This is a genomic window from Streptomyces atroolivaceus, assembly GCF_000717025.1.
Classification (GTDB): Bacteria; Actinomycetota; Actinomycetes; order Streptomycetales; family Streptomycetaceae; genus Streptomyces; species Streptomyces atroolivaceus.
In genome coordinates, this window is record NZ_JNXG01000018.1 from 57,672 (window position 1) to 114,981 (window position 57,310).

Genomic DNA, 57,310 nt, shown 5'->3' on the forward strand with positions numbered 1-57,310 from the left:
GGTCGCCGCGCTCTCCGCGCCCTACGTCAAGATCGCCCGGAGCAAGGGCGCCACGCCCCTGCGCGTGGTCTTCGGCCACGCGCTGCGCAACGCCGTCACGCCGGTGCTGACCGTGGCGGGCGACCTGGCGGTGGGTCTGGTCAACGGAGCGGTGATCGTCGAGACGATCTTCGGCTGGCCCGGCATCGGCAAACTCATGATCGACTCCATCCTCCAGCGTGACTTCGCGGTCCTCCAGGCGGCCGTCCTCATGACCGCCGTGACGATCTTCGCGCTGAACATCCTCGTCGACGTCTGCCACGCGCTGACCGACCCCCGAGTGCGTCAGGCGGTGCCGGCGTGAGCGAAGGAAGCACCATGACCCGAGAAGATTCCTCCCCCGGGGACGCGGCCGCCCCCGCCCGGAGGGTGCGGCCGAGCTGGTGGCGGATGCTGGGACGGGACCGAGCCGCAGCCGTCGGGGCCGTCGTCCTCACCCTGGTCACCCTCGTGGCCCTCCTCGGTCCGCTGTTCATCGGCGACCGCGCGCAGCGGCAGGACCTGGACGCCTCCCTGCGGCCGCCGTCCCTGGGCGACGGGCCGTACGGGCTTCTCGGCACCGACGTCCTGGGGCGCAGCATGGTGGCCCGGCTCATCGAGGCCGCCGCCACGACGCTGTCCGTGGCCGTACCGGCCGTGCTCTGCTCACTGGTGATCGGCTCGGCCCTGGGTCTGTGGGCCGGCTACCACGGGGGACGCCGCGAGAGCGTGGCCATGCGCGTCGCCGACGTGATCCTCAGCTTCCCCTCGCTGCTGATCGCTGTGGTCGTGCTGTACGTCTTCTCGCCCAGCGCGCTGAACCTCGTGCTGATCCTGGCCGTGACCCGTATCCCGGTGTACCTGCGCACCGCGCGGGCGGAGGCGGCGGAGCTGCGGAGCCGGCTGTTCGTCGACGCGGCCCGAACCTTCGGCACGGCCGGCCGGATGATCATCTGCCGGCACATCCTGCCGATCGCCCTGCCGACGCTGCTGACGGTCGCCACCCTCGACTTCTGCTTCGTGATGCTCACCGAGTCGTCGCTGAGCTTCCTGGGCATCGGTATCCAGCCCCCGGACGTGAGCTGGGGGCTGATGGTCGCCCAGGGGCGGCAGTACCTCCAGACGGCATGGTGGGTCACCGTGCTGCCGGGGCTTGCCATCGTGCTCACGACGGTGTCCGCCACGGTGCTCGCCGCCTGGGCCCGCATCGCCACCGACCCCGCCCAGCGCTGGCGCCTGACGCTGCCCACCAGGCGCCGGACCGCCTCGGCCCCCGTCCCTCCGGAGATGATCCCGTGACGACCACCACCAGTCCCACCCCGTCCGGAACCGACACCCCGGCCCTCGCGGTCGAAGGCCTGTGCGTGGACCTGACCACGCCCGCCGGGACGGTGCGAGCCGTCGACGGCGTCAGCTTCAGTGTCCGTCGCGGACGCACCCTCGCCCTCCTGGGCGAGTCCGGCTGCGGCAAGTCGATGACCGCTCTGTCCGTGGTCGGGCTGCTGGACCCCGCGGCCTCGGTGACGGGCGGCACCGTCCGGGTCAGGGGTGACGACACCCTGCGCATGAGCCCGGCACAGCGCCGCAAGCTGGCCGGACCCGTCCTGTCGATCGTCTTCCAGGACGCCCTGACCGCCCTCAACCCCGTGCAGCCGGTCGGCAGGCAGATCGGTGAACCCTTCCGCATCCACCGCGGGCTCTCCAGGCGCCAGGCCCATGAGAAGGCGGTCGAGTTGATGACACGGGTGGGAATCCCCGAACCGGGAGAGCGCGCGCGGTCCTACCCCCACCAGTTCTCCGGCGGCATGCGGCAACGGCTGCTGATCGCGATGGCCGTCGCGCTCGCTCCCGACGTGCTCATCGCCGACGAACCCACCACCGCTCTCGACGTGACCGTACAGGCGCAGATCATGCGGTTGCTGCGGGACCTCCAGGACGAACGGGACATGGCCCTCGTACTGATCACCCACGACCTGGCCGTGGTCGCCCGGCGCGCGGACGACGTGGTCGTGATGTACGCGGGCACGGTCGTGGAGAACGGACCGGTGCACGACGTCTTCTCCGTGCCCCGCCACCCCTACACCCGGGGGCTGCTCGATTCGGTTCCGGAGGACAGTGTGCGCGGGCGTCCGCTGCCCGCCGTTCCCGGGAGCCCGCCCGAGCTGAGCGCGGTGCCGCCCGGCTGCGTCTTCCAGGCCCGTTGCCCGCTGGTCCGGGAGCGCTGTGTCCGGGAACGGCCGTCCCTGCGGACGGCGGGCGACGGCCGTGCGGCCGCCTGTCACTTCTCCGAGGAGCTCGCACGTGTCTGAGTCCCGTGCCACCACCGCCACCCCCGGGCCTCCTGCTGACGGCCCGCGTGAGAACCCTCCGCTGCTCGAGGTCCGAGGGGTCACCAAGACCTTCGGCAGCGGCCGGCGCCGGCTGACCGCTCTGGACGGGGTCGACCTGCGGATCGGCCGGGGGCAGACCCTCGGGCTCGTCGGGGAGTCGGGCTGCGGCAAATCCACCCTGGCCCGGGTGCTGCTCGGGCTGGAGCGCCCGGACGAGGGAACCGTACGGTTCGACGGAACCGACCCCTTCGCCCTGCGCGGCAAGGAACTCCTGGCGTGGCGCCGCCGTGTGCAGATGGTCTTCCAGGACCCCTTCGCCTCGCTCAACGCACGCATGTCCGCCGCCGACCTGATAGGCGAGCCCTGGGGCACCCACCGGGACGTCGTCCCGGGCGCCAAGGCCCGCGAGAAGCGGATCCGCGAACTGCTGTCCCTGGTCGGTCTCCGTGAGAGCGACGCCCACCGGTATCCCAACGAGTTCTCCGGAGGACAGCGCCAGCGCATCGGCATCGCGCGCGCCCTGGCCCTGAACCCCGACCTCATCGTGTGCGACGAGCCCGTCTCCGCTCTCGACCTGTCGGTGCAGGCGCAGGTCCTGAACGTCCTCTCGGAGCTCCGCACCCGACTCGGCGTCACCTACGTGTTCATCTCCCACGACCTGTCCGTGGTGCGCTACATCTCCGACCGGGTGACCGTGATGTACCTGGGCAAGGTCATCGAACAAGGAGACACGGAGAACGTCTTCGAACGTCCCCAGCACCCCTACACCGCCGCGCTGATGTCGGCGGCTCCCGTCCTGAAGCCCACCCGCGACGCCCGCCACCAGGAGATCCACCTCCAGGGGGAGATCCCCTCACCCTTCGACATCCCCTCGGGGTGCCGCTTCCGTACCCGCTGCTGGCGTGCCGAGGACCTGTGCGCGACCCGCACACCTCCGCCCGTCGTCAGGGAGACGGAGGACGCGGCCGAACCGCACACCGCGCTGTGCCACTTCCCCCTGGAGGCAGGGTCCGCGTGGGTGTGACCGGGCCGGAGTTCGCCCTGCTCTGCGTCACGGTGGGGGTGGGCGCCCTGCTCCAGGTGTCCATCGGCTTCGGCCTCGGCATGATCGCCGCACCGGTCTTCTCGCTAGTCGACCCGGCGCTGGCCCCGGTCGCGGTCCTGCTGCTCGCCGGCGGGGTGACGGCGACGGTGCTGCTGCGCGAGCGCGGCCGGGCGGACCTGCGCGGCTGCGGATGGGCCCTGGCCGGACGGGTGCCGGGAGTGCTGGCGGGCACAGTGCTCGTCGTCGCGCTCCCCAGCCGGTACCTCTCCCTCTTCATCGCCGGCGTGGTCCTCGTCGGCGTCGCCGTGAGCATGGCCGGCTACGTCCCGCAGCAGCGGCGGGCCACGGTGGTCCTGGCCGGCATGGCCTCGGGTCTGATGGGCACGGCGACGTCCGTCGGAGGTCCGCCCATGGCGTTGGTGTGGCAGCGGCTGCGCGGGCCGGAGCTGCGCGCCACGATGAGCGCGTTCTTCCTCGCGGGCTCACTCATGAGCCTCACCGCGCTGACGGCGGCAGGCACGGTCGGAGCACATGCCCTGTGGGGCGCCGTGCTGCTCGCCCCCGCCGCTGTGGCCGGAGTGCTGCTCTCCCGGCCACTGACCCGCCGGCTGAACGTGCGGCGCACCCGCGTGGCCGCCACGGCTCTGGCGGTCGCGGGTGCGTCGGTGCTCGTCGTGCAGCAGTTCGTCTGACCTGCGGGGACGTCGGGACGAACGGGCCGTGCGGAACGCCTGCGCCCTGGAGAGCCCTGCGCCCGGGAGAGCGGCTGTGCCAGGGTCCTGCGGGGGGCGCCCGGTCCGGCATTCGTGCTGAGGGGCCTCAGGCGGTCTGGAGACGGTCGTCCTGATGTGTGACGACGGGCCGGCGGAGCGCGGGGGAGACCGTGGCCCGCATGCCGAGCATGGTGTCGGCGACGTGAAGTGCCTGCGCGACGGCCTGCGTGCCGGTCATCACACACAGGGTGTAGGCGGCGTCCTCCACGGCTCGGGCGGTTGCGCCGTTGGAGCGGCGCGCCTCCTCGATCCGTGCGTCGGCGTAGCGGGCCAGAGCCACTCTCAGGTCCTGAGGACTGGGTGTCAGCACAGCGGGTTCTCCTCTGAGGTTCGATCCACGTCCGGTGCGGTGCGCCGGGACACATGGCCGGTGCCGGGCCGGGCGGACGGAGCGGTTCACACACCGTCACGTGACCCGGCGTCACGCGTCTACCCGCTCCTGTACGGAGTACGCACTCCTCTGCGTGTACACCGGTGCTCGCAGGTCCGGGCGTTCTACCGTTCACCGATGCGATCAGTCCCTTGGTGGGTCCTGTTCTCCTCGGCGTCCGCCCCGGTCCTGCTCGTCGGCGGCTGGGCGATCTCGGCGGAGCTCCAGGGGCCCGGCTACGATCCCGCGTCGGCGACGATCAGTACCCTCGCCTCCGACGGTGCCGGCGGGTACTGGGTCATGACGTCGGCGCTGCTCGCCCTGGGAGCCTGCCACGTGATCACCGCGTGCGGACTGCGACCCGCCGCACCCTTCGGACGGGTGGCGCTGGCCGGAGGCGGACTCTCGGCCATGCTGCTGGCCCTGTTCCCGGCCCCGAGCAGCGGTGGTTCGTACTCCCACGGTGTGGTCGTGGCCGTGGCGTTCGCGCTGCTCGCCGTATGGCCGGTCCTGGCGGCGCGGCGCGGCGGTCCCGGCCCGCGGGACGCGGCGGGAGGCCGAGCGGCCGGCGGGCCGCCCGCGGCTGCCCCGCCGTGGGCGCTACGGCCGGGGCCCTCCGCCATGGCGGCCGCGATGATGTGGATCGGCGGGGGCTGGTTCCTGCTCGCCCTGTTCGTGCTCGACACGGCGGGAGCGGCCGAGAGGGTCCTCACGTTCGCGCAGTCGTTCTGGCCGCTCGTCGTGGTCCTCTCCTGCCTCCGGGGAACAGACCGTCCGGAGTGATCCGCCCGTGGCCGGGCCCGCGTGGGCAGGCCCGGCGCTCCGTCCTCAGGGGCGCGGCCCGATCGGCAGGTCGCCGTCACGGACCACGATCGCCGACGCGGGGCACGAGTCCGCGGCGTCGAGCGCGCGTTCGTCGGGAGCCAGCCGCGCACTGACAGGTCGTGCCCGGTCCTCGTCGTCCAGCCTGTACAGATCGGACGCCATCGCCGCGCACATGCCCGACCCCATGCACAGCTCGCGGTCCACCTCCGTGGTCCAGGTCACGGCCGTCACCACCCCACCGGCATCGCGCGCGGCCCCCGCACGAGCATCTGGTTCTTCCATTCCACGTCCCCCGCCACGCGCAGGTCAGGGAAGCGCACGAGCAGCGCCTCCAGCGCCTCCTGCAGCTCCAGCCTGGCGAGCGGTGCCCCGAGGCAGTGGTGGACCCCGTGCCCGAAACCCAGGTGCTGGACGCCGGTCCGGGTGACGTCGAGCCGGCCCGGGGCCTCGAACCTCAGGGCGTCGCGGTTGGCGGCGCCGACCGCGACGAGCACGGGCTCACCGGCTCGGACGAGCGTGCCGCCGACCTCCACGTCCTCGGTCGCGTACCGGGGGAAGCCGGCGCCGCTGCCGAGTGGCACGAACCGCATCAGTTCCTCGACCGCTCCTCGGATCAGGTCCGGCTGCTCCCGCAGCAGTTTCAGCTGATCAGGATGGTCGAGCAGCAGGTGGACGAAGTTCGGGATCTGGGTCGCGGTGGTCTCGTGACCGGCGACGAGGATGCCGACACAGAGATCGACCAGTTCCAGTTCGCTGAGCCGGTCCCCGGTGTCGCGCGCCTCGATCAGCCCGGTCATCAGATCCGGCCGGGGGCTGCGCCGGTGCTCCTCGATCAGCGAACCCATGTAGGCGCGCAGTTCCTCCCGGCTGCGCAGGAACTCCTCCGCGGTCAGGGAACTGGTGGACAGGGCGGCGTCGCTCCAGGCCCGGAACCTCGGCCGGTCCTCCTCCGGCACACCGAGCATGCGACAGATCACCGCCACGGGGATCGGCAGCGCGTAGTGCTCCACCAGGTCGGCCGGCTGGCCCTGGGCCTCCAGCTCGTCGAGCAGGCCGTGGGCCAGCTCCCGTACCCAGGGGCGCAACTTCTCCACCTGATGCACGGTGAACGCCTTGGCCACCAGGGTGCGCAGCCGGGTGTGCTCCGGAGGGTCCATGCTGAGGATGCCGCTGTCCCGGCTCCCCTCCGACTGGCGGGGCTCGTCGTGGCGGAGGGCCTCCGCCCGGCTGAAGCGGCGGTCGCCCAGGACCAGGCGCGCGTCGGCGTAGCGGGTGGCCAGCCACGCCGGCTCTCCGTACGTCAGGCGTACGCGCGTGAGCCCGGGCCGTACCAGGGCCTCCTGGTAGGCGTCTGCAAGCCCCAGCCCTGCCGACTCGTTGAAGGGGTAGGGGACAGGCGTCTCTCCTGCTGTGGCCGTCATCGGGTGGCCTCCCTGCTTCTCGGCGGATCATCCGAGAATCCGGGGGCGCCGCCGACCGGGTCAACAGCGCCTTGTCGGCCACCCGGCGGCGCCGCCCCGAGGAGGCGACGGCCCGGGGCCTGCCGGAGCGCACGTACCGGCAGGCCCCGCCCATGGCTGCGGGGCTACGGCTTGCGGCCCACCGCCACGTAGCCCGCGCTGATGACGTCGTCCTGCCCGGGGACCGGCTCGCCGAGCTCGGGGTGCCACGCCTCGGCTGCCACGATGCCGGGCTCGACGACGTCGAGCCCGTCGAAGAAGCGGGCGAACTGAGCGCGGGTGCGGGGCGCCAGGGTGAGCGTGTTGGCCTTGTACATCTCGTCGACCTTGCGGGCCGCCGCCGGGTGGAAGTCGGCGGTGAGGTGTGAGATCACCACATGGCTGCCTGGCGCGAGCACCTCCGTCAGCCGGTCCACCAGCTCGTAGGCGCCGTCTTCGTCGCTCACGAAGTGCAGCAGGGCGATCAACGAGAGCGCGACCGGCCGGCTGAAGTCCAGCGTCTTGCCGGCGTGCCGGAGTATGGCGTCCACGTCGCGGGCGTCCGCCTGCACGTAGTCGATGGCGCCCTCCTCCGTGCCCTTCAGCAGAGCCCCCGCGTGCGCCAGCACGATCGGATCGTTGTCGCAGTAGACGACCCGCGTGGCGGGCGCCGCCTGCTGGGCCACCTGGTGGAGATTCGGCTCGGTGGGTATTCCCGTGCCGATGTCGAGGAACTGCCGGATCCCCTGGTCGGTCAGCCATCGGGTGGCGCGATGCATGAAGGCCCGGTTCACCTTCGCCATGACCGGGACTCCGGGTTCGACGGAGATCATCTGCCGGCCCAGGGCCTCGTCCACCGGGTAGTTGTCCTTGCCACCGAGGAACCAGTCGTACATCCGGGCGGGATGGGGTCTGCTGGTGTCGATGCGGAGGGCGGGGGCATCGTTGTCCGGTCGGGACATGGCGAACTCCTGGTGTGCGCGACAGTGGCTGATCAACTTGCGAACAGAATAGGGAAGATGGGTGCCAAAAATGCCCGCCGAAGACCAACTCGGCTATCACGGCCAGACACTTCGTCGGTGATGTCGCGTACGTAGGGGCCCTGGCACCGTCCGGATGGGGACCCGGGGGCGCCACATGGAACCGCGGAAGCCGGTGGGGAGCCGGCCTCGGGACTGGTAAGCCCGCATGTTGATGTGTCGCGTATTCAGCGGATGGGGCCGGTTCTGATCACTGACTGTCGTCGGTCACGGTGGTCCAGCGCGGATCGATGCAGCGAGACCGGATCCCCGGTGCCGGCCCCGCATGGCGCAGAGTTCATGCGCTCCGCGTGTCCCGGCGCCGTATCCCACCACAGCCGCGTCTTCCCCGAGCACGCCCCGGAGAGGCCGCAGGTCCTCCAACGGCGCCAGGGGGTCAACGGGGTCCTCAAGGAGCACGCCGTGCTTCTGATCAGTTCCGAACCGCCGCATGGCGTTGTGCCGAGAGTGCCATGAGGACACTCTCGTAGCTCAAGTCCGGTGGAGGTCCAGCACGGCCGACGGCGAGATCCTTCCCTGCGGGACGGACCCCAGCCGGTCCGATCCGGGGGCCAAGAGAGCCGCCGCCCCCGCCGGCGAGTGCCGGGTGTCAGCTGGTGCTGCAGGAGACGGTGGGCCAGGTCCAGTTGCCGTTGGCCTGGATGGTGGTGCCCCAGTTGTTGCCGCTGCCGTTGGGCTTTGCGGTCAGCACCTGCGCGCTGGGGTAGGTGGCGGTGGTGTTCCAGGTGGAGAGGACTTTCGCGGGGGAGGGCACGTTCATGGTGACGGTCCAGTTGCTGGAGCCTGACACCGATACGTCGAGGTTGTAGCGGTCGCTCCACTTCTGGCCCGCGGTGACGGTGGCGGTGCAGCCACCGCCACCGCCACCGCTGCCGTCGGGAGCCACGGCGCGACCGGTGTGAGGAGAGATCATGCCCGCGCAGAGCCCTCGGCTCGCGAGTCCCTGAGCGATACGTGGGATCGCGGCGAGCGTGTTGGCGGGCCAGTCGTGCATGAGGATGATCTGGCCGTTGGTGAGCCGGGCGTTGGCCTGCACGATCGCGTCGGTGCTCGCGTTGTTCCAGTCCTGGGAATCGACGTCCCAGATGACTTGGGTCAGACCGTACTTCGACGCGACCGACCGGACCGTCGAGTTGGTCTCGCCGTACGGAGGGCGGAACAGTTTCGGCGTGCCCCCACCACCGGCGGCGATGGCCTGCTGGGTGCGGGACAGCTCCGAGTCGACCTGCGCCTCACTCTGCTGGGTCAGGTGCGGATGGGTGTAGCTGTGGTTCCCGACCCACATACCGGCGTCGACCTGCGCCCGGACCCGGGCCGGATCGGCCGCGGCGTACTGGCCCTGGTTGAACATCGTGGCCCGCAGACCGTTCTGCTTCAGGGCGTTGAGCAAGGCCGGCGTGCCGCTCGAAGGACCGTCGTCGAACGTGAGCCCGACGTAGCCGTTGCACGCGGCAGCGGGGGCGGCGTGTGTGGGGGTGGTGTCGACGGCGACGGTGGCGGTCGCTGCCATCGTGGCGACGGCCAGAACCGTGACCGCGGGCCGCAGGGACGGGCGTGGCGTGATGCGCATGCGAGTGAGCCCTTCTCGTTCTGGTGGACGTGGGGGAGGCGGCTGCCGGGGGGCGGTGGCGGGCATGGACTGCCACCGCCCCACCTGGTGCGGAATGTCTGTTGCCATGTAGCTGGAGGTGCCCAGGATCATTCCCTGGCGGGCCCACGCCTCGGCGTGATTGCCGGTGGTGATGGTTTCGCCGGTCCTCTTCGGCTGCCGCACGCTCCGGACTGCTCGAACGTCCGAGTGCCCACGAGGGAAGGGGCGTTCACGCGGGTCGTCCCGTAGATGCCGTAAGCCGGGCGCCGGGCGTGGCCGGTACGGCCGTGGCGGCCGTCACCTTGGTGAGAACGTTGCGGGTGGTCCGTCTCGGACGGGCGGGGGCGCGGCTCGTCGGCTGTGCGGATGCGGCGTTCATGAGCGTGCTTTCCTCCTGGTCCCTCGTGAGGCCGGGCGGGGGTTCCGGGCAGTGCGAGACGCTCTCTGTGGGGGTGACGGTGACTTGGTGAGGACGGCGGTCGTGCGTCGGTGCCACGCTTCCCGGCCGGACCGGGCCGGTCGTCGTGCTCGGCGAGCGGGCTGGATGCCGGGTCGGGTGGACCCGGATCAACAGGATTGAAGTCTGTCGACGGCGAACAGTGTTGAGCCGGCTCCGTCGGGTGTCAATAGTTTCGGCATGAATTACGAAACGGTCGGGCGAGGGTTGGTTGGATGGGCAGGGCATATTGCCTGTTCATATGTGCCGTCGGCGGGAAACGGAAGCGTCGTCGGTTGCGATGAGCGAAGTGTCCACGGAGATGGTGGCCCATGGTGTTCGAAAGTTTCGAAGCTGGCTGCTTGCTGACCGGTGTGGTCGGCACGGGAGGCCGCGGGGCTATGCGCTCGGCGGCGGTTCCGCACGGAACCGCCGCCGAGCGCCGGGCGTGCGACGCCGCTTCAGCCCTTGCGCACGTCCTTCAGCGCGGTGTTGAGTTCCAGGACGTTGACCCGCGGCTCGCCCATGAACCCGAGGGTCCGGCCTTCGGTGTGCTCGGCGACGAGTTCCGCGACCTGCCGGACGGGAAGTCCGTTCCGCTCCGCCACCCGGTTGATCTGGAGCTTCGCGTAGGCCGGGGAGATGTTCGGGTCGAGACCCGAACCGGAGGATGTGACCGCGTCCGCCGGTACCTCCTCCGGCCGCACCTTGTAGGACGGGGTGGAGTTGTCCGCCACGACCGCCGCCTTCGCCTCGGTGACCCAGGTGATCAGCTCGGCGTTGTCCGCGGAGCGGTTGGTGGCACCGGAGAGGATCAGCGAGTACCGGAGGTTGACGCCGTTGCTGCCCAGGCCGTTGGAGGGACGGGGCTGGAACCATCGCAGGTCCGGTTTCGCCGCCTCGTCCGGACTCCGCTTCGGCAGGTCGTACGTCTGGCCGATCAGGGACGACCCGACGGTGCGTCCGCTCGCGTCACTGATCTCGGAGCCGTTGGCCTTCCCGCTGAAGAGCGCCTGGGCGACGCCCGTGACGGAGAGCGGATAGAGCACGCCGCAGATGACACTGAGGACCAGCAGGGCGCGGAGCCCCGCTCCGAGCGTCCGGGCGGTGTTTCTGAGAGAGGTGTTCATGGCTGATCAGCCGTTTCCGTTTCAGGAGAGCCCGGGGACGAGGGAGATGAGCATGTCGATGACCTTGATGCCGATGAACGGTGCGACCAGGCCGCCGAGTCCGTATACGCCGAGGTTGCGGCGGAGCATCTTGTCGGCGGCCGCCGGCCGGTACCGGACGCCCTTCAGCGCGAGCGGCACAAGGGCGACGATGATCAGCGCGTTGAAGATGACGGCGGACAGGATCGCGGATTCCGGTGACGCGAGACCCATCACGTCGAGCTTGTCCAGGCCCGGGTAGGCCACCGCGAACATGGCAGGGATGACCGCGAAGTACTTCGCGACGTCGTTGGCGATGGAGAAGGTGGTCAGGGCGCCCCGGGTGATGAGGAGCTGCTTGCCGATCCCGACGATCTCGATGAGCTTGGTGGGGTCGGAGTCCAGGTCCACCATGTTCCCGGCCTCCTTGGCGGCCGAGGTTCCGGTGTTCATCGCCACGCCCACATCCGCCTGGGCGAGCGCCGGGGCGTCGTTGGTGCCGTCACCCGTCATCGCGACGAGCTTGCCGCCCGCCTGCTCCCGCTTGATGAGGGCCATCTTGTCCTCGGGGGTGGCCTCGGCGAGGAAGTCGTCGACTCCCGCCTCCTCGGCGATCGCCCTGGCGGTCAGCGGGTTGTCACCCGTGATCATGACGGTCCTGATGCCCATGCGGCGCAGTTCGTCGAACCGTTCCCGCATCCCTTCCTTGACGACGTCCTTCAGGTGGACGACGCCCAGGATCCGGGCGCCCTTCGCGTCCTCGACGGCGACCAGCAGTGGCGTACCTCCGGCTTCCGAGATCCGGTCGGCGGGACCGCCGGCGTCGTCGGCGACGTGGCCGCCCCGCTCCCGCACCCACGCGACGACGGAACCGGCCGCTCCCTTGCGGACCTTGAGACCGTCCACGTCCACCCCCGACATACGGGTCCGAGCCGTGAAGGGGACCCATGTGGCGTGGGCGAGTTCGCCCTGGTGGCGTGCGCACAGACCGTACTTCTCCTCGGCGAGCACCACGATCGAGCGGCCTTCCGGAGTCTCGTCCGCCAACGACGACAGCTGTGCGGCGTCCGCCAGCTCCGCCTCCGTCGTGCCCCTCGCCGGTACGAACTCCGCTGCCTGCCGGTTGCCGAGCGTGATCGTCCCCGTCTTGTCGAGCAGGAGCGTCGAGACGTCACCCGCCGCCTCCACCGCGCGCCCCGACATGGCCAGGACGTTGCGCTGGACCAGACGGTCCATACCCGCGATGCCGATCGCGGAGAGGAGCGCGCCGATGGTCGTCGGGATCAGGCAGACCAGCAGGGCTGTCAGCACGATCATGGACTGCCGGGCGCCGGCGTGGACCGCGAACGGCTGGAGCGTCACGACGGCGAGCAGGAAGACGATGGTCAGCGACGCCAGCAGGATGTTGAGCGCGATCTCGTTGGGCGTCTTCTGCCGGGCGGCGCCCTCGACCAGGGCGATCATCCGGTCGATGAAGGTCTCACCCGGCTTGGTGGTGATCCGGACGACGATCCGGTCGGAGAGCACCTTCGTACCGCCGGTGACCGCACTGCGGTCGCCGCCGGACTCCCGGATCACCGGGGCGGATTCACCCGTGACGGCCGACTCGTCGACGGACGCGACCCCCTCGACGACGTCACCGTCACCGGGGATGATGTCGCCGGCCTCGCACACGACCAGGTCGCCGATGCGCAGCTCCGCGCCGGGCACCTCCACCTCGTCACTGCCGTGCAGCCGGCGGGCCACCGTGCCGGTCTTCGCCTTGCGGAGGGTGTCGGCCTGCGCCTTGCCGCGCCCCTCGGCGACGGCCTCGGCGAGGTTCGCGAAGACCGTCGTCAGCCACAGCCACGCCGTGATGGCCCAGCCGAACCAGTCACCCGGATCCTGGAGTGCCAGCAGGGTGGTGGCCACCGAACCGACGAGCACCACGAACATGACCGGGGACTTGATCATGACGCGCGGGTCGAGCTTCCTCACCGCGTCCGGGAAGGACTTGAGCAACTGCTCCGGGGCGAAGAGACCCCCGCCGACACGGCCCGACGCGACGGCGCGGCCGCCGGACAGGTCTTCGTGCGGAGTACGGGTGGGGGTGACGGTACTCATGTGGCGAGTCCTTCGGCGAGCGGCCCCAGCGCGAGGGCCGGGAAGTAGGTCAGACCGGTGATGATGAGGATGGTGCCGACGAGCAGGCCCGCGTAGAGGGGCTTGTCGGTCCGCAGGGTGCCGGACGTGGCAGGCACGGGACGCTGCTCGGCGAGCGAGCCGGCCAGGGCGAGGACGAACACGATCGGCAGGAAGCGGCCGAGCAGCATCGCGATGCCGATGGTGGTGTTGAACCACTGTGTGTCGGCGTTGAGCCCCGCGAAGGCGGAACCGTTGTTGTTGGCGCCCGAGGTATAGGCGTAGAGGATCTCGGAGAATCCGTGTGCGCCGCTGTTGGTCATCGAGTCGGCAGGAGTGGGCAGTGCCATCGCCACCGCTGTGAAGCAGAGGACCAGTGCCGGGGTGACCAGGATGTAGCACGCCGCGAGTTTGACCTGACGGATGCCGATCTTCTTCCCCAGGTACTCGGGAGTACGGCCGACCATGAGGCCGGCGATGAACACCGCGATGACCGCCATGACCAGCATGCCGTAGAGGCCGGATCCGACACCGCCGGGGGCGATCTCGCCCAGCTGCATGCCCAGCATGGTGATGCCGCCTCCCAGCCCCGTGTAGGAGGAGTGGAAGGAGTTGACCGCACCGGTCGACGTGAGGGTGGTGGCCACGGCGAAGACCGCCGATCCGCCGATGCCGAAGCGGGTCTCCTTGCCCTCCATCGCTCCGCCGGCGATCTGGAGAGCCGGGCCGTGGTGGGCGAACTCGGTCCACATCATCAGCGCCGTGAAGCTGAGCCAGATGGTGGCCATCGTGGCGAGGATCGCGTAGCCCTGACGCAGGTTGCCGACCATCCGGCCGAACGTGCGGGTCAGCGCGGACGGGATCAGAAGGATCAGGAAGATCTCGAACAGGTTGGTGAAGGGAGTCGGATTCTCGAAGGGGTGGGCCGAGTTGGCGTTGAAGTAGCCACCCCCGTTCGTCCCCAGCTCCTTGATGACCTCCTGGGAGGCCACGGCGCCGCCGTTCCACTGCTGCGTGCCGCCCGTGAACTGCCCGACGCCGTGGATGCCGGAGAAGTTCTGGATGACGCCGCACGCAACCAGGACGATCGCGCCGACCACCGAGATCGGCAGCAGGATGCGTACGGTGCCGCGCACCAGGTCCGTCCAGAAGTTGCCGAGCTCGCCGGTTCGGAAGCGGGAGAACCCGCGTACGAGGGCGACGGCCACGGCCATGCCGACAGCGGCGGAGACGAAGTTCTGCACCGCGAGGCCGCCCGTCTGCACGACGTGGCCCATGGCCTGTTCGCCGTAGTACGACTGCCAGTTGGTGTTCGCCACGAAGGACGCGGCCGTGTTGAACGCCTGGTCCGGGTCGATCGACACGAAGCCGAGCGAACCGGGCAGCGCCCCCTGCAGGCGCTGTAGTGCGTAGAGGAAGAGGACGCCCACCACGGAGAAGGCGAGTACGCCGCGCAGATAGGCGGGCCAGTGCATCGAGGCCGACGGGTCGGCTCCGATGGCACGGTAGATCCACTTCTCCGGCCTGTAGTGCTTTTCCGCGGAGTAGACCTGGGCCATGTGGTCACCGAGCGGACGGTATGCCAGAGCAAGCGCGGAAATCAGCGCGAGCAGCTGGAGCACACCAGCTGTTACGGGGCTCATGACGGTGCTCAGAACCTCTCCGGGTACACAAGCGCAAGGACGAGGTAGACCAGCAGGGAGACGGCCACGACCAGGCCGGCGATGTTCTCGGCGGTCACAGCTTCGTCACCCCCCTCGCGATGAGAGCCACCAGCGCGAAAACCGCGATCATGGTGACGACGAAGGCCAGGTCGGCCATCGTGAGCTCCTGTGGGAAGTGAATGAATGGGAATCGGCCGGTGAGGCCGGACAAGAGCAAACCGCAAGGTCAGCCACGCCTTCAGTGGCTTTGACGGGCTCCATACGGAGGGCGCGGAATTCTTGACGCGGTTCGTACACGCGGTTCGTACGCGGCTCCCGCGGGGTTCCCTGCCCGCGTGACCGCCATTTCCATCGGGCTCACACCGTCTTCCTCCGAGCCGCGCGCCGCGCGAGCCGCGATATCGGAGCCGGGCGGCCTTCTACCGGGCTGCCGCGCCGGCTGCGTCCCGCTCCCGACGTCCCGGCGGCGGAAATCTTCGAGCGTTTCCCGGCGCACGAGCAGCCGGGCGAGTCCGTTGCGGACAGCCACCGTCGGAGGCCGGCCGACCAGGGTGTACCCGGAGGCCGTGGACAAGCGCCACCTCCGGCGGGGTGGCTGATTTGCCTAATAGGCCTAGGTAAATACATGATGGGGCAAGTTGAAGGGGATGGTGGTCATGGCACGAGCAGGACTGACCGCGGAACGCCTCACACAGGCTGGGGCGGAACTGGCCGACGAGGTCGGCTTCGACAAGGTGACCGTGGCGGCGCTCGCCCGGCAGTTCGGCGTCAAGGACGCGAGTCTGTACTCGCATCTGAAGAGTTCCCAGGACCTCAAGACGAGGATCGCCCTGCTGGCGCTGGCGGAGCTCGCCGACCGCGTATCCGCCGCCCTGGCAGGGCGGGCGGGCAAGGACGCGCTGGAGGCGTTCGCGAACGCCTACCGTGACTACGCCAGGGAGCATCCGGGGCGCTACGCCGCGGCGCAGCTCAGGCTCGACCCGGATGCGGCCGCCGCCAGTGCCGGTGGCAGACACGCCCAGATGACGCGGGCGATCCTGCGTGGCTACGACCTGACGGAGCCGGACCAGACACACGCGGTCCGGCTGCTGGGCAGCGTTTTTCACGGCTACATCAGCCTGGAGTCGGGCGGAAGCTTCAGCCACAGCGCTCCCGGTACGCAGGAGACCTGGTCACGGGTCCTGGACGCCCTCGACGCCCTGCTGCGGAACTGGCCCGCCGCCTGACAGCCCCTGACGACGCAGCCGTACCCCAAGACCGGAACAGGCAGTGAAAAGATGAGCACCCACCACCCCCGGCTGACAGCCGTCCCCATCACCGGAGACCTCCTGCGCGGCGCCATCGAACTGGAGCGCACCGAGCACGGTGTGCTGCCGCACAGGCTGCCCGCCCGCGCCCGTGCCCAGAACACCGACGGCCAGCTGGCCATGGCGGAGTCCCAGCCCTCCGGCGTGCGGCTCGTCCTGCGTACCCGGGCGACCGTCGTGGAGCTGGACACCCTGCCCACCAAGCGTGCTTACGTGGGAGCGCCGCCCCGGCCGGACGGGGTCTACGACCTGCTGGTCGACGGCCGCCTCCAGGGCCAGGCCGTGGTGACCGGTGGCAACACCCTGACCATCGACATGACCACCGGAGCCGCCGAGGTCCGGCCGGGGCCGCCGGGTACTCTCCGCTTCGGCGGACTGTCCGCAGATCTGAAGGACATCGAGATCTGGCTGCCGCACAACGAGACCACCGAGCTGATAGCCCTGCGCACCGATGCCCCCGTCGAACCGGCACCGTACCGGGGCCGCGCGGTGTGGCTGCACCACGGCAGTTCGATCAGCCATGGCTCCGACGCCGCGAGCCCCACCACCACCTGGCCCGCACTGGCGGCCGCCCTCGGCGGTGTGGAGCTGGTCAGTCTGGGGTTCGCCGGCAGTGCGCTGCTCGATCCGTTCACCGCCCGCGCCCTGCGTGACACCCCCGCCGACCGGATCAGCGTCAAGATCGGCATCAACCTGGTCAACGCCGACCTGATGCGCCTGCGCGCCTTCACTCCGGCCGTCCACGGATTCCTCGACACGATCCGCGAAGGCCACCCCACCACGCCGCTGCTGGTCGTCTCGCCCATCCTGTGTCCCATCCACGAGGACACCCCCGGCCCCAGCGCGCCGGATCACAGCGCCTTGAGCGAGGGGAAGCTGATCTTCCGGGCCGCGGGGGACCCCGCCGAAACGGCTGCCGGAAAGCTCACCCTGAACACCATCAGGGACGAACTCGCCCGCATCGTCGAGCAGCGGGCAGTCGAGGACCCGAACCTGCACCACCTCGACGGCCGGGCACTCTACGGCGAGGCGGACTTCGCGGAACTGCCGCTCCCGGACGCGCTGCACCCCGACGCCGCCACACATCGCCGCATCGGCGAACGCTTCGCGAAGCTGGCGTTCCACACCGGCGGCCCGCTCGTCGTCGCAGGTGAATGACCGCACGAACCGGTACGGGTCCGCCGTGAGACCGGTGGCGGTCCGTCCCGTGACCGGACGGCGGCCGCGGGGCATCGCGGACCGTCCGTATCCGGTGTGACCGCCCGGCCGTGCCCCGGTGTGCTGAAGGAGACGCCGGACGGCCGCCGGCTGAGCCAAACGGCCGTGACAGGGAGGAGGGCGGTTGAGAGCCCGGACACTCGAGGGCATATTTGAACAGAGGTCGCATATGTGTGTTCGTGGGCGACCTGCCTAGGCGGGGAGGACGAGTGATGGGCCCATGAGCATGGACGAGACGGGCCGTGGAGGTCCGCCTGAGGGCAGCGGCGAGCCCACACCGGCGGCTGCGGGAGACAGGCGGACGAGCGGCGTGCCGTCCGACGAAGTGCGCTGCTGGATCCTGGAACAGCTGCCGGTACCGGTGGCCTACTTCGGCAGGGACCAGCTGCTCGCCATGGCGAACGGCGCGGCGGCCGGCTCGGTCGGCAAGCCCGAGGCGTCGATACTGGGGCTGCGGCCGGGCGAGGTCGAGCCCGGACTGTTCCTGGAGGGCGGCGAAGGGCTCGCCGAGGCCATTGCCCGCGTGCTGAGAACGGGCGAGGGAGAGCCGTACGAGACACATCTCGTGGTGGCGGGAAGCGAGCACATCTGGCAGGCGGCGATGTCGCCCGTCCGGAACGCCGCCGGCGAGGTCCAGGGCGTGTCCGTCGTGACGCTCGACACCACCGAACAGTTCTGGGCCCGTCGCCGCCTGGCCGTGCTGAACAAGGCCAGTATGTGCATCGGCAGCACTCTGGACGTGGGCCGCACCGCCGAGGAGCTGGCGGAACTCGGCATCGACGGCTTCGCCGACTTCGTGACCGTCGATCTGCTCGCGGAGGTGCTGGCGGGCGACGAGGCGCGCTCCGTGCTGCACCGGGACAGGATCTCCTTCCACCGGGTGGCCCAGCGGTCGGTGCTCGAAGGGTGCCCCGAATCGGTCGTCCCGCTCGGTGATATCCATGACTACAACCGGGACTCCGTGGTGGGCCGCGCTCTGATCACCGGAGAGCCGTCGCGTCACACCGTCGACGAAGAGGCACTGCTGCGATGGGCGGCGGAGAGACCGGATCGCGGGCGGCGCATGCGTCTCAAAAAGGTCCATTCGGTCCTGGTCGTCCCACTGCGGGCACGCGGCATCACCCTCGGCATCGCGGTCTTCGCCCGCCACCGCACCCCCGCAGGGTTCGGCAGCGCGGATCTGCAGCTGGCCACCGAGCTCGTCTCGCGGGCGGCCGTGTGTGTGGACAACGCCCGCCGGTACACCCGTGAGCGAGCCACGGCACTCGCCCTGCAGCGCAGCCTGCTGCCCCGCCGCGCCGCCCGCCAGCAGGCCGTCGAGGTCACCACGCGCTATCTCCCGAACACCAACGGCGCCGGGATCGGCGGAGACTGGTTCGACGTCATCCCGCTGTCCGGGGCCCGGGTCGCCCTGGTCGTCGGCGACGTGGTCGGCCACGGCCTCCACGCCTCGGCGACCATGGGCAGGCTCCGCACCGCCGTGCGGACCCTCGCCGACGTCGACCTCGCCCCCGAGGAACTGCTCACGCAGCTCGACGCCCTGGTGCTGACGCTGGACCGCGAGGAGCCGGCGGACAGCGCCGACGGCGCCACGGTCGCCGGTGCGACCTGCCTCTACGCCGTGTACGACCCGGCGGGCGGGTGCTGCACGATGGCGAGGGCGGGCCACCCTGAGCCGATGCTGGTCCGCCCCGACGGCACCGTCGAACAACTGGAACTGCCCTCCGGACCGCCGCTCGGAGTGGGTGGCCTGACCTTCGAGGCGGCCGAGTTCGAGCTTCCGGAGGGCAGTCGGCTGGCCCTCTACACGGACGGACTGATCGAGACGGCGGGCAGGGACGTCGATACCGCCCTCGCCGACCTGCGCGACCTGCTCGGCCGCCCCGCGCGCTCTCTCGAAGAGGCCTGCGACAACGTCATGGACGCACTGGTTCCCGAGCAGCCGAACGACGACGTCGCCCTGCTGCTGGCGCGCACCCGCCGCCTGGACGCGGGCCACTACGCCTCGTGGGACCTCGCTGCCGATCCGGCCGTCGTCTCCTACGCCCGCAAACGAGCCGCGGCGCAACTGACGGCCTGGGGCCTGGACGACGCGGTGTTCACCACGGAACTGGTCGTGAGCGAACTGGTCACCAACGCCATCCGCTACGGCGGCGAGCCGATCCGGCTCCGCCTGATCCGGGACACCGCGCTCATCTGCGAGGTCTTCGACGGCAGCAGCACCGCTCCCCATCTGCGCCGTGCCCGGATCTTCGACGAGGGCGGACGCGGGCTCCTGCTCGTCGCCAGCCTCACCGAGCGCTGGGGGACCCGGTACACCGGCACGGGCAAGACCATCTGGGCCGAACAGCCGCTGCCCGGCGCGCATGAGGCGGAACTGCTCTGACTCCGGCCGGCGGCCGACCGGCCGCGGAGCAGTGCCCTGCGGACGGACGGGCTCAAGGTGGGGCGTCCCACCGCCGAAGACTCAGGTAAGTCGCACGCACACACACGCCGCGCCGTACTGGCGGGCGGCGCCCTGTTGGGCGCCGGCGCCCTCCTCGGTGCCACCCCCGCCGGCGCCGCCGGCAAGGTCGTCGCCGAACGACGACTGGACGATCGGCTGGTCGAGCTGACCGTCGACTCCCCGGCCCTCGGCGGCCGGAGCACCGTTGCCCTGCTGACCCCGCGCGGCTGGGACGGGCGCCGTCCCGGCGACCGCTGGCCCGTTCTCTATCTGCTGGCAGGCGGGGACGGCGACCACACGACCTGGACGACCCTCTTCAAGGTGCAGGAACTGGCCGAGCTGCGCGATGTCCTGGTGGTCATGCCGGGCATGCCGCTGTTCGGGTTCTGGACCGACTGGTGGAACCACGGCAAGGGGGGTGCTCCCCGGGTGCGCACGTACTTCCTGCGGGAAGTCGTGCCTCTGATGGAGCGGGACTACGGCGCCGGTCCGAACAGGGCGGCCGCCGGGGAGTCCCAGGGCGGGTTCGGTGCCCTGGGACTCGCCGCCCGGGTGGCGGGGCTGTTCGGTGCGGCCGCGGCCTTCGGGGCACCCGTGCATCCGGTACGGCACCCGGAGATGTGGCTCTCGGGAGCGAAGTTCGTCGGTGTGGACGGCTACGCGATCTTCGGCGATCCGTGGAAGCAGTGGAAGACCTGGCTCGACTGGGATCCGTACCACCACGCCGCGGGCCTGCGCCACACCCCCGTGTACCTGGCCTCCGGCGACGGGAAGCCCGGCCCGCTCGACGGGGACGAGCCCGACCCCCATATCCCCGGCACCGAGAAGTGGGTGGCGCTGGCGGACCACGGTGTCACCTCCGTCACCGAAGCCGTCTGCGGGGAGGAGACGAGGATGCTCGGCGACCGGCTCGCGTCGCTGGGCGCGCCGGTCGACGTCCACATCTACCCGGGTGGGCACAGCGGGACCTACGGGTACAGGGAACTGCGTCACGCCCTGCCGATGCTGATGGCCGCGCTGCGACGCTGACAGCCGGGCCGTCGGTCACCTGACCTGGTGCCGTCGCGCGAGGGCCGGGCGGCCTGCTCTCCACGGTCACCGGCGGCCGGTGCGTCGCTCCTCGGTGCGACGGCTCCCGGCGCTGCCTCGCGGCACCGGGAGCCGTCGGCCGGACGGTCAGGCCGCCGGAGCCGGGTAGGTCGGGTACTCGACTCCGGACACGTGCTGGACGACCCGGATGACCTGGGAGGAGTAGCCGAACTCGTTGTCGTACCAGAGGTAGAGGATCGCGTTGTCGCCCTCGACCTTGGTGGCGCCGGCGTCGACGATCGAGGCGTGGCGCGAGCCGATGAAGTCGCTCGAGACCGCGTCGGGCGCCGTGATGAAGTCGATCTGCCGCCTGAGCGGCGAGGTCAGCGACACGTTGCGCAGGTAGTCGAGGACCTCCTCGCGGTCGGTACCGCGCGCGAGCTGCAGGTTCAGGATCGCGATCGAGACGTCCGGCACCGGCACGCGGATCGAGCTGCCGGTGATCTTCGCATCGAGGTCGGGCAGAGCCTTGGTCACCGCGGAGGCGGCACCCGTCTCGGTGATGACCATGTTGAGCGGCGCGGAACGACCACGGCGGTCCGAGTTGTGGTAGTTGTCCAGCAGGTTCTGGTCGTTGGTGAACGAGTGGACGGTCTCCACATGACCGCGCAGTACGCCGTACTCGTCCGCCATCGCCTTCAGGGGCGGGACGATCGCGTTGGTGGTGCACGAGGCGCAGGAGATGATCTGCTCGTCCGGCTTGATCATGTCATGGTTGACGCCGTGCACGATGTTGGGCACATCGCCCTTGCCGGGCGCGGTCAGGACGACCTTCGCGATGCCGGGCCGAAGGTGCTTGGACAGGCCTTCGCGGTCGCGCCAGCGGCCCGTGTTGTCGATGAGGATGGCGTCCTTGATGCCGTGCGCCGTGTAGTCCACCGACGTCGGGTCGTCGGAGTAGATCACCTGGATCTCGTTGCCGTTGGCGATGATCCTGCTGTTCGCCTCGTCGACCGTGATCGTGCCCTGGAACTGGCCGTGGATGGAGTCGCGGCGCAGCAGCGAGGCGCGCTTCACGATGTCCTGTCCGGCGCCCTGGCGTACGACGATGGCGCGCAGCCGCAGGCCGTTGCCGGAGCCGGTCTTCTCGATGAGCAGGCGGGCCAGGAGGCGGCCGATGCGGCCGAATCCGTAGAGGACGACGTCGCGTGCCTCGCGGCGCTCCGTCTTGTTGGCGCCCGTGGCGCCGGCCACGGCCTCGGCGGTGAAGTCGTCCACCGACAGGCCGCGGTCGTCTGCCCGGTACGTCGCGGCGAGCATGCCGAGGTCGATCTGCGACGGTCCGAGGTCGAGCGCGGTGAGGGCGTGCAGGAACGGCAGCGTCTCGGTGACCGAGAGCTCCTCGCCTGCTATCTGCCGGGCGAACCGGTGGGTCTTGAGGATGCTGACCACCGACTTGTTCACCAGGGAGCGGCTGTGGAGCAGGATCGTGACGTCCCGCTCCCGGTGCAGCTTCCCGATGAGCGGGATCATCGACTCCGCGATCTCCTCGCGGGTCTTCCAATTGGTGAACGAGTCCTCGGTGGCAGTCACAAGTCCATCTTTCGAGCTAGGCGGTGCTCATATGTTAACCGCACCCGATTTTGATCATGCAATCGGTGCCACCCGACGGCCGTGGCCGAACGCACGACGGACCGGGCCGGGGCATCGCACAGATGTCGGGCAACCGCAGGACCCCGTGGGACGTCATCGAGGCATGACGCATTCGAGCCCCGAACGACGGTATTCCTACGGCTGCGGCCGTCCCGGCTGCTGCGGTACCCCCGTGGCGGGGCACAGCGACTGCCTGGCACACCTGGAGTCCGCGGACCGTGCCCGCTATCTGGCATCGCTGCATCCCGGCGCCGACATCGATCACCGGGGTACCACCCTCGGCCGAGCCCTGGTGGACGAACTGCTCGGAGCCGTGCGCGACCCGGAGAGCCGCCGCCCGGTCCTGGGGCACGCCCGGTTCGAGGAGGCGGTCTTTCCCGACGGGGCCTTCTTCCACGAAGCCGAATTCTCCTCGGAGGCTCACTTCCGTGCTGCGCGGTTCCCGCGTTTCGCGGGGTTCCGCAGGACTCGCTTCGCGGGACCGGCGGACTTCACCGACGCCTGCTTCGAGGACGAGTCGAGCTTCGTGCAGGCGCGGTTCGAAGGTCAGACGCTGTTCTACGGAGCGCGATTCCACGGCGAGGCCGAGTTCCTCAGCGCCCGATTCCACGACGTGGCCTGGATGGGCGGCGCGAGGTTCGGCACGGTGCAGTTCGACAGTGCGGGCTTCGACGGCGACGCCGATTTCAACCGAGTGCGTTTCGACGGCGAAACGAGCTTCACCTCTGCCGAGTTCGGGGGGCGGGCGACCTTCTCGGGGGCCCGTTTCGAGTGCGGCGTGTCATTCGGCTGGGCTCACTTCGCCGCGACCCCGGTCCTGGGGCCGCTGGTGAGCCGTCAGACGCTTTCACTGCGGAACGCGGTGTTCGACGGCCCGGTCGTCATCGAAGCGGCGGCCTCCGGTCTGGACTGCGGACGGACCCGCTGGGCCTCGACGGCGACCCTGCGGCTGCGCCATGCCGATCTGGATCTGACCGACGCGGTGTGTGAGTACCCGGTGACGGTCGCGGCCCGGGCCACTCCGTTCGCCGCCGGCCCGCACCCGCTGCCGGAGGACGGGCTCTCCGGCGACCCCGGCGTGCGGCTGGTCTCCGTGAACGGGGTGGACGCGGCGCACCTGATGCTGCACGACATCGACCTGAGCGCCTGCCGGTTCGCGGGCGCCGTCCATCTCGACCAGCTGCGGGTGGACGGCTGGTGCACCTTCGCCGTGCCCCCCACCGCTACGAGGCGGCCGTGGAGCCCCCGCAAAGTGCTGGCCGAGGAGCATCACTGGCGCGCTCGGGCCGGCCGGACGCCCGGACGAAGACGTGGCTGGACAAAGGCACCGGACGGCACCCCCGGCCTGCGGCCGGCCGCCATCGCCGCGCTGTACCGGCAACTGCGCAAGTCCTTGGAGGACGGCAGGAACGAGCCCGACGCGGCGGACTTCTACTACGGCGAGATGGAGATGCGCCGCCACGACGCGAGCAGGATGATGTCGGAACGTGCGCTGGTGACCTCGTACTGGGCCCTGAGCGGCTACGGGTTACGGGCCGCGCGTGCCCTGATCTGGCTGTTGGCGGCCATGACCGGCACGCTGCTGGCCATGATGCTGTGGGGGCTGCCGGCCGATGATCCGAAGCCTCTGACCAAAGGCAGGCAGGTGGCGGTGGGGCAGGACATGGCCCTCGTCACCGAGACCCCGGACCCGGTCAACCCCGCCGGGCCGGTGGCCGGACGTCTCACCACCGAGCGCTTCGAGAAAGCCGTGCGAGTAGTGATCAACTCAGTGGTCTTCCGCTCGTCCGGCCAAGAGCTCACCACCGCCGGAACGTACACCGAGATGGCCTCCCGTATCACGGAACCCGTCCTGCTGGGCCTTGCCGTCCTGGCGGTCCGCAACCGCGTGAAACGCTGATGCGGACTGCCCGGCCCCGCCCCGCCGCGAGCCGCCGCAAGGCCGAGGGGCCGGACGTCAGCCGTCGCCGGGGCCGGCTGTCGAGACGCACACCGGAGATCCGGACCCCGGCTACCGCGTGGCGCCGGCCCGCTCCTCGTCGGCGTCGAGGATCGAGATCTCCAGCTTGCGCAGGAGCCGCGCGAGTTGCCGGCGCTCGGAGGGGGACAGCCCTCCGAGCATCCGGTTCTCGTTGTCCAGGTGCTCGGCGAACGCCGTGTCCACCGTGGCGAGGCCCTTCTCCGTCAGCCGGCAGTACACGACTCTGCGGTCCTGGGTGTCCCGCTCCCGGACGATGAGGCCGTCCTTCTCCAGGCGGTCGATCCGCAGAGTCACCCCCGCCGACGACACCAGGCCGGAGTCGGCGAGCTGCCCGGCCGTCAGCCGGTAGGGCTCGCCGGACCTGCGGAGCGCGGTCAGGACGTCGAAGCCCGCCACGGACAGCCCGTGCCGCTCGACGGACTCGGTGAGGCCGGTGCTGTAGCGCAGGAAGGAGCGGTGGAGACGGGCCAGGACCTCGAGCGGGCTCGTGTCCAGTTCGGGCCGCTCCCGCGCCCAGTCCTCGATCACCTTCGCCACGGCGTCCTGGTCCCCAGGCCTTGATGCTGCCATCTCATCCCCTTGTACGGCGTCGGCCGGCGGTCCCCCCGGCTTCTCACGGCACTGAGAATCTTAGCGCTGAGGTGATGGAAGGCTCAGCCGCGGGACCGCCGTCACACAGGGGTCCACGGCCTCAGCTCGTCCGCGAGGTGGCCGCCCCCGCGCCGGCTCGATCAGGCACTTGACGCGTCCGTGCTCGTGCCCACGCATACGCGCTCAGGTGTTGAGTTCTTCCAGCGTCCTGCCCTTGGTCTCGACGGCGAACCATGCGATCACCGCTCCCACGGCCCCCATCACGGCGAGCTGCGCGAAGACCAGGGCCAGGCCGCCACCGGCCCCGATGATCGCGCCGACGGCCACCGGGCCGAGGATGACGCCGCACCGGTTCCACAGGCCTCCGAAGGCCGCGCCCTTGGCCCGGTTGAAGGTGGGGTACAGCTCAGGGGAGTACAGGTAGAGCCCCGCGTTGATCGCGTACAGGAAGAACGTCGTACAGGAGGCGAAGAGGGCGACCTGGCCGCCCGACGTCGCACCGGCGAGCGCCAGTACGCCGAGTGAGAGCGTCGTCCCGACGAACGCGCCGACCAGGGCGGGCCTCCGGCCGGTGCGGTCGATCAGCATCGCCATGACGAACGTGCCCAGCAGCCCCGTGACGTTGCTGAGCAGGGTGAAGACGAGGGCCGTGGTGAGATCCAGGCCGAACTCCTTCGTGTAGAGCGAGGGCAGCCAGGTGGAGATGCCGTGGTTCACGTAGTACGCCGCGAACCACAGGCCCGCCAGTACGGAGGTCCGGCGCAGGTAGCGTCCCCGGAACAGGTCCATGAGGGTGCCCTTGGGCTCGTCCACCGGGTTCGCGGACGGGGCCGGCGCAGGAAGCTCTTCGGAGGTGGCGCGGGCCACCTCCGCCTCGATCCTGGCGATGGCCGCCTCCGCCTCGGCCGTACGTCCGCGTGACAGCAGCCATCGCGGGGACTCCTCGACGTGGCGCGGCAGCATGGCGGCGATCAGCACCGGAAGGGCGCCGATGAGGAACATCGCGCGCCAGCCGAAGGCGGGGATCACCCATACGGCGAGCAGCGTGGCGGCCGCGAGGCCGGCCGGGAAGATCATCTCGTAGAGCAGGACGAAGCGGCCCCGCTTGTCGGACCGGGCGATCTCGTTGATGTAGGTGGCGGCGACAGGAACGACGCCGCCGATCCCGAGGCCCTGCACGAACCGGAAGAGGGAGAACATCTCGATGCCGCCGGAGAGGGCGACGGCGAGGCTGGAGAGACCCGTGATCGCGACGCCCAGGGCGACGGTACGCACACGCCCGATGCGGTCGCCGAGCCAGCCGGCGGCCAGCGCGCCGAGCAGCATGCCGATCGACGCGGACGTGACGGCGAAGGTGGCCTGCCCGGTGGACAGATTCCATTCCTTCATCAGTACGGGGAGCGCGGATGCGGCCAGCAACTGGTCGAACGCCTCGAAGAAGGTGACGGCGCCGATCAGGAACCGGACTTTGATGTGCCAGCGCGAGTGGGGCAGTCGTTCAAGTCTCGCGGCGATGGAGCCGAGTGCGGGCTTGCCGGCCACAGTCGTCATGGAGGGTGTCCTTCCGCGGGCAGATGAGTTGCGGAGACAGTAGGGGGCTATATCTAAGCGGTCAATAGTTAAGAGCTTAGGAAGCTGACTCCCTGCAACTCGGTCACCATCATCGGCGCCATGGATGCGGTGCTCAAGGACCCCCAGGCAACGATTTCACCTCGGGGTCTTGTGCTGAGAAAGTTAAGCGCTTAGATTTCTAGCACTTCGGCACTTCGGCAGTTCGGTGGCGGTGACCCAACGAGCGTGTCCGCAACCGGAGTCCACCCTTTTCCCGCCTCGTCCGGAGGTCCACCCGTGCAGCAGTTCCCCACCGACATCCTGATCGCGGGCCAGTGGCGGCGCGGCGCTGGTGAACCCGTCGACACGGTCGACCCGGCCACGGGCCGACTTCTCGCCACCGTCCACTCCGCCTCGGCGGACGAGGTGGCGGAGGCCGCCGAAGCCGCGGCCGAGGCCGTGGCGGACCCGGCCTGGCGCGACCTGCCCGCCCATGACCGGGCCCGCCTGCTCCACAGGATCGGCGAGCTCACCGAGCAGGCCGCCGACGAGCTCTCCGCCGTGCAGACCGCCGACACCGGCAAGACCCTCACCGAGACCAGGGCCCTCGCGCTCAGCGCGGCGGGCACCTTCCGTTACATGGCGGCCGTCCTGGAGACGGCCGAGGAGACGGTCACACCGTCCCGTGGCCCGTACGTGACCGTGAGCACGCACGAACCCATCGGCGTCGTCGGAGCGATCAACCCCTGGAACTCCCCGGTCGCCAGCGACGCACAGAAGATCGCTCCGGCGCTCGCCGCCGGCAACGCGGTGATCCTGAAACCCGCGGCCTGGACGCCCCTGGTGTCCCTGGCGCTCGGGCGGCTGATCACCCAGGCACTCGACGAGTTCCGGCTGCCGTCCGCACTGCTCTCCGTGCTGCCCGGGAGCGGCCGGGTGGTGGGTGACGCCCTCGTGCGCCACCCCCTGGTCGGCCGCATCGGATTCACCGGGGGCACGGAGACCGGGCGGTCCATCGCCGAGATCGCCGCCCGGAAGCTGATTCCCGCCTCGTTGGAGCTGGGCGGCAAGTCACCGACGATCGTGCGCGCCGACGCCGACATCGCACAGGCCCTCGCCGGGGTGCTGTTCGGGATCTTCTCGTCCAGCGGTCAGTCCTGCATCGCCGGCTCCCGGCTGTTCGTGGCCCGCGAGATCTACGACTCCTTCGTCGGGGAGCTCGTCGAGCGCGCACGCGAACTGCGGGTCGGTCCCGGTACCGACCCGGCCACCCAGGTCGGACCCCTGGTGCACCACCGCCACCGCGACTCCGTCGCCGCCTACGTCGACCTCGCCCGGTCCGAAGGCGCCCGCGTGCTGTGCGGCGGATCGGCGCCCGAGGGCCAGCTGTACGAGCACGGGGCCTACTACCTCCCCACCGTGCTCGACGGCCTGCCGAACACCTCGCGGACCTGCCAGGAGGAGATCTTCGGCCCGGTCCTGGTCGCCCTGCCCTACGACGACGAGGACGACCTCGTCCGCCAGGCGAACGACTCCGTCTACGGCCTGGCCTGCGGGATCTGGACCCGTGACCTGCGCGCAGCCGGGGCGCTCGCACGCCGGATCGAGGCCGGAACCGTCTGGATCAACACCTACAAACAGTTCAGCGCCTCCACCCCGTTCAGCGGGTGGAAGGACAGCGGCCTCGGCACGGAGAAGGGCCGCGACGCGATCCGCGCCTACCAGCGCCAGAAGTCCCTCTACTGGGGCATCTCGGACCACCCGCTTCCGTGGGCCAACTGACCCGGCACGCCTGCCCGTCCTGGAGGGACCCCATGCACCAGCCACCGCCCGGTCCGATCGCCCGGCTCCGCTCGCTGCGCTACGTCGAGCTGCACACCCCGGCCTTCACCGAGGCCGCCGACTTCTACGAGGACGTCTGGGGTCTCGAGACCGTCGAGTCCGACACCGGGGCCCGATGGCTCAGGGGTACGAGCGACGAACACCACGTCCTGCACCTGACCGAGCGGGACCGGGTCGGCCTCGGCAGGATCGCCTTCGCCGTCGCCACCCCCGCCGAGGTCGACCAGGCGGCGCGGCGCCTCGAAGCGCGCTCCCTCGTGCCCGTCACCGGACCGGGTCCGCTGGACCAGGCCGGCGGCGGTTACGGCCTGCGGTTCACCGACCCCGAGGGCCGACTCATCGAGATCAGCGCCCAGGTCGAGGCCGTGGTCCCGCGCGGCAGGGACGGCGCCGTGCCCGTCGGGGTGACGCACGCCGTGCTCAACACCACCGACATCGACGCCGCCGTCGCCTTCTACTGCGATGTCCTCGGGCTGCGCGTCTCCGACTGGTCCGAGCACCAGATGGCGTTCCTGCGCTGCAACAGCGACCACCACTGCATCGCCTTCAACCAGGCGGAGTGGACCTCGCTGAACCACGTGGCGTACGAGATGACCTCGGTCGACCACTTCATGCGGGGCCTCGGACGGCTGCGCCACCACGGCATCACCCCCCAGTGGGGACCCGGCCGGCACGGCCCCGGGAACAACACGTTCTCGTACTTCACCGACCCCTCCGGCCTGGTCTGCGAGTACACCTCCGAGGTCGCCCAGATCGTCGAGGACGCCTGGATCGCCCGGGTGTGGCGGCGGGTCCCCGAACTGTCCGACCTGTGGGGGACGGCCGGTGCGCCGTCGAAGGAGATCCGCTGCAGCATGGCCGGCTCCCCGGACCCGGGCCCCCTCGCATCCCCCGACGCCCAGGGCTCCGGCCCGCTTCTTCCCGTAGACGCCCAGGAGGCAACCGCATGAGCACCGTACGCAGGGTCGCCGTCGTCGGGTGGGGCGCCATCGGCCGCGTCGTCGGCACCGCGCTCGCCGAAGGGCGTGTGACCGGCGCCGAGCTGGTCTGCGTCGTCGACAACCGCCCGCTCGGTGAGGCCGCCCCCGTGCGGCAGGCGACCTTCGAAGAGGCCATGGAGACCTGCGACCTCGTGGTCGAGGCCGCAGGGCAGGGCGTCGTACGCGAATGGGGCGAGCGGGTCCTGGCCTCCGGCACCGACCTGCTGATCGCCTCCACGGGGGCGCTGACCGACGACGAGCTCACGAAGAGGCTGCTGACGGCCGGCCCCGGCCGGGTGTACTTCACCGGCGGCGCCGTCGGCGGGCTCGACCTGCTCCAGGCGGTGCGTACGCTCGGCCCGCTCGACGAGGTGCGGCTGACCACCACAAAACTGCCGTCCACCCTCGAACAGCCCTGGATGGACGACGAGCTGCTGGCGCGCATGCGGACCGCCACCGGACCGGTCGAGGTCATGTCCGGTACCGCGCGTGACGTCCCGGTCAAATTCCCCAAGTCGACGAACGTGGCGGCCTCGGTCGCGCTGGCCGTCGGCGACCTGGACGCTGTGCGGGTCCAGGTCGTCGCCGACCCGGCGGCGCATCACACCCGCCATGTGATCGAGGCGTCCGGCGGACACGGGGCGTACCGCTTCGAGGTCGCCCACCTGCCCGACCCCGGCAACCCCGCCACCAGCCAGGTGGTGCCCTACGCGGTGCTGCGCAGCCTGGCCGCACTCGCCGGACGGACCGGGCAGATCCTGTGAGCGCCGCCGGCATCCACGTCGAGGAGGCAGGCGACCACGGCCCCCTGCTGCTGTGCCTGCACGGCATCGGCTCCTCCTCGGCGGCCTTCGCCCCGCAGCTCGCCGAACTCTCCGCGTACGTGAGGGTCGTGGCCTGGGACGCCCCCGGGTACGCCAAGTCGCCCGACCCCGAGGCCCCCCTCGGCCTCGACGACTACGCGGACGCGGCGGCCGCCCTCATCCGTGAGCGCGGTACCTCCGCGCACGTCCTCGGCGTCTCCTGGGGCGGGGTGATCGCGCTGCGGCTCGCCACCCGCCACCCGGAGCTGGTCGCCTCGCTGATCGTCGCCGACTCCAGCCCCGGCTCCGGCACCGACGAGGCCAAGGCGGCCGGAATGCGCGCCAGGGCGGCCGACCTCGCCGAGCTGGGCCCCCGCGCCTTCGCAGAGGCCCGGGGCCCGCGGCTCGTGTCGCCCGACGCGCCGGACGACCTGGTACGCCGCGTCGTGGACACCATGGCGGCCTCGGTACGGCTGCCGGGTTACGCGTACGCCGCCGAATCGATGGCCTCGGCCGACCTGCGCGCCGAACTCCCCTCGATCGCCGCCCCCACCCTCGTGCTCTGCGGCGAACAGGACCGGGTCACCGGCATCGAGGCGAGCCAGGCCATCGCAGGGGCCATCCACAAGACCGCCTACGTGATCGTCAAGGACGCCGGTCACCTGGCCAACCAGGAGCAGCCGGGCCACTTCGACGCCTGGGTGCTCTCCCACCTCCGCATCACCGCATCCATCCCCGAATAGGAGCTCCACCATGCCGCTGACCACCGACGCGTACGACAACGGCGACGACCTCTCCGCGTACACCGACTCCCTCATCGCCACCAAGGCCTCCCGGGTCGCCGACTTCGACACCCTGTCCTTCCAGGAGAAGGCCGGCCCGCAGTTCCGCCGCGGCCAGATCCGCTACGTAGGCTCCGGCGCCACCGGAAACCACGAGAGCGACAGCCGCATCCTCCCCTCCGGGGGGTTCACCTTCTCCAACATGCTGCTGCCGCCCGGCGCCGAGGGACCTGCCCACACCCACCACGACGTCGAAGAGGCCTTCTTCGTCCTGGAGGGCGAGGTCAAGGTCGGCATCCACCGGGGCGCCGACGAGGCCGAGTACCGCACCCTGGGCTACCGCGACATGATCGTCGTCCCCGCCGGTGTGACCCGGTCGCTGAAGAACGAGGGTGACACCGACGCCCTGTTCTGCGTCGTCATCGGCACGCAGAAGCCGCAGGTGCCGTCGTACCCCGAGTACTCGCCGATGCACGGCGTCACCCGTGGCTGACCAGCCCCCGGCAGGCCGGCGCACCGTCGTCGTCACCGGAGCGGGCCGTGGCCTGGGACTGGCCATGGCCCGCCGGGCGGGCACCGACGGCTTCCGTGTCGTCCTCGCCGAGCTGGAACGGGCGCGGGGGGAGCACGCCGCCGCCGGCCTGCGCGCGGAGGGCCTCGACGCCCACTTCGTACGCTGCGACGTCGCCGACCCCGCCTCGGTGGAGGCGCTCGCCGACGCCGTACGTGAACTGGGCCCGCTGTACGGCCTGGTCAACAACGCGGCACTCGCCAACGGTGTCGGCGGCAAGGAGTTCCAGGACATCGACGTCGAGGTGTGGGACAGGCTGATGGCGGTCAACGCCCGCAGCCCCTGGCTGGTGTCGAAGGCCCTGTACCCCCTTCTCACCGGGCCCGGCCGCATCGTCAACCTCGCCTCGGACGCAGCGCTGTACGGCTCCCCGCGCCTCGCCCACTACATCGCCTCCAAGGGCGCCGTCATCGCGCTGACCCGCGCCATGGCACGCGAACTCGGCGAGAAGGGGATCACCGTCAACGCGGTGGCCCCGGGACTCACGGAGGGGGAGGCGACCGAGACCGTGCCCGCGGAGCGGCACGACCTCTACCGCGTGAACAGGGCCATCTCCCGGCCGCAGCAGCCGGACGACCTCATCGGGATCGTCTCCTTCCTGCTCGGCGAGGAATCCCGCTATCTGACCGGACAGGTGATCGCCGTCAACGGCGGCTTCACCATGAACTGAACCGCAGGAGATACGAGTTATGGATCTGGGCCTCGCCGACCGCACCATCGTGGTCACCGGCGGCAGCTCGGGCGTCGGCCTGGCCACGGTCCGCGCCCTGCTCGACGAGGGCGCCCGCGTCGCCACCTGCGGCCGCGACGCCGACCGGCTGGCAAAGGCGGCCGCCGGCCTCGGCGCCGGCAGCGACCGACTGCTGACCGGCGTGTGCGACGTACGGAACGCCGACGCCGTGAGCGACTTCGTCCGGCGTACCGCCGAGGAGTTCGGCGGCATCGACGGACTGGTCAACAACGCCGGACAGTCCCGGATGAAGGGGCTCGACGACTCCACCGCCGAGGACTGGCGTGACGAACTGGAGCTCAAGTTCGCCGGGGTACTGAACCCCCTCCAGGCGGCGCGCCCTCACCTCGCCGCGTCCGGAGCGGCGAGCGTCGTCAACATCAACGCGGTCCTGGCCAAGCAGCCCGAGACCCGGCTGATCACGACGAGTGCCGCGCGCGCCGGCATCCTCAACCTCTCCAAGTCCCTGTCCGTCGAGCTCGCCGGCGACGGCATCCGGGTCAACTCCGTCTGCCTCGGACTCGTCGACACCGGCCAGTGGACCCGCCGCCACGCGTCCTCGGACTCCGGCCTGACGTACGAGGAGTGGCAGGCGGAACTCGCCGAGGACCGGGGCATCGCGCTCGGCCGCCTCGGCCGGGCCGAGGAGGTCGCGTACGCCGTCGTCACCCTGCTCTCGCCCCGCGCCTCCTACATCACCGGCACCAGCATCGACGTCTGCGGCGGCGTCGGCCGCTCCATCCTCTGAGGAGACACCATGCGTCACGACAACGGAGGCGATCTCCTCGTCACCGTCCTGCGCGAACTCGGCATCGACACCGTCTTCGGCATCGTCAGCGTCCACAACCTGCCGCTCGTCGAAGCCGTCGACCGTGAACTGCGGTTCGTACCCGTGCGGCACGAGGCATCCGCGGTCAACGCCGCCGACGCCTACGGCCGTGCCCGGGGCGGTCTCGGCTGCGCCCTGACCTCGACCGGCACCGGCGCGGGCAACGCGGCGGGCTCACTGATAGAGGCGCTCAGCGCGGGGACTTCCGTACTGCACGTCACCGGCCAGGTGGAAAGCGAATTCCTCGGCAGCGGCCGGGGGTTCATCCACGAGACCAAGGACCAGCTCGGCATGCTGAAGGCCGTCTCCGCGTACGCGGCGAGCGTGCCGGACGCCGGGCAGGCAGGCAGGATCCTGCGCGAGGCGGCCCGTTCGGCGCTGGCCGCACCGGGGGGTCCCGCCAGCGTGGAGTGGCCCATCGACCTCCAGTACGCGGCGCAGACCGACGAACCCGTCGAGTACGCGGCGCCCGCCCCCGTCGTTCCCGCACAGGGTGAACTCGCCGCCGCCGGGGCCCTTCTGGCCTCCGCGCGACGCCCGCTCGTCTGGGCCGGCGGTGGCGCGAACACCGCCCGCGGCGAGCTGGCCCGGCTGCTGGAGGCGACCGGCGCCGGACTGATCACCTCGAACTCCGGCCGGGGCAGCGTGCCCGAGGACCACGAGCAGGTCATCGGTAACTTCGCCACCACACCTGCCGTGCGCGCCCTGATCGAGGACGCGGACGTCCTGCTGACCATCGGCACGCACTTCCGGTCGAACGAGACCGCGGACTACACCCTGGAACTCCCCGCCGCCCACATCCAGATCGATGTCGACGCGGCTGCCCTCGGCAGGGTCCACCCGGTCACCCACGCGCTGCACGGTGATGCGGCGGGCACCCTGGCAGCCCTGCTGCCGCACGCCGCGACCGCCGAACCCGGCTGGACGGACCGCGTCGGCGCCGTACGCACCGAAGTGCGCGCGATCCTGCACGACAACATCGGACCGCAGGCCGCGATCTGCGACGCGATCCGCGCCGCTCTTCCCCGTGAGGCCGTCGTCGCACGCGACGTCACCATCCCCTCCAGCAGCTGGGGCAACCGGCTCCTCGAGATGTACGACCCGAAGGACAACGTCTTCCCGCGCGGCGGCGGCATCGGGCAAGGGCTGGGCATGGGCATCGGCGCGGCGCTCGCGAGGCCCGGCGCGCCCACCGTCGTGATCGCGGGCGACGGCGGACTCGCCGTCCACCTCGGCGAGCTCCTCACCCTCGCCCAGGAGCGGCCCCGGCTGACCCTGATCGTCTTCAACGACGGCGGCTACGGGGTCCTGCGCAACATGCAGGACCACCACAGCGAGCGCCGTTCGGGTGTCGACCTGACCACCCCGGACTTCGGGCTGCTGGCCCGCGCCTGCGGGCTGCCGTACGCGCGCATCGCGGCGGAGGAGCACGCGGGACCGGTTCTCGGCGACGCCATCGCCTCGGACGGCCCCACGCTCGTCGAGGTCGACCTGGGCGCCCTCGGCCCGATGAAGTACCCGTTCACCCCGCCCGTGAGGATCCCGGGCCAGTAGCCCGGCCGACCGAACTGCCGGCAAGGAGGCAACAGACCATGAGCGAGGAATCGCTGCGGCTGACCGTCCGTCGTATGACCTGGGAGGCCGAGGGCGTCCTGTCCGTCGAGCTGACCCATCCGGACGGCAAACCCCTGCCGTCCTGGACCCCCGGAGCGCACCTCGACGTCCACGCCGGCGGCCAGGTCCGCCAGTACAGCCTGTGCGGCGACCCGCACACCCCGGACGTCTACCGCATCGGCGTGCTCAACGAGCCCGCCTCACGGGGCGGTTCACGTTTCGTGCACACCCAGCTGCGACCCGGCCAGCAGATCACGGTCTCCGAGCCGCGTAACCACTTCGCGCTGGAGGACGTTGGGTCCTACGTGTTCGTCGCGGGCGGAATCGGGATCACCCCGTTGCTCTCGATGGCCCGGGAGGCGGCCCGCCGGGGAGCCGAGTGGCGCATGGTCTACGGCGGCAGGAGCCGCGCGTCGATGGCGTTCACCGGCGAGCTCGAGGCGCTCGGGGGTGACGTCACGCTCGTCCCGCAGGACGAGCACGGTCACATCGACCTGGACTCCGTGCTCTCCGAGCTGCCCGAGGGCGCCCTGGTGTACTCGTGCGGCCCCGAACCGCTGCTCGCGGCCGTCGAACAGCGCTGCCCCGGGGACCGGCTGCGCCTGGAGCGCTTCGCCGCGCCGGCGGTGGAACGCACCGGTGACGACGAGGCCTTCGAGGTCGAATGCCGTACCTCGGGGACGACGTTCACCGTCGGCGCCGGAACCTCCGTCCTGGAGGCCGCGGAAGGCGCGGGGCTCACCGTCGACAACTCGTGCCGCGACGGGATCTGCGGCTCCTGCGAGACCCGGGTGCTCGAAGGAACCCCCGACCACCGCGACTTCCTGCTCAGCGAGGCCGAACGGGCAGCGGGCACCACGATGATGATCTGCGTCTCACGGTGTGCCTCCGGCCGGCTCGTCCTCGACCTGTGACACCTTCCCCCGCACTCTCAGGAGAGACCGTGACCGACACCTGGCCGTACCTGGACGTCCACCAGTCCCGTACCCACGAGCCCACCCCGTACGAGTACGAACTCGCCGCCACCCTCGAAGAGGTCTTCACCCGCGAGGGCCACGAGCTCGCCGACGTCGTGCGCGGGCTCAACGCCCGCCAGGTCCACGCCGCCGACGGCAGCCCGTGGACCGAGGAGTCCTTCCGCGCCGAGATGAACCGACTGGGAGCCTGACCATGACGCTGTCGTCCTCCGCCACCGCGGACCACATCTACGCCACCGGCCTGCGCAACCAGTGGCACCCGGTCGTCCCCTCACACTTCGTCGCCCCGGGCGCGATGCGCAAGGTGACCGCGCTCGGCGAGCAGTGGCTGCTGTTCCGGCGCTCCGACGGTGCCCTGTCCATGCTCGCCGACCGCTGTCCGCACCGCGGCGCACCCCTGTCGCTCGGCAAGCACCTCGGCGACCGGGTCGCCTGCTGGTACCACGGCGTGGAGGTCGAGTCCGACGGCACCGTCTCCTCCGTCCCCGGGCTACCCGGCTGCAGCCTGGAGGGCAAGAAACTGGTGACCTCGCTGCCGGTGCGCGAGGTCGCGGGCGCGATCCTCGCCTACTTCGGGGACGAGGAACACCCCGAGCCCGCCGAACTGACGCTCCCTGACCCGCTGACCGACCCCGAGGTGGACGCCTTCCTCTGCTACGCGGAGTGGGACGCGCCTTGGCGGTACGCGGTGGAGAACCTGCTCGACCCCATGCACGGCGCGTTCCTGCACCACGACTCGCACACCATGTTCGACGGCGACACGACGGCCAAGTTCCGCATCCGGGAGACCGCCCGCGGCTACTTCTTCGAGAAGACCGACCAGCGCGGCGTCAACTTCGACTGGGTCGAGCTCTGCCGCACCGGAGTGGACTGGGTCGACCTCTCCATCCCGTACCCGCCGTCGGCCGGCCCCGGCGGTCCGTTCGGCATCGTCGGCATGGTCTGCCCCGTGGACGAGCAGCGCAGTGGCGTCTTCTTCTGGCGCTACCGCAGGGTCCAGGACTGGCAGCGCGCGTCCTGGCGCTTCCTGTACCGGACGCTGATCGAGCAGCGTCACTGGGACGTCCTGGAGCAGGACCGCGTCATGCTGGAGGCCATGCCGGCCGATGCCGACCAGCGGGAGAACCTCTACCAGCACGACCTGGGCGTGGTGCGGCTGCGCCGGCTCTACCGCGCGGCGGCCGAGGCCCAGTCGACGGCCGGGGCCTGAAGGACACACCGCACGGAGACGTTCACCGGGGGAGAGGGCCCGAGGCAGCGGTACGGCCTCCGGCCCTCCTCGCGCGTGCGGACGTCTCCTCGCCTGGGTCGTGGGACGCCCGTCCGGGGCCTCGGGGTGGTCGCCGCCGGGTCAACCCCGTTCAGCTGCGGTGGCGGCGAGACCGTTGCCCGACCGCTCCCGCTCCAGGTGTGTGTGGACACGGCGCAGGAGGGAGGAGAACCGGTCCCGCTCCTCGTGGGTCAGAGGAGCGAGGAGGTCCGCCTCGGTGGCGGACACATCCGTGTTGAGCCGTGCCAGGGCACGTCTGCCCGCAGGCGTCAGGGCCACTTCGATGCGGCGGCGGTCGGAGGGGTCCCGGGCGCAGTCCACGTAGCCGGCCGCGTCCAGGTCGGTGACGGTCCTGGTCAGATCGCTCTGGTTCATGTCCAGCCGTGAGGCGAGTTCGCCCTTGGACAGCCGGCCGGCGTCGTCCAGCATGGCCATGATGGTCAGGTGCCACAGCCGCAGCCCGTGGGCGGTCAGCGCGTCGGTGAGCCTGCGGCGCGCGGCCTTGCCGGTCGCGTACATGAGGTAGGCGTTGAGGTCCAGCACGCTCGGCGGAGTCACACCCGCGGTCAAGGGCTCGTGAGCCGTCCCCGGGGAGCTCTGCTGCCGCACGGTCCTTCCTGACTCCTCGGCGAGACGGGCGGCCGATTCGTTCCAGGTCCTCCCGCGCGCGTGGTCCGCTCCTTGCCGCGTCACCACGCGCACCACGTCCTGTGCGGAGTGCGGGAGAGCCCTAAGGCCCAGGCGCCCCGGGTCCGGTAGCCGGACATGACGACCCGCACGGGCTCCTCCTCCGAATGGCGACGAACAATACTTAGTAAAGCAAGCCTAACCTAAGCGTGCAATGCCTGTGGCTGCGGGGGAAGTTGACGGGTGCTCGCCCGCGTCGTGTCGACAGCGCGGGTGAGATGAGGTTAGCTTTACCTAAGTTTCCGCCGACTGCCGCTCAGTCGGTGTGCCTCGTTCCCTTTTCCCCACGTCCGCAAAGCGGCTGCCCCCGCACGATGGGAGTGACATGTCACCGGCTTCACCCGACGATGTTCCACCGGTTCACGACCTCATAGGAATCGGCTTCGGACCATCCAATGTGGCCATGGCGATCGCGCTCACCGAGCGCAACTCACGCGTCGGCAGGCAGCAGGCCGTCACCGCTCACTTCTTCGAGAGACAACCGCGCTTCGGCTGGCATCGCGGGATGCTGATCGACGACGCCACGATGCAGGTGTCCTTCCTCAAGGACCTGGTGACGCTGCGGAACCCGTCGAGCGAGTTCAGCTTCCTGTGCTACCTGCAGAGCGAGGGGCGCCTGGTCGACTTCGTCAACGGCAAGAGCCTCTTCCCGCTGCGGGTCGAGTTCCACGACTACTTCGAGTGGGCCGCCGCCAAGGTGGACGACATGGTGTCCTACGGCCACGAGGTCATCGACGTCCGTCCGGTCGTGCTCGACGGTGTCGTGGAGTACGTGGACGTGACCTCCCGTTCGGGATCGGAGGTCGTGGTCCACAGGGCGCGCAACCTCGTGATCGGCACGGGCCTGCGGCCGCAGATGCCCGACGGCGTCGAGCGTACGGACCGCGTGTGGCACACGTCCGACCTGCTGGCCCGGGTGGAGGGCCTCGACGGGGCCGAGCCCCCGTCCCGCTTCGTCGTGGTCGGGGCCGGTCAGAGCGCCGCCGAGAACGTGGCGTACCTCCACCGCCGCTTCCCCGAGGCCGAGGTCTGTGCGGTGTTCTCCCGTTACGGCTACAGCCCCGCCGACGACAGCGGATTCGCCAACCGGATCTTCGACCCGGACGCGGTCGACGAGTACTTCACCGCCCCGGACGAGACCAAGCGCAAACTGATGGGCTATCACGGGAACACCAACTACGCCGTGGTGGACATCGACCTCATCGACGACCTCTACCGCACGGCGTACCAGGAGAAGGTCCTCGGGACGGAGCGCCTGCGGTTCCTCAACGTCTCACGGGTGGTCGGCGCCGTCGAGACGCCGGACAGGGTCCGCACCACGGTCGAGTCGCTGGTCACCGGGGAGCGCACGACGCTGGACGCCGACGTGGTCGTCTACGCCACCGGCTACCTGCCCGCCGACGCCCTCGGGCTCCTCGGTGAGGTCGGGGAGCGCTGCCGTCTCGACGCCCAGGGCCGGGTCCGTGTCGAGCGCGACTACCGGGTGGCGACAGATCCCGGTATGCGGTGCGGCGTCTATCTGCAGGGCGGCACGGAGCACACCCACGGCATCACGTCGTCCCTGCTGTCGAACACGGCGATCAGGGTCGGTGAGATCCTCGACTCGATCGTCGGGCGCGGGCAGAACGACGCGTCCGGCCGGCCTCGCGACGTGGTGGACGACGAGATCAGCACTCCGCTCTGAGGCGGCTCCCTCCGCCCGGCCGCCGGCGGCGGGCCCGGCCCGTCGACTCCGTCATCGGGCCGGGCGGGGTGTTCAGCCGGGAATCCGCAGCCGACTGCCCCTCGCCGCCGCCACCAGCTCGGGAACCGTCGCCAGTTTGACCCTGGGGCGCCCGGCAAGGCGGCCCAGCGCCAGTTCGGCACGCTCGATCTCCGCCAGGCCGCGGGCGTCCACGACCCGCCGGTTCCGGCGTCGCACCAGCCGCTGGAACGCCTTCGCCCCGTGCTCCGGCGAGGGAAGCGTGCCGCCGACGGCATCGTCCAGCAGTGTGCCCACGGTCTCGGCGGCGCAGGTCCGGTTGGCACCGATGCCACCCGTGGGGCCGCGCTTGATCCATCCCACGACGTAGGTGCCCGGCCGGTCCGTCACCCTGCCGCCCTCGTGGGGAACGGTGCCCGTCGCCTCGTCGAACGGCAGCCCGCTGACGGGCAGTCCGCGCTGACCGACGGCCCTCAGCAGCAGCCCGGCCCGGATGTCCCGGCCGGTCGTACCGCTCTCGGCGTCCGAGCCGTCCGTCACCCGTACGGCGCGGACGGTGTCGCCGCCGAGCGCCTCCACCGGTGCCGAGTGGAACCGGAACACGATGCGGCGGCCCGCCGGCGACGGGAGGGACCAGTCCACCACCTGGCGGTCGACATCCCGCAGGAGCGCCGCCCGGTCGCCCGGGGCCGCGCCGTCGATCGCCGCACCGGTCCGCGGGTCGTGGTCGTCAACGACCAGCTCCACGCCGGCCAGATGCCTGAGCGCGAGCAGCTCGGACCTGGTGTACGCCGCGTCCTCGGGCCCCCGCCGCCCCAGCAGCACCACCTCGCGCACCGAGCCCGAGCGCAGGGCCTCCAGCGCGTGGCCGGCGATGTCTCCGGCGGCCAGTGCGTCCGGGTCGGAGACCAGGATCCGCGCCGCGTCCAGGGCGACGTTCCCGTTGCCGACCACGACGGCGCGCTCGGCGGACAGGTCCACCGCGTCCGGTGCGACGTCGGGGTGGGCGTTGTACCAGGAGACGAACGTGGTGGCGCAGACGCTGCCGGGCAGATCCTCGCCGGGAATCCCGAGCCTGCGGCCGGCCGACGCGCCCACGGCGTAGATCACCGCGTCGTGATGCGCGGCGATCTCCTCCGCGGTGATGTCCCGGCCCACCTCCAGCCCGAGGTGCATGCGCACCCTCGGGTGCGTGTGGAACCTGGCGAAGGCGTCGCCGGCCTTCTTCGTCGACAGGTGGTCCGGCGCCACACCGTAGCGGATGAGCCCGCCCGCGACCGGCAGCCGGTCGATCAGGGTCACCTCGGCGCCCGTGTGCAGCAGCAGGTCCTCGGCGGCGTACATCCCCGCCGGTCCGGTGCCCACCACCGCCACCCGGAGCGGTGCGAAGTCCGACGGCAGGCTGCGCTCGAACGTCGGCTCCCCCCACACGTGGAAGTTCGGTCCTCGGGGGTCCTGTTCGGGCTCCCGGTCCGCGAAGTACGCCGCGTTGAGCGGGCCGTACTCCCGCTGTGAGGCCGGGAGGCCGTCCACGGGGAAGACCGCTTCCACCGGGCAGGCGTCGGCACAGGCGCCGCAGTCGATGCAGGACCTGGGATCGATGTACAGCATCTCCGTCCGGCCGAAGTCCGGTTCATCCGGCGTCGGATGGATGCAGTTGACTGGGCACACCGAGACACAGGTGGCGTCACTGCAGCACGTCTGGGTGATGGCGTAGGTCATGTCGTCCGCTCAGATCAGATGGGCACGCTTGTAGAACACCAGGGCGGGCTTGGTGAGCAGGCGGGCCGAGGCCAGGAAGTCCATGAGGCCCGCACAGCTCGAGCGCATCATCGACTTGTGGTGCTCGTTGTCCTTCGCCTCGCCGAGGGCACGCTTGCCGTCGAGTCCCGCGTTGGCGTAGACGTCCTTGTTCACCATGCTGGTGACGATGACGTACGACGCGATCGCGATGACGAGCGCGTTGATCCGGCGCCGCACAGGTCCGGCGCCGCTGAGGTGCTTGCGGGTCTCCGCGCGGGCGAACTTCATGTGCCGGGACTCTTCGACGACATGGATGTTGTTGATGGTGCGGACGAAGGGCACGACCCGCTCGTCCCGCATCCAGTCGCGCTGCATGACGTCGAGGACCTCTTCGGCCACGAGAATGGCCGCGTACGCCGCCTCGCCGAACGCGAGTGTCTTGAAGGCCCGCCCCAGCTCAACCGCCAGGCGGTGCGGCCGGTAGGGCGGGGCGCCCAGCTTCTGCGCGCCGCGCGCGAACATGATCGAGTGCCGGCACTCCTCGGCTATCTCGGTCAGCGCCCACTGGACGTCCGCGCTCGTGGGGTCCTTCGCGTACACGTCGCGCAGGACCATCTGCTGAAGGATCATCTCGAACCAGATGCCGGTGCTGGCCACCGAGGCGGCTTCCTGGCGCGTCAGTTCCTTGCGCTGCGCCTCGGTCAGCTCGCCCCAGTACGCGGTGCCGTACAGGGTGCTCCACTCCGGGCTCGCGCCGTGGAACTCCTTGTCGAGCGGCGTGTCCCAGTCGACCTCCGTGGCGGGGTCGTACGCGAGTGTGGCAGCCGATTCGAGCAGGCGGCGGGTGAGGTGGTCCTCGGGCGGCCGGCCCTCGGCATCCGGTCGGACGGTGCTGCTTGCCATGGTGCGGCTCCTCGGTTCGTCAGTGATGTCCTTGGTGCTTCGCATGCGCGATCTTTTGTGACGGGTCGTCATGCAGGGCGCTGCTGACCGGAGATGGCGGCAGCGCTGAACGACGGACCGGCGCCGGCCCCGGCCGGGCGGCTTCTGTCCCGCCTTGTTAGACGGAAGGTATAGCAAGGATGCCGGGCGGGCCTACCCCCGAGTAAGAAATGTGCGCCGATCCTCGCCATATCTCCTTGCGTATGCCCACGGGCGGGCGTTCCTGTCGTCGGCCGGGAGTGCGGAGAGGGGGTGCACGTTCGGCATGTCGAACATTGTTCGCAATTTCAGCGCGAGTCATTGACGCGACCATTTCCCGCGCCTACGGTCCCGTCCGAAGTGGCGGGCGCGCGTCGAAATATCGAACGTGCGGCCTTCCCTTCACGCGTCCCCGCACCTCAGAGACGAGTCGAGACGAGCCGCCATGCAACCACCCCTCCTCAGTCGGCGCCGAGCCCTCGCGGGCGGTGCCGGCGCCCTGGCCGCCGCCGGAGCCCTGGGCTCCCTGTCCGGCTGCGCCGCGCCCGCAACCGCCGCAGGCGCGGGGCAGACCCTGCTGCGGTACTGGCATCTGTTCGGCGGCGGTGACGGCGTCAACATGCAGGGGCTGCTGGACGACTTCAGGGCCGGGCACCCGGAGATCGCCCTGGAGGCCTCGACCCTGCAGTGGGGCGCCCCGTACTACACCAAGCTCGGCATGGCGGGCGCCGGTGGCAGGGCACCCGAGCTCGCCGCCCTGCACCTCGCCCGGCTCGCGGGCTTCGCCCCCGGCAGGCTCCTCGACCCGTTCGACCTCGGTCTGCTGGCCGAACACGGCGTCCGGGAGAAGGACTTCCCCCCGGACATCTGGCGCCGGGGCCAGGTGGGTGGCAAGCAGTACGCAGTCCCTCTCGACACCCACCCCTTCGTCCTCTACTACCAGACCGAGGTCTGCGAGAAGGCCGGGCTGATGTCCGGCGGCCGGCTCAAACCGATCAGTGACGCGGGCGAGTTCGCCGACGCACTGCGCGCCGCGAAGAAGACGACCGGGCAACCCGGTCTGGTGACCGAGACGCTCGGGCCCGACTGCATCACCCCCTGGCGTCTCTTCTCCAGCTTCTACGCCCAGACCGGCGGCACGGTGCTCTCCGCGGACGGGAAACGTCTGGCGCTCGACGACGCCAAGGCGCTGAGAGTGCTGGAGTACCTGGCCCGGCTCGTCGAGGAGGGGCTGATGGTACGCCGGGCCGACTACGCGGGGTCCGTCGGCGTCTTCAACGGCGGGAAGACCGCCTTCCACCTCAACGGTGAATGGGAGATCAGCACGTTCACGACCACCGGACTCCCGTTCTCCATGACCCGTATCCCCGCGCTCTTCGGCACCACGGCCACCCAGGCCGACTGCCATGCCTTCGTCCTGCCGCACCAGGAGGACCGGGGCGGCGCCACGAACGAGGCGGCGCACACGCTCGTCGCCTGGATGCTCAAGAACTCAGTGGCCTGGGCCGAAGGCGGACACGTGCCGGCCTATCTGCCGGTGCTCGACGATCCGGCCTACCTCGCCCTGAAGCCGCAGTCCGAGTACCGCACCGTGATCGACGACGTGGCGCTGGACGAACCCGCGTGGTTCGCCGGCTCCGCCTCCCGGCTGTGGATCGAGCTCGGCGCCGTCTTCTCGGGGGTTCTCACCGGATCCCGGAGCCCGCGCAACGCCCTGACCGAGGCCAAGGCCCGGCTGCGGACCCTCCTCGACACCCGTAACCCCCTCCCGGGAGCCGCGTCATGACCTCCACCACCGCGGCGGCGCCGGCACCCGTGGCGAAGCCCGCCGGGCGAGCCACCGGACGTCCGGCACGCGGCGTGCGCAGGAAGTGGACCGAACACGGTCTGGTCTTCATCGCGCCCTTCTTCCTCGTGTACGCCATGTTCCTGATCTGGCCACTCATATCCGGCCTGGGGATGAGCCTCACCAGCGAGAACATCACCGGCACCGGAGGAGAGTTCGTCGGCCTCGACAACTACGCCGAGGCGGTGCGCGACCCCGACGTGTGGTCGTCGCTGTGGAACACCGTCTGGTTCACGGTCCTGTCCACCGTTCCCCTCGTCGTCGTCGGTCTCGTACTGGCGCTGCTCGCCCACCAGTTGCAAGTGGTCCAGTGGCTGTGGCGGCTCAGCTGGTTCGCCCCGTTCCTGCTGCCGTCCGGGGTCGTCTGCCTGCTGTTCCTGAACATGATCCTTCCCTCCGACTTCGGCCTCGCCGACCAGATGCTCGCCGCCGTCGGGCTGACGCCGGAGATCGGATGGCTGACCGACGAGCGCTACGCCATGCTCAGCATCGTGGCGACCACCGTCTGGTGGACCGTCGGCTTCAACTTCCTGCTGTATCTCGCCGCACTCCAGGCCATTCCGGCGCATCTGTACGAGGCCGCCGAACTGGACGGGGCCGGCGCGTGGAACCGGCTCCTGCACATCACCCTGCCGATGCTGCGCCGCACCACCGGGCTGGTCGTGGTCCTCCAGATACTGGCCTCGCTGAAGATCTTCGACCAGGTCTACATCATGACCGGCGGCGGCCCCGACGAGTCCACCCGGCCGATCCTCCAGTACGTCTACCAGCAGGGCTTCACGGGCTACCGCATCGGCTACGCCTCGGCCGTCTCGTACATCTTCTTCGCCCTGATCCTGACCGTCTCCCTGGTGCAGCCGCTGCTGTCCCGGCGCCGAGCTGAGGAGGCCGCGAAGTGAGCGGTTCCGCCACCGTCACCACCCGCCCCGCCCCGAGGACCGAGCGTCCCGCCGACGCCGGGGGCCGCCGCCCGCGCTGGACGCGCGGCAGGATCGTCCTGCTCGTCGTCGCCCTGCTCCTCACCGCGGCCTGGCTCCTGCCGCTCGCCTGGGCGGTCGCCACCTCCCTGAAGCCGGAGGGCGACACCACGAGGACCCCGCTCTCCTGGATCGGCTCGCGCGTCACCTTCGACGCGTACAGCAAGGTCTGGGAGTCGGGCGACCTGATGATCTGGCTCATGAACTCGGCGTACATCTCCGTCATGACCACCCTGCTGACCGTCGTGACGTGCGCGATGGCCGCGTACGGATTCACCCGAACCGACTTCCGCGGCCGGCGGCTGCTCTACGGGCTGGTGCTCGCGGGCATCATGGTGCCCCCGCAGGTGCTCATCGCCCCCCTGTTCCGCGAGATGGTCCAGCTGGGCCTCGTCGACACCTACTGGGGTGTGATCCTGCCCCAGGTCGCCGTGCCGGCCATGGTGTTCATCCTGGTCAAGTTCTTCGAAGGCGTGCCGAGGGAACTGGAGGAGGCGGCCTTCGTCGACGGAGCCGGCCGCTGGCGGGTGTTCTGGACGATCGTCATACCGCTGTCCCGGCCCGTGCTGGCGGCCGTGGCGATCTTCACCTTCATCTCCACCTGGAACAACTTCCTGTGGCCGTTCCTCGTGACCACCGACCCCGGCGGCATGACCCTGCCCGTCGGTCTCGTCAACGTCCAGTCGACCTTCGGGGTGCGGTACGCCCAGATCATGGCCTCGCTCGTGATCGCGGGGACGCCGCTCCTGATCGTCTTCGCGTTCTTCCAGCGGCAGATCGTGCAAGGCATCGCGCACACGGGTCTCGCCGGACAGTAGGGGGGGCGCGTGGTCTCCGGGCCCGTGCGGACGGCACCGCGTCCGTACGGGCTCAGACGATATCGGTGCCCCGAGCCAGAAGCAGCGCCACATCCGCCGAGGCGACCGCCACCGTCCCGGCGAGTGCCGCCTTGCGCCAGGCCCTGACCGGCCGTGGGCCGATGTGCACCGTCGTCGCCACCACGGTGCACAGGGCGACCCCGGACAGCACGGCGAAGTCCCGGCCGGCGGGCGCCCCCGCGGGCCCCAGGACCAGCACCGCGGTGGCGGCCGTCAACGGGAGGGGCAGCAGAAGCCGGGTGCGGGCCGGACCCAGCCGCTGCGGCAGGCCGCGGATGCCCGCCCGCAGATCCGCCTCGATGTCCGGCAGCACATCGCCCAGATGGGCCGCGCCGCCGAGCAGAGCGCCTGCCGCCACGGCCCACCAGGCGGGCCAGGGGTTTCCGGGCAGGCTCAGGGCGACCAGGCACGGAAGACTGCCGAAGCCGACGGCGTACGGCAACCAGGACAGCACCGTCTCCTTGAGCTTCAGGTTGTACGCCCATGCCGCCACGACTCCGGCCAGGTGCGCCGCACCCGCCCAGGCACCGCACGCGAGCGACAGCACCGCGCACAGCGACAGCGCGGCGAAGGCCGCGCTCCAGACCGTGCCCGGGCCCACCGCCCCGCGGGCCACCGGCTTCCCCGGGCGCGCGGCCTCGGCGTCACGGCGGGCGTCGAAGGCGTCGTTGCACCAGCCGACCGACAGCTGTCCGGTCAGTACGGCGGTGGCGACCAGGACCCAGCGCCCGGCTCCTGGACCGGAGCTGACGGCCAGAGCGGTGACGAGTACGGTCACCGCCGCGACCGGGCCCGGGTGGCAGGACAGTACGAGCCCCGCCGACGAGCGCGGCAGGCCCAGGGCGCGCGTGGGGGCCGGCGGCCGCTCCGTGGTGTCCACGGGGCGATCGTAGGCACCCCGGTGCGGACGAACACGGCAGCCGCGCGTCCCATATGCGCTGATTCGGCCGTCCATGTCGGCAGGATGAGGGGCATGACCTCTCCGAATCGGTGTCCAGGGTGACCCGGATCGCGGCTGTCCACGGTGTCCTGCCGCCGCACCGCCACGCCCAGGAGGACGTCACCGACATGGTGGCGCGCGTCTGCCTGCCCGCCGGATCGGACCGCCGGGTGCTGGACCGTATCCACACGAACGCGGGCGTACGCACCCGGAACATGGTGCTGCCCCTGGAACGCTACGGAGAGCTGGAAGGCTTCGGTGCGGCGAACGACGTGTTCATCGCCGAGGCCGTCGACCTCGGGGCCGAAGCCGTCAGCGGCGCCCTGCGCAAGGCCGGGCTGCGGCCCGCCGACGTGGACCTCCTGATGTTCACCACGGTCACCGGCGTCGCGGCGCCCTCCATCGACGCGCGGCTCGTCGGACGTCTCGGGCTCCGCCCCGACGTGAAGCGGCTCCCCGTCTTCGGACTGGGGTGCGTGGCCGGTGCCGCCGGGGTCGCTCGGCTGCACGACTACCTGCTCGCCCGGCCGGGGCGAGTGGCGGTGCTGCTCTCCGTCGAACTGTGCTCGCTGACCTTCCAACGCGACGACGCGAGCCCTGCCAACCTGGTCGCCACCGCACTGTTCGGCGACGGCGCGGCGGCCGCGGTACTGGTGGGAGGCGGCCACCGGGATCCGGCGGACGGCCCCGAGGTGGTCGACACCCGCAGCCGCCTCTACCCGGACACCGGACACGTCATGGGCTGGGACATCAGGGGCTCCGGCTTCACCGTGGTGCTCGACCCCGCCGTCCCCGACGTCGTACGCCGATACCTCGCCGAGGACGTCAGCGGCTTCCTGGAACAGCACGGGCTGAAGCCGAAGGACGTCGCCCGCTGGGTGTGTCATCCCGGCGGCCCGAAGGTCCTGGAGGCCGTCGCCGACGTCCTTTCCCTGCCCGAGGGGGCCCTCGACGTCACCTGGCGTTCGCTGGCCGAGGTCGGCAACCTCTCCTCGTCATCGGTCCTCCACGTCCTGCGGGACACGATGGAGCAGCGGACGCCCGAGCGCGGGACGCCCGGTCTGCTGATGGCGATGGGTCCCGGCTTCTGCTGCGAACTGGTGCTGCTGCGCTGGTAGTCCGGAGGAAGACATGATCTGGTACACGGCTCTCGTGGTGGCCGTCGCCGCCGAACGCCTCGCCGAGCTCGCGGTGGCGCTGCGCAACGCCCGGTGGAGCCTGGCCCGGGGCGGGACCGAAGCCGGCCGCGGGCACTACCCCGTGATGGTGGCCCTGCACACGGCGCTGCTCGCCGCCTGCCTCGCCGAGGCGTGGCTGGCCGGCCGCCCGTTCCTGCCGTGGCTCGGCTGGACCATGGTCGCGGTGGTGGCCGCCGCACAAGGACTGCGCTGGTGGTGCGTCCGCACACTGGGCCGGCGCTGGAACACCAGGGTCATCGTCGTCCCGGGCCTGCCCCTGGTGACCGGCGGGCCGTACCGGTGGCTGCGCCACCCCAACTACGTCGCGGTCGCCGCCGAAGGAGCGGCTCTGCCCCTGGTCCACGGCGCCTGGGTGACCGCAGTCCTGTTCACCGTGCTCAACGCGGCCCTCATGACCGTACGCATTCCGTGCGAGGACGCCGCGCTGGCACCCCTGGCGCGAGCGGACGCAGGCGCGTGATCGACATCCTGGTGGCGGGGGGCGGGCCCGCCGGCCTGGCGGCGGCGATCCGGGCCGCCGCGGCCGGTCTGGAGGCCGTCGTCGTCGAACCCCGCCCCATGCCCGTGGACAAGGCCTGCGGTGAGGGAATCATGCCCAGCGGAGTGGCGGCCCTGCGCGCCCTGGGAGTCACTCCGGCCGGCAGCCGGCTCCGGGGGATCAGATACGTCGAGGGTGCCCGGCAGGCAGAGGCGACCTTCCGGGGCGGCCCCGGCCTCGGAGTCCGGCGGACCGAGCTGCACTCCGCTCTCCACCGCCGGGCCAGGGAGCTCGGGGTACGCGTCGTCACGGGCCGGGCGGCCGAGGTGCGCCAAGGACCTGCCAGCGTCACGACGGCCGGGCTGACCGCTCGCTGGCTGATCGCCGCCGACGGGCTGCACTCACCGGTGCGCCGGGCACTCGGCCTCGAGCGCCCCTGCCCCGCACCGCGCAGATACGGGCTGCGCCGCCACTACCGGATCGCCCCCTGGACGGACTTCGTGGAAGTCCACTGGTCGCGCGAGGGCGAGGCGTACGTGACGCCGGTGGGGGAGGGGCTGGTGGGCGTCGCCGTGCTCAGCCGCCACCGCCGCTCCCACGAGCAGCACCTCTGCGCCTTCCCCGCGCTGGCCCGCGCGCTCCGGGGCCTGGAGGCGGGTCCGGTACGCGGGGCGGGGCCCCTGCGCCAGGCGGCGAGCGCACCGAGAGCCGGCCGGGTCCTGCTGGCGGGGGACGCGGCCGGCTACGTGGACGCACTCACCGGCGAGGGCATCGCGCTGGCGGCGGCCACCGCGTCGGCGGCGGTCGACTGCCTCGTCGCGGGCCGGCCGGACGCCTATCCGGCGCGGTGGGCGCGGCTGACGCGGCGGCACCGACTGCTCACCGGGGCGCTGCTGGGAGCCGCGGCACATCCGCTGACCGCCGGGCTGATCGTGCCCGCCGCACACCGGCTGCCCCCGTTGTTCAGCGCCGCGGTGCGTGCCCTGCAGTAGCCGGCGGCCGGACGGGAGCTGCCGGTGGCTCTGCCATCCTGTCGGGGTGCCGCCCACACCCCGTACGCCGCAGCCCGTCACCCCCGACCCGCCCCATCCGGCGATGAAGCCGCTGATGACGCAGTCCTGGCTCGACCTGGCCTTCGTGCACTGGGCGGCCGACCCGGCGGACGTGGCACCGCTGCTGCCCGCCGGGACCGTGCCGGACACCCTGGACGGAGTCACCTACGTCGGACTCGTCGCCTTCCGGATGTACCGCGTCGGGTGGCTCCGGCTTCCGGGCATCCCGTACCTGGGCACCTTCCCCGAGACCAACGTCCGGCTGTACTCCCGGGACGCGCAGGGCCGGCGCGGGGTGGTCTTCCGCTCGCTGGACGCCTCCCGGCTGATCCCCGTGGTGGTCGCCCGGACCGTCTTCCGCCTGCCGTACGTGTGGTCCCGGATGACGATCCGGCGCGAGGCCGACATCCTTGCCTACACCAGCCGACGGCGTGCGCCCGGGCCCCGTGGTGCCCACAGCAGGATCGTGGTGCGCACCGGTGAGCGGATCGGGGCACCCAGCGAGCTCGAACACTTCCTGACCGCACGCTGGGGCATGCACAGCACCTTCCACGGACGCCCGATGTATCTCCCGAACGCCCACCCCCGCTGGCCCCTGCACCGTGCGCAGCTCATCGAGTGCGACGAGAGCCTGGTGGCGGCGGCGGGACTGCCCGCGCCCGCCGGGGAACCGCTGAGCGTGCTCTACTCGCCAGGAGTCCCGGTGCGCTTCGGCCGGCCTGCCCGCCCCTGACTCGGGTGATGGTCCGACCGAGGCCGGTGGGCGGCTTCCACGGCATGTCGCCGGCCCGCCCGCACCCGCGCCCCTCTACTGTCGCCGCCACGGAACAGGACGGAGCGGGGGAGCGGTATGCGCGATGTGGCCCGGCTGCTGTGCGGACGGCGCACCAAGTGGCTCGTCGTGGTGTTCTGGCTCGTCGTCCTCGTCCTGGCGGCACCGCTCGCCGGGAAGCTCATGGACGCCCAGGACAACGACGCCACGTCCTGGCTTCCGAGCAGCGCCGAATCCACCCAGGTCTGGGAGGAGTCCAAGGGTTTCCGGCCCGAGATCATCACCGCCGTCGTCGTGTACGCACGCGAGGGCGGCCTGACCGGGGCGGACCGCAGCCGTATCGCCGAGGACAAGCGGCAGTTGACGAGGCTGCGCGCCCACGGCGTCAGGGGTGAGGAGACCCGCGGCCCGCTCTACGACCGCAAGACCGCCCCGGCGGCCGCCCAGATCTTCGTGCCCGTCATCATGGACGAGAAGGGCTGGGAGCGGATCGGCCCCGCCGTCGACTCCGTGCGGAACGTGGTGGGGAGCAGCGGGGGAGGACTCGACGTCCACGTCACCGGCCCGGGCGGGGTCGCGGCCGACTCCTCCGAGGCCTTCTCGGGTATCGACTCGACCCTGCTCCTCGCCGCCCTCGCCGTCGTGATCGTCATGCTGCTGATCACCTACCGCAGTCCGACGCTGCTCGTACTGCCCGTGGTAGCGGTCGTCGCCGCTCTCCTCACCGCGCAGGCCCTCATCTACCTGCTCGCGGCGCACGCGGGCCTCACCGTGAACGGACAGAGCGCGGGCATCCTCACCGTGCTGGTCTTCGGCGCCGGCACGGACTACGCCCTGCTCCTCGTCGCCCGCTACCGCGAGGAGCTGCGACGTCACGAGGACCGGCACGAGGCCATGGCCCGGGCGCTGCACCGTGCGGGGCCCGCCGTGCTGGCCAGCAGCGGCACCGTGGTGCTGAGCATGCTCGTCCTGCTGGCCGCCGAGATGAATTCGACCCGTGGCCTCGGCCCGGTGGCGGCGATCGGTGTGGCGGTCGCCCTGATCGCCATGCTCTCGCTCCTCCCGTCCCTCCTGGTGATCTTCGGCCGCTGGGTCTTCTGGCCGGTCGTCCCGCACTTCGGCACGCCCGAGCCCACCGAGCACGGGTTCTGGGCCCGGACCGGGCAGCGGCTCGCCGTGCACCCACGCAGGATCTGGGTGGCCACCGCCCTGGTGCTCGCGGCACTGTCACTGGGGCTCGTCCAGTTGCGCGCGGCGGGACTCAGCAACGCCGACTCCTTTCCCGACAAGCCGGACTCCATCGCGGGACAGGAGGTACAGAACCGGTACTTCCCGGCCGGCAGCGGAAGCCCGCTCGTCGTCATCGCGGCGGTGGACCGCGGTGCCCAGGTACGTACGACCGTCGAAAAAACCCGCGGAGTGGTCCCGGGATCCCTCGTCCTGCCGCCCGGAGCCCGCCCGGAGCACGACGGACGGGTGATCTTCGAGGCGACCCTGACCGACGCGGCGGACAGCGAGCAGGCCAGGAACACGGTCGAACGGATCCGGGAGGCCGTGCACCGGATCCCGGGCGCGGACGCACAGGTGGGCGGAGACACCGCGGCGGCTCTCGACATGGACGCCGCCACCCGGCACGACAACCTGCTGATCATTCCCCTGGTGCTGCTGGTCGTCCTGATCATCCTCGCACTGGTGCTGCGCGCCCTGCTGGCACCGTTGCTGCTGATCGCGACGGTCGTCCTGTCCTTCGCCGCCGCTCTCGGCGTGAGCGCGCTCGTCTTCCGCCACGTCTTCGACTACGCGGGCGAGACGACGGACTTCCCGCTCTTCGTCTTCGTGTTCCTGGTGGCGCTCGGCATCGACTACAACATCTTCCTGGCCACCCGCATCCGCGAGGAGGCCCTGCACCAGGGCACCCGCGCGGGTGTGGTCACCGGGCTCGCCGCCACTGGGGCGGTCATCACCTCGGCAGGCCTGGTCCTGGCCGGCACCTTCGCCGCCCTCGGGACCCTCCCGGTGGTGGCCTTCGCCGAGATCGGCTTCGCGGTCGCACTGGGCGTGCTCCTGGACACCTTCGTCGTGCGGTCCGTGCTGGTCACCTCCCTCTTCCTGGACATCGGACCGCGTGTGTGGTGGCCGCACGCGCTGGCCCGCGAGGACGGCGGGGCGGCGAGGAAGCGGGAAGCCGTGTAAAAAGGGGGACATGGCCGGACGCTACGGCCGCCCGCGTTCGTTTCTCCGGATGAGAAGCCTCGCTGGTCAGGTCTTTCTCCTGCAGGTGGCGATCGTGGTGTTGCTCGTCGCTGCCTCCGTGGCCGCGCTCGTGCTGCAGTCCCGCGCCGCCAGCGAACGCGAAGCCCGCAACCGCTCGGTCGCCGTGGCCGAGACCTTCGCGAACGCCCCGGGCACCGAAGCCGCCCTGGAGGGCCCCGACCCCACCGCCGTGCTCCAGCCGAAGGCGGAAGCGGCGCGGAAGGGTTCCGGGGTCGACTTCATCGTCGTCATGAACCTGGACGCCGTCCGCTACACGCACCCACTGCCCGACCGGATCGGCAAGAAGTTCGTCGGTGAGGTGGCACCCGCTCTGGACGGCCGTGTCGTGACCGAGAAGGTCGACGGGACCATCGGCCCACTCGTCCAGGCCGTGGTTCCCGTGACGGGCGCGGACGGCGAAGTCGTCGGCCTGGTGTCGGCCGGGATCACCATCAAGAACGTGAGCGGCGTCGTCGAGAACCAGTTCCCCCTCCTGTTCGGGGCGGCCGCCGGGGTACTGCTCCTCACCATGGGAGGTACGGCGCTGGTCACCAGACGCCTGAAACGCCAGACCCACGGTCTCGGCCCGACCGAGATGACCCGGATGTACGAGCACCACGACGCGGTTCTGCACGCCGTGCGGGAGGGTGTGCTCATCGTCGGTGGCGACGGGCGTCTGCTGCTGGCCAACGACGAGGCGCGAAGGCTCCTGGGCCTCGCCCCGGACGTCGAGGGCAAGCCCGTCGCGGAGCTCGGGCTCGGCCCGGTCACCACCGGACTGCTGACCTCGGGACGCAGCGCGACCGACGAGGTGCATTCCGTGGGCGACCGCCTCCTGGCCGTCAGCCAGCGCGCCACCGACCGGAACGGCGGACCGCCCGGCAGCGTGACGACCCTGCGGGACACCACGGAACTGCAGGCCCTCACGGGCAGCGCCGCGATGGCGCGCGGCAGGCTGAAGCTCCTCTACGACGCCGGAACGGAGATCGGCACAGCCCTGGACGTCGTACGGACGTGCGAGGAGCTGGCGGACTTCGCCACGGCCAGGTTCGCCGACTACGCCACCGTGGATCTGGCCGAGGGGGTGCTGCGCGGCGAGGAACCCACGGCCGCCCGGGCCACCACCGACGGGCTGCGCCGCTCGGCCTTCAGCGGGGCCCGCGACGACACAGGGCTTTATACCCTCGGCTCGGTGGTCCGCTTCCCGCCCACCACCGACATCGGTGCCGGCCTGCTCAGGGGCGAAGCCGTCCTCGACACCGATCTGACACAGCTCTCCGGCTGGCAGCAGCAGGACCCCGAACGCGCCGAACGCCTCATGGAGTGCGGATTCCACTCGATGCTCGCGGTCCCGATGCGGGCCAGGGGAGTGATCCTGGGCGTGGCCCTGTTCTGGAGGGCCCAGACGCCCGAACCCTTCGAGGACGAGGACCTGTCCGTCGCGGAGGAGCTCGTGGCCCGTGCCGCGGTGAGCATAGACAACGCGCGCCGCTACTCGCGCGAGCACAACGTGGCGGTCACCCTGCAGCGCAGCCTGCTGCCGCAGGGACTTCCCGACCAGAGCGCCATCGACGCAGCCTTCCGGTACCTCCCCGCCCAGGCAGGGCTCGGCGGGCTGGGCGGTGTCGGCGGGGACTGGTTCGACATCATCCCGCTGCCCGGCGCCCGGGTCGCGCTCGTGGTCGGCGACGTGGTCGGGCACGGGCTCCACGCCGCCGCCACCATGGGGCGCCTGCGCACGGCGGTCCACAACTTCTCCACCCTGGATCTGCCCCCCGACGAGCTGCTGTGGCACCTGGACGAGCTCGTCGCCCGCATCGATCTGGACGAGTCGGCCGAGGGCTCGGAGGGAGGTGGCGTCACGGGGGCCACCTGCCTCTACGCGATCTACGACCCGGCTTCCGGGCGCTGCACCATGGCGCGGGCCGGACACCTCCAGCCGGTGATCGTCGGCCCCGACGGCGACGCCGCGTTCGCCGATGTGCCCGGCGGCCCGCCTCTGGGGCTCGGTGGCATGCCCTTCGCGACCCTCGACGTAGAGCTCCCGGAGAACAGCCGGCTGGTGCTCTACACGGACGGGCTCGTCGAGGAGCGGCACCGTGACATCGACGAAGGACTGGAGCTGCTGCGCGACACGCTGTCCGGACACCCCGACCGGACCCCGGACGAGACCTGCGAGGCCGTCCTGCGCGTCCTGGTGCCCGCGCGGGCGCGTGACGACGTCGCGCTGCTCGTCGGCCGCACCCGTCGTCTCGCCGCAGAGAACGTGGCCGAGTGGGACGTGCCCTCCGACCCCTCGGCGGTCGCCACGGTCCGCTCCGACGTGTCCCGGAAGCTCACCGAGTGGAATCTGACCGAGGAGGCGTTCACCACCGAGCTGATCCTCAGCGAACTGGTCACCAACTCCATCCGCTACGCCACCGGACCCATCCGCGTCCGTCTGATCCGCGACCGGACCCTCATCTGCGAGGTGTCGGACCGCAGCAGCACATCGCCCCATCTGCGCCAGGCGGCCAGCATGGACGAGGGAGGCAGGGGACTGTTCCTCGTCGCCCAACTGGCCGAACGCTGGGGCACCCGCTACACCGACGACGGCGGAAAGGTCATCTGGACGGAACAGCCGCTGCAGCCGGAGATGAACGGAGTCGGGTGACCGAGCCCCGTCAGGTCACCGGCGGCAGTCCAGGAAGAGGTGGGGTTCGGGCACCGCGCCCGGGTGCGACGGCGTGAACACCGCGTCCTCCTCGTGCGTGACGGTGAGCCCGGCACCCGTCACCAGCGCCCTGACCGCCTCGGCGCCGAAGCTTGTCACCCGTACCGGCCGGCCCATGAAGACGGCGTCCACGCCTTCCACGTCCAGCGGCACGGTCGCCAGTACCAGACGGCCGCCCGGCCTGAGCGACCCCGCCAGGCGTCGTACGAGCGAGCGCTGCTCGCCGCGTGACATCTGCAGCAGCGAGAAGTAGACGCAGACCGCGTCGAAGCTCTCCTCCTCCAGGGGGAACGCACGGATGTCGGCGCAGCGGAAGGAGGCCCCGGGAACGCGGTGGGAGGCCAGGTCCACCATGACGGGTGAGACATCGACACCCAGCACCTCGTGCCCGGCGGCCGTCAGCGTGTGGGCGGTCGGCCGGCCCGTCCCGCTGCCGACGTCCAGAACGCGGCTGTGCGGCGCCAGATGCTCCAGCAGCCGGTGCAGGGAGGCGTGGTGCGCGGCCGAGCCGGTGAAGGCCGTCTCGTAGTCGGCCCCGATGGCGTCGAACGTCTCGGCTGCCGCGTGCTGGTGGCCCTCGGCCATGAGGACACCCCCTTCCGGACCGTGCCTACGGGATACGGGCGACGGCGACGTAGACGCCGCTGAACTCCTGCTCGGGGGCCGGGGTACCGCGGAACCATTCGGGAGCCGTCACCAGACCCGGCTCGACGATGTCCAGGCCGTCGAAGAAGCGGGCGAACTCGTCGCGGGTGCGCAGCGCGAGCCGGATGCCGCCCTTGCCGTACTCGGCCGCGCCCTGTTCCCCGCGCTCGGGGTTCACGTCGGACGCGCCCTGGGACAGCACCACGTAGCTGCCCGGCGCGAGGGTGGCCGCCAGCGTGCGCACGATGGCCTGCGGGTCCTGTTCGTCGGGGAGGAAGTGGAGAAGACCCAGGAGCGAGAGAGCGATGGGCCGGTCGAAGTCCAGGACCTTGCGAGCCGCCTCGATGATCGTGGCGGGCTCGAGCACATCCGCGTGCACGTAGTCCGTGGCTCCCTCCGGCCGGCTGATCAGGAGGGCCTCCGCGTGCCGCAGGACGATCGGGTCGTTGTCGCAGTAGACGATCCGGGAATGCGGGTTGATCTCCTGGGCGATCTGGTGCAGGTTCGGCGCGGTCGGGATCCCCGTACCGATGTCGAGGAACTGGGTGACACCCTCACGTGCCAGCCAGGCCGTGGAGCGGTTCATGAAGGCACGGTTCTGGAACGCCCCGGCCTTCGCCTCGGCCGGCAGATGCTCGGCCACCGCCTGGTCCACCGGGTAGTTGTCCTTGCCGCCGAGCAGCGAGTCGTAGACGCGTGCCGAGTGGGGCCTGCTGGTGTCGATCGGGGGGTGAGGTGTCCCAGTCGTCATGACGAGCTCCGTTGCAGATGAGGTGGACCGCTCCACCTGCGAAGTCTGCCACAGCAACTCGTCCGCGCGGGACCGTCGTTGACGCCGCGGGTGGAGCAGCGGCTCCCGGGGACAGCCCCGGGAGCCGCGTCCTCGGGCCGCGTGTCAGGGCGCGTCGACCAGGTCGTGCTTGGGTACGGTCACCGTGCGGGCGCCGGGCTTGCCGCCCAGGACCACCTTCCGGAGGGCGCTGTTGTTGTCGAGGTCGGTCTCCTTGAGACGCTTCTCCGGGTTGGCGAGCACCTGGATGTAGTAGGTGCCGTTCGCCAGACCCGTGATGTCGAAGGACTGGCCGGGAAGGTCCTGGGTGTACGTGTCACCGGATCCCACGTCGAGCACCTCCCGTACGGAGATGGAGTTCTCCTGGCCGCAGGCCGTGGACAGATCGGTGTTGTCCGGGTGCCAGTTGGCGTTCTTCACCGTGTAGTCGACCGCGTCGGTGTTGGCCAGGCAGAAGGCCTCCTTGCCGCTGCGCACGGTCTCCTTCCGGTCGGCCTTCAGCAGCCGGTAGCTCGCGAAGTCGGTGAAGTGCCAGTGCTCGTGCCCCGGCCTGGGGTCCCACTCCATGGTCCCGGTGGGGGTGTAGCCGACCTGCTTGCCCGAGGCGTCGTAGAAGTACTGGTAGGCGTCCATCAGCTCGTTGCCCGGCTTGCGGAAACCGTCCACCACGAGCTGTGCCGGCCCCGCGTTCCACACGTTGGCGCTGAAGGCCAGATAGTCCTTGCCCGGCGTGCCGCCGT

At 70.9% G+C, this 57,310-nt stretch carries 52 protein-coding genes and 1 pseudogene (2 of these 53 only partly in view); 32 read left to right on the forward strand and 21 right to left on the reverse strand.

Going from position 1 to position 57,310, the window contains the following annotated elements; translation table 11 throughout:
* The 5 genes in view from OO67_RS29095 to OO67_RS29115 are tightly spaced (at most 14 nt apart) and all read left to right on the forward strand, a layout consistent with a single transcriptional unit that may run on beyond the window.
* Positions 1–343: the final stretch of an ABC transporter permease gene (locus OO67_RS29095; protein ID WP_033304743.1), read on the forward strand. Its footprint begins 587 nt before the window's first position; only the last 343 of its 930 coding nucleotides appear in the window; its start codon lies off the left edge, out of view; it ends in the stop codon at positions 341–343.
* A gap of 14 nt (positions 344–357) precedes the next feature.
* Positions 358–1,317, forward strand: coding sequence for an ABC transporter permease (locus OO67_RS29100; RefSeq protein ID WP_033304744.1), 960 nt, complete (start codon positions 358–360; stop codon positions 1,315–1,317).
* Complete coding sequence (locus OO67_RS29105) at positions 1,314–2,327, forward strand: ABC transporter ATP-binding protein (protein ID WP_033304745.1); 1,014 nt, start codon at positions 1,314–1,316, stop codon at positions 2,325–2,327. The genes OO67_RS29100 and OO67_RS29105 overlap by 4 nt, the downstream gene beginning before the upstream one ends.
* Positions 2,320–3,372 (forward strand): ABC transporter ATP-binding protein, encoded by a 1,053-nt coding sequence (locus OO67_RS29110; RefSeq protein ID WP_078598342.1) that lies wholly within the window; start codon positions 2,320–2,322, stop codon positions 3,370–3,372. Before OO67_RS29105 ends, OO67_RS29110 begins: the two co-directional genes overlap by 8 nt.
* On the forward strand, positions 3,363–4,085 hold the full coding sequence (locus OO67_RS29115; RefSeq protein ID WP_051709974.1) for a sulfite exporter TauE/SafE family protein: 723 nt from the start codon (positions 3,363–3,365) through the stop codon (positions 4,083–4,085). The genes OO67_RS29110 and OO67_RS29115 overlap by 10 nt, the downstream gene beginning before the upstream one ends.
* Positions 4,086–4,212: 127 nt before the next feature.
* Here the strand turns inward: OO67_RS29115 and OO67_RS29120 are convergent, their stop codons facing one another.
* Positions 4,213–4,476 (reverse strand): DUF5133 domain-containing protein, encoded by a 264-nt coding sequence (locus OO67_RS29120; protein WP_033304746.1) that lies wholly within the window; start codon positions 4,474–4,476, stop codon positions 4,213–4,215.
* A 198-nt stretch (positions 4,477–4,674) separates the two neighbouring features.
* On the opposite strand from OO67_RS29120, the gene OO67_RS29125 reads away from it, so the two are divergent.
* Positions 4,675–5,319, forward strand: a complete 645-nt coding sequence (locus OO67_RS29125) for a DUF998 domain-containing protein (protein WP_033304999.1) — start codon at positions 4,675–4,677, stop codon at positions 5,317–5,319.
* A 45-nt stretch (positions 5,320–5,364) separates the two neighbouring features.
* Here the strand turns inward: OO67_RS29125 and OO67_RS29130 are convergent, their stop codons facing one another.
* The 10 genes and pseudogenes from OO67_RS29130 to OO67_RS39165 all read right to left on the reverse strand — a co-directional run bounded on the left by OO67_RS29130 (position 5,365) and on the right by OO67_RS39165 (position 15,011).
* The gene (locus tag OO67_RS29130) at positions 5,365–5,592 is read right to left on the reverse strand and encodes a ferredoxin (RefSeq protein WP_033304747.1); all 228 of its coding nucleotides are present in this window, start codon (positions 5,590–5,592) and stop codon (positions 5,365–5,367) included.
* The gene (locus tag OO67_RS29135) at positions 5,589–6,782 is read right to left on the reverse strand and encodes a cytochrome P450 (protein WP_033304748.1); all 1,194 of its coding nucleotides are present in this window, start codon (positions 6,780–6,782) and stop codon (positions 5,589–5,591) included. The genes OO67_RS29130 and OO67_RS29135 overlap by 4 nt, the downstream gene beginning before the upstream one ends.
* Before the next feature lie 164 nt (positions 6,783–6,946).
* Entirely contained in the window at positions 6,947–7,762 is an 816-nt protein-coding gene (locus tag OO67_RS29140) for an SAM-dependent methyltransferase (RefSeq protein WP_033304749.1), read from the reverse strand.
* Between the two features lie 667 nt (positions 7,763–8,429).
* Positions 8,430–9,410 (reverse strand): polysaccharide deacetylase family protein, encoded by a 981-nt coding sequence (locus OO67_RS29145; protein ID WP_033304750.1) that lies wholly within the window; start codon positions 9,408–9,410, stop codon positions 8,430–8,432.
* A gap of 96 nt (positions 9,411–9,506) precedes the next feature.
* A pseudogene (locus tag OO67_RS40185) lies at positions 9,507–9,688 on the reverse strand (glycoside hydrolase family 11 protein); the annotation flags it as partial.
* A gap of 640 nt (positions 9,689–10,328) precedes the next feature.
* Positions 10,329–10,997 carry a potassium-transporting ATPase subunit C gene (locus OO67_RS29150; protein ID WP_033304751.1) on the reverse strand — a complete coding sequence of 223 codons (669 nt, stop codon included), beginning with the start codon at positions 10,995–10,997 and terminating at the stop codon, positions 10,329–10,331.
* Between the two features lie 21 nt (positions 10,998–11,018).
* A complete protein-coding gene (gene kdpB, locus OO67_RS29155; protein WP_033304752.1) occupies positions 11,019–13,118 on the reverse strand; it encodes a potassium-transporting ATPase subunit KdpB in 2,100 nt (699 codons plus the stop codon).
* Positions 13,115–14,779, reverse strand: coding sequence for a potassium-transporting ATPase subunit KdpA (gene kdpA / locus OO67_RS29160; protein WP_033304753.1), 1,665 nt, complete (start codon positions 14,777–14,779; stop codon positions 13,115–13,117). The genes kdpB and kdpA overlap by 4 nt, the downstream gene beginning before the upstream one ends.
* A gap of 8 nt (positions 14,780–14,787) precedes the next feature.
* The gene (kdpF, locus tag OO67_RS38335; RefSeq protein ID WP_033304754.1) at positions 14,788–14,877 is read right to left on the reverse strand and encodes a K(+)-transporting ATPase subunit F; all 90 of its coding nucleotides are present in this window, start codon (positions 14,875–14,877) and stop codon (positions 14,788–14,790) included.
* A complete protein-coding gene (locus OO67_RS39165; protein WP_167748680.1) occupies positions 14,874–15,011 on the reverse strand; it encodes a hypothetical protein in 138 nt (45 codons plus the stop codon). The genes kdpF and OO67_RS39165 overlap by 4 nt, the downstream gene beginning before the upstream one ends.
* Positions 15,012–15,456: 445 nt before the next feature.
* On the opposite strand from OO67_RS39165, the gene OO67_RS29170 reads away from it, so the two are divergent.
* From OO67_RS29170 to OO67_RS29185, 4 genes are all read left to right on the forward strand, one after another.
* Positions 15,457–16,026: a TetR/AcrR family transcriptional regulator gene (locus OO67_RS29170; RefSeq protein ID WP_033305000.1), complete on the forward strand. Its 570-nt coding sequence runs from the start codon at positions 15,457–15,459 to the stop codon at positions 16,024–16,026.
* Positions 16,027–16,077: 51 nt separating this feature from the next.
* Positions 16,078–17,265, forward strand: coding sequence for a GDSL-type esterase/lipase family protein (locus OO67_RS29175; RefSeq protein ID WP_033304755.1), 1,188 nt, complete (start codon positions 16,078–16,080; stop codon positions 17,263–17,265).
* Positions 17,266–17,545: 280 nt separating this feature from the next.
* Entirely contained in the window at positions 17,546–19,711 is a 2,166-nt protein-coding gene (locus OO67_RS29180; RefSeq protein WP_033304756.1) for a SpoIIE family protein phosphatase, read from the forward strand.
* Positions 19,712–19,768: 57 nt separating this feature from the next.
* Positions 19,769–20,800: an alpha/beta hydrolase gene (locus OO67_RS29185; RefSeq protein WP_051709981.1), complete on the forward strand. Its 1,032-nt coding sequence runs from the start codon at positions 19,769–19,771 to the stop codon at positions 20,798–20,800.
* Between the two features lie 147 nt (positions 20,801–20,947).
* On the opposite strand, the gene OO67_RS29190 is transcribed toward OO67_RS29185, so the two are convergent.
* Complete coding sequence (locus OO67_RS29190; protein WP_033304757.1) at positions 20,948–22,393, reverse strand: glyceraldehyde-3-phosphate dehydrogenase; 1,446 nt, start codon at positions 22,391–22,393, stop codon at positions 20,948–20,950.
* Positions 22,394–22,556: 163 nt separating this feature from the next.
* Between OO67_RS29190 and OO67_RS29195 the strand changes: the two genes are divergently transcribed.
* Positions 22,557–24,353 carry a pentapeptide repeat-containing protein gene (locus tag OO67_RS29195; RefSeq protein ID WP_033304758.1) on the forward strand — a complete coding sequence of 599 codons (1,797 nt, stop codon included), beginning with the start codon at positions 22,557–22,559 and terminating at the stop codon, positions 24,351–24,353.
* A 111-nt stretch (positions 24,354–24,464) separates the two neighbouring features.
* Here the strand turns inward: OO67_RS29195 and OO67_RS29200 are convergent, their stop codons facing one another.
* Both OO67_RS29200 and OO67_RS29205 read right to left on the reverse strand, forming a co-directional pair.
* Positions 24,465–25,004 (reverse strand): MarR family winged helix-turn-helix transcriptional regulator, encoded by a 540-nt coding sequence (locus OO67_RS29200; protein ID WP_033304759.1) that lies wholly within the window; start codon positions 25,002–25,004, stop codon positions 24,465–24,467.
* A gap of 204 nt (positions 25,005–25,208) precedes the next feature.
* Positions 25,209–26,576 (reverse strand): MFS transporter, encoded by a 1,368-nt coding sequence (locus tag OO67_RS29205; RefSeq protein WP_033304760.1) that lies wholly within the window; start codon positions 26,574–26,576, stop codon positions 25,209–25,211.
* Between the two features lie 297 nt (positions 26,577–26,873).
* On the opposite strand from OO67_RS29205, the gene OO67_RS29210 reads away from it, so the two are divergent.
* Genes OO67_RS29210 through OO67_RS29260 form a run of 11 tightly spaced genes read left to right on the forward strand, consistent with a single transcriptional unit; the run spans position 26,874 to position 36,914 of the window.
* Positions 26,874–28,358, forward strand: coding sequence for an aldehyde dehydrogenase (locus OO67_RS29210; protein ID WP_033304761.1), 1,485 nt, complete (start codon positions 26,874–26,876; stop codon positions 28,356–28,358).
* 32 nt (positions 28,359–28,390) lie between these two features.
* A complete protein-coding gene (locus OO67_RS29215) occupies positions 28,391–29,368 on the forward strand; it encodes a VOC family protein (protein WP_033304762.1) in 978 nt (325 codons plus the stop codon).
* Complete coding sequence (locus OO67_RS29220) at positions 29,365–30,162, forward strand: aspartate dehydrogenase domain-containing protein (RefSeq protein WP_051709983.1); 798 nt, start codon at positions 29,365–29,367, stop codon at positions 30,160–30,162. The genes OO67_RS29215 and OO67_RS29220 overlap by 4 nt, the downstream gene beginning before the upstream one ends.
* Positions 30,159–30,944: an alpha/beta fold hydrolase gene (locus OO67_RS29225; RefSeq protein WP_033304763.1), complete on the forward strand. Its 786-nt coding sequence runs from the start codon at positions 30,159–30,161 to the stop codon at positions 30,942–30,944. Before OO67_RS29220 ends, OO67_RS29225 begins: the two co-directional genes overlap by 4 nt.
* 10 nt (positions 30,945–30,954) lie before the next feature.
* A complete protein-coding gene (locus OO67_RS29230; protein ID WP_033304764.1) occupies positions 30,955–31,476 on the forward strand; it encodes a cupin domain-containing protein in 522 nt (173 codons plus the stop codon).
* Positions 31,469–32,224, forward strand: coding sequence for an SDR family oxidoreductase (locus tag OO67_RS29235; protein ID WP_033304765.1), 756 nt, complete (start codon positions 31,469–31,471; stop codon positions 32,222–32,224). Before OO67_RS29230 ends, OO67_RS29235 begins: the two co-directional genes overlap by 8 nt.
* A gap of 19 nt (positions 32,225–32,243) precedes the next feature.
* Entirely contained in the window at positions 32,244–33,032 is a 789-nt protein-coding gene (locus OO67_RS29240) for an SDR family oxidoreductase (RefSeq protein WP_033304766.1), read from the forward strand.
* Positions 33,033–33,041: 9 nt separating this feature from the next.
* Positions 33,042–34,667: a thiamine pyrophosphate-binding protein gene (locus tag OO67_RS29245; RefSeq protein ID WP_033304767.1), complete on the forward strand. Its 1,626-nt coding sequence runs from the start codon at positions 33,042–33,044 to the stop codon at positions 34,665–34,667.
* Between the two features lie 38 nt (positions 34,668–34,705).
* Positions 34,706–35,641 carry a PDR/VanB family oxidoreductase gene (locus tag OO67_RS29250; protein ID WP_033304768.1) on the forward strand — a complete coding sequence of 312 codons (936 nt, stop codon included), beginning with the start codon at positions 34,706–34,708 and terminating at the stop codon, positions 35,639–35,641.
* 29 nt (positions 35,642–35,670) lie between these two features.
* Positions 35,671–35,895, forward strand: coding sequence for a recombinase-like helix-turn-helix domain-containing protein (locus tag OO67_RS29255; RefSeq protein ID WP_033304769.1), 225 nt, complete (start codon positions 35,671–35,673; stop codon positions 35,893–35,895).
* Between the two features lie 2 nt (positions 35,896–35,897).
* Positions 35,898–36,914, forward strand: coding sequence for an aromatic ring-hydroxylating oxygenase subunit alpha (locus OO67_RS29260; protein WP_033304770.1), 1,017 nt, complete (start codon positions 35,898–35,900; stop codon positions 36,912–36,914).
* A gap of 141 nt (positions 36,915–37,055) precedes the next feature.
* Here OO67_RS29260 and OO67_RS29265 read toward each other — a convergent pair whose 3' ends face one another.
* Positions 37,056–37,583, reverse strand: coding sequence for a MarR family winged helix-turn-helix transcriptional regulator (locus OO67_RS29265; RefSeq protein ID WP_244300341.1), 528 nt, complete (start codon positions 37,581–37,583; stop codon positions 37,056–37,058).
* Between the two features lie 403 nt (positions 37,584–37,986).
* On the opposite strand from OO67_RS29265, the gene OO67_RS29270 reads away from it, so the two are divergent.
* Positions 37,987–39,345 (forward strand): lysine N(6)-hydroxylase/L-ornithine N(5)-oxygenase family protein, encoded by a 1,359-nt coding sequence (locus OO67_RS29270; protein WP_033304771.1) that lies wholly within the window; start codon positions 37,987–37,989, stop codon positions 39,343–39,345.
* 72 nt (positions 39,346–39,417) lie between these two features.
* Here the strand turns inward: OO67_RS29270 and OO67_RS29275 are convergent, their stop codons facing one another.
* Positions 39,418–41,085 carry an FAD-dependent oxidoreductase gene (locus tag OO67_RS29275; protein ID WP_033304772.1) on the reverse strand — a complete coding sequence of 556 codons (1,668 nt, stop codon included), beginning with the start codon at positions 41,083–41,085 and terminating at the stop codon, positions 39,418–39,420.
* Between the two features lie 9 nt (positions 41,086–41,094).
* Positions 41,095–42,009, reverse strand: a complete 915-nt coding sequence (locus OO67_RS29280; RefSeq protein ID WP_033304773.1) for an AurF N-oxygenase family protein — start codon at positions 42,007–42,009, stop codon at positions 41,095–41,097.
* Positions 42,010–42,472: 463 nt separating this feature from the next.
* Between OO67_RS29280 and OO67_RS29285 the strand changes: the two genes are divergently transcribed.
* From OO67_RS29285 to OO67_RS29295, 3 genes are read left to right on the forward strand one after another with little or no spacing between them, the layout of a single operon-like run.
* Positions 42,473–43,813 (forward strand): extracellular solute-binding protein, encoded by a 1,341-nt coding sequence (locus OO67_RS29285; protein WP_033304774.1) that lies wholly within the window; start codon positions 42,473–42,475, stop codon positions 43,811–43,813.
* Positions 43,810–44,772: a carbohydrate ABC transporter permease gene (locus OO67_RS29290; protein WP_033304775.1), complete on the forward strand. Its 963-nt coding sequence runs from the start codon at positions 43,810–43,812 to the stop codon at positions 44,770–44,772. Before OO67_RS29285 ends, OO67_RS29290 begins: the two co-directional genes overlap by 4 nt.
* Positions 44,769–45,668 (forward strand): carbohydrate ABC transporter permease, encoded by a 900-nt coding sequence (locus OO67_RS29295; protein ID WP_033304776.1) that lies wholly within the window; start codon positions 44,769–44,771, stop codon positions 45,666–45,668. Before OO67_RS29290 ends, OO67_RS29295 begins: the two co-directional genes overlap by 4 nt.
* A 52-nt stretch (positions 45,669–45,720) precedes the next feature.
* Here the strand turns inward: OO67_RS29295 and OO67_RS29300 are convergent, their stop codons facing one another.
* The gene (locus OO67_RS29300) at positions 45,721–46,608 is read right to left on the reverse strand and encodes a UbiA family prenyltransferase (protein ID WP_033304777.1); all 888 of its coding nucleotides are present in this window, start codon (positions 46,606–46,608) and stop codon (positions 45,721–45,723) included.
* A gap of 119 nt (positions 46,609–46,727) precedes the next feature.
* Between OO67_RS29300 and OO67_RS29305 the strand changes: the two genes are divergently transcribed.
* The 6 genes from OO67_RS29305 to OO67_RS29330 all read left to right on the forward strand — a co-directional run bounded on the left by OO67_RS29305 (position 46,728) and on the right by OO67_RS29330 (position 55,075).
* Positions 46,728–47,786, forward strand: a complete 1,059-nt coding sequence (locus tag OO67_RS29305) for a type III polyketide synthase (RefSeq protein WP_033304778.1) — start codon at positions 46,728–46,730, stop codon at positions 47,784–47,786.
* Positions 47,787–47,799: 13 nt separating this feature from the next.
* Complete coding sequence (locus OO67_RS29310; RefSeq protein ID WP_033304779.1) at positions 47,800–48,327, forward strand: isoprenylcysteine carboxyl methyltransferase family protein; 528 nt, start codon at positions 47,800–47,802, stop codon at positions 48,325–48,327.
* Positions 48,324–49,337, forward strand: coding sequence for an NAD(P)/FAD-dependent oxidoreductase (locus OO67_RS29315; RefSeq protein WP_033304780.1), 1,014 nt, complete (start codon positions 48,324–48,326; stop codon positions 49,335–49,337). Before OO67_RS29310 ends, OO67_RS29315 begins: the two co-directional genes overlap by 4 nt.
* Positions 49,338–49,383: 46 nt before the next feature.
* Positions 49,384–50,130: a YqjF family protein gene (locus OO67_RS29320; protein ID WP_033304781.1), complete on the forward strand. Its 747-nt coding sequence runs from the start codon at positions 49,384–49,386 to the stop codon at positions 50,128–50,130.
* A gap of 117 nt (positions 50,131–50,247) precedes the next feature.
* On the forward strand, positions 50,248–52,362 hold the full coding sequence (locus OO67_RS29325) for an MMPL family transporter (protein WP_033304782.1): 2,115 nt from the start codon (positions 50,248–50,250) through the stop codon (positions 52,360–52,362).
* A gap of 10 nt (positions 52,363–52,372) precedes the next feature.
* On the forward strand, positions 52,373–55,075 hold the full coding sequence (locus tag OO67_RS29330) for a SpoIIE family protein phosphatase (protein ID WP_033304783.1): 2,703 nt from the start codon (positions 52,373–52,375) through the stop codon (positions 55,073–55,075).
* 15 nt (positions 55,076–55,090) lie between these two features.
* Here OO67_RS29330 and OO67_RS29335 read toward each other — a convergent pair whose 3' ends face one another.
* From OO67_RS29335 to OO67_RS29345, 3 genes are all read right to left on the reverse strand, one after another.
* Complete coding sequence (locus OO67_RS29335; RefSeq protein ID WP_033304784.1) at positions 55,091–55,720, reverse strand: class I SAM-dependent methyltransferase; 630 nt, start codon at positions 55,718–55,720, stop codon at positions 55,091–55,093.
* 25 nt (positions 55,721–55,745) lie between these two features.
* The gene (locus OO67_RS29340) at positions 55,746–56,531 is read right to left on the reverse strand and encodes an SAM-dependent methyltransferase (RefSeq protein ID WP_033304785.1); all 786 of its coding nucleotides are present in this window, start codon (positions 56,529–56,531) and stop codon (positions 55,746–55,748) included.
* Positions 56,532–56,675: 144 nt separating this feature from the next.
* Positions 56,676–57,310, reverse strand: the 3' end of a protein-coding gene (locus tag OO67_RS29345; RefSeq protein WP_033304786.1) for a lysyl oxidase family protein. The gene runs 1,090 nt beyond the window's last position; the window shows 635 of its 1,725 coding nt (coding positions 1,091–1,725); the start codon falls outside the window, past its right edge — the gene reads right to left on this strand; the stop codon is at positions 56,676–56,678.

Excerpts from the sequence above, each read along its gene's own strand:
- OO67_RS29170 (WP_033305000.1), top strand. The coding sequence starts at position 15,457 with ATGGCACGAGCAGGACTGACCGCGGAACGCCTCACACAGGCTGGGGCG.
- OO67_RS29100 (WP_033304744.1), top strand. The coding sequence starts at position 358 with ATGACCCGAGAAGATTCCTCCCCCGGGGACGCGGCCGCCCCCGCCCGG.
- OO67_RS29260 (WP_033304770.1), top strand. The coding sequence starts at position 35,898 with ATGACGCTGTCGTCCTCCGCCACCGCGGACCACATCTACGCCACCGGC.
- OO67_RS29310 (WP_033304779.1), top strand. The coding sequence starts at position 47,800 with ATGATCTGGTACACGGCTCTCGTGGTGGCCGTCGCCGCCGAACGCCTC.
- OO67_RS29285 (WP_033304774.1), top strand. The coding sequence starts at position 42,473 with ATGCAACCACCCCTCCTCAGTCGGCGCCGAGCCCTCGCGGGCGGTGCC.
- OO67_RS29150 (WP_033304751.1), bottom strand. The coding sequence starts at position 10,997 with ATGAACACCTCTCTCAGAAACACCGCCCGGACGCTCGGAGCGGGGCTC.
- OO67_RS29330 (WP_033304783.1), top strand. The coding sequence starts at position 52,373 with ATGGCCGGACGCTACGGCCGCCCGCGTTCGTTTCTCCGGATGAGAAGC.
- OO67_RS29270 (WP_033304771.1), top strand. The coding sequence starts at position 37,987 with ATGTCACCGGCTTCACCCGACGATGTTCCACCGGTTCACGACCTCATA.
- OO67_RS29145 (WP_033304750.1), bottom strand. The coding sequence starts at position 9,410 with ATGCGCATCACGCCACGCCCGTCCCTGCGGCCCGCGGTCACGGTTCTG.
- kdpB (WP_033304752.1), bottom strand. The coding sequence starts at position 13,118 with ATGAGTACCGTCACCCCCACCCGTACTCCGCACGAAGACCTGTCCGGC.
- OO67_RS29205 (WP_033304760.1), bottom strand. The coding sequence starts at position 26,576 with ATGACGACTGTGGCCGGCAAGCCCGCACTCGGCTCCATCGCCGCGAGA.
- OO67_RS29280 (WP_033304773.1), bottom strand. The coding sequence starts at position 42,009 with ATGGCAAGCAGCACCGTCCGACCGGATGCCGAGGGCCGGCCGCCCGAG.
- OO67_RS29340 (WP_033304785.1), bottom strand. The coding sequence starts at position 56,531 with ATGACGACTGGGACACCTCACCCCCCGATCGACACCAGCAGGCCCCAC.
- kdpA (WP_033304753.1), bottom strand. The coding sequence starts at position 14,779 with ATGAGCCCCGTAACAGCTGGTGTGCTCCAGCTGCTCGCGCTGATTTCC.
- OO67_RS29275 (WP_033304772.1), bottom strand. The coding sequence starts at position 41,085 with ATGACCTACGCCATCACCCAGACGTGCTGCAGTGACGCCACCTGTGTC.
- OO67_RS29175 (WP_033304755.1), top strand. The coding sequence starts at position 16,078 with ATGAGCACCCACCACCCCCGGCTGACAGCCGTCCCCATCACCGGAGAC.
- OO67_RS29195 (WP_033304758.1), top strand. The coding sequence starts at position 22,557 with ATGACGCATTCGAGCCCCGAACGACGGTATTCCTACGGCTGCGGCCGT.
- OO67_RS29140 (WP_033304749.1), bottom strand. The coding sequence starts at position 7,762 with ATGTCCCGACCGGACAACGATGCCCCCGCCCTCCGCATCGACACCAGC.
- OO67_RS29180 (WP_033304756.1), top strand. The coding sequence starts at position 17,546 with ATGAGCATGGACGAGACGGGCCGTGGAGGTCCGCCTGAGGGCAGCGGC.
- OO67_RS29135 (WP_033304748.1), bottom strand. The coding sequence starts at position 6,782 with ATGACGGCCACAGCAGGAGAGACGCCTGTCCCCTACCCCTTCAACGAG.
- OO67_RS29200 (WP_033304759.1), bottom strand. The coding sequence starts at position 25,004 with ATGGCAGCATCAAGGCCTGGGGACCAGGACGCCGTGGCGAAGGTGATC.
- OO67_RS29325 (WP_033304782.1), top strand. The coding sequence starts at position 50,248 with ATGCGCGATGTGGCCCGGCTGCTGTGCGGACGGCGCACCAAGTGGCTC.
- OO67_RS29290 (WP_033304775.1), top strand. The coding sequence starts at position 43,810 with ATGACCTCCACCACCGCGGCGGCGCCGGCACCCGTGGCGAAGCCCGCC.
- OO67_RS29220 (WP_051709983.1), top strand. The coding sequence starts at position 29,365 with ATGAGCACCGTACGCAGGGTCGCCGTCGTCGGGTGGGGCGCCATCGGC.
- OO67_RS29230 (WP_033304764.1), top strand. The coding sequence starts at position 30,955 with ATGCCGCTGACCACCGACGCGTACGACAACGGCGACGACCTCTCCGCG.
- OO67_RS29125 (WP_033304999.1), top strand. The coding sequence starts at position 4,675 with ATGCGATCAGTCCCTTGGTGGGTCCTGTTCTCCTCGGCGTCCGCCCCG.
- OO67_RS29335 (WP_033304784.1), bottom strand. The coding sequence starts at position 55,720 with ATGGCCGAGGGCCACCAGCACGCGGCAGCCGAGACGTTCGACGCCATC.
- OO67_RS29250 (WP_033304768.1), top strand. The coding sequence starts at position 34,706 with ATGAGCGAGGAATCGCTGCGGCTGACCGTCCGTCGTATGACCTGGGAG.
- OO67_RS29240 (WP_033304766.1), top strand. The coding sequence starts at position 32,244 with ATGGATCTGGGCCTCGCCGACCGCACCATCGTGGTCACCGGCGGCAGC.
- OO67_RS29215 (WP_033304762.1), top strand. The coding sequence starts at position 28,391 with ATGCACCAGCCACCGCCCGGTCCGATCGCCCGGCTCCGCTCGCTGCGC.
- OO67_RS29245 (WP_033304767.1), top strand. The coding sequence starts at position 33,042 with ATGCGTCACGACAACGGAGGCGATCTCCTCGTCACCGTCCTGCGCGAA.